Annotated in this window: 45 protein-coding genes and 1 tRNA gene (1 of these 46 running past the window's edge); 20 read left to right on the top strand and 26 right to left on the bottom strand. The window is 59.4% G+C overall.

The window, feature by feature from the left end:
• From GOW72_RS13660 to GOW72_RS13710, 11 genes are all read right to left on the bottom strand, one after another.
• Window positions 1-463, bottom strand: a 463-nt coding sequence (locus GOW72_RS13660) for a hypothetical protein (protein ID WP_170367209.1), incomplete at its 3' end; no start/stop codon positions are given.
• Window positions 464-698: 235 nt separating this feature from the next.
• The gene (locus GOW72_RS19095) at window positions 699-2,540 is read right to left on the bottom strand and encodes an AAA family ATPase (RefSeq protein WP_170359623.1); all 1,842 of its coding nucleotides are present in this window, start codon (window positions 2,538-2,540) and stop codon (window positions 699-701) included.
• 309 nt (window positions 2,541-2,849) lie between these two features.
• Window positions 2,850-3,290, bottom strand: a complete 441-nt coding sequence (locus tag GOW72_RS13670) for a GtrA family protein (protein ID WP_170367210.1) — start codon at window positions 3,288-3,290, stop codon at window positions 2,850-2,852.
• 106 nt (window positions 3,291-3,396) lie between these two features.
• A complete protein-coding gene (locus GOW72_RS13675) occupies window positions 3,397-4,812 on the bottom strand; it encodes an ArnT family glycosyltransferase (RefSeq protein WP_170367211.1) in 1,416 nt (471 codons plus the stop codon).
• Between the two features lie 270 nt (window positions 4,813-5,082).
• Window positions 5,083-6,426 (bottom strand): hypothetical protein, encoded by a 1,344-nt coding sequence (locus GOW72_RS13680; RefSeq protein WP_170367212.1) that lies wholly within the window; start codon window positions 6,424-6,426, stop codon window positions 5,083-5,085.
• 129 nt (window positions 6,427-6,555) lie between these two features.
• Complete coding sequence (asnB, locus tag GOW72_RS13685; protein ID WP_170367213.1) at window positions 6,556-8,502, bottom strand: asparagine synthase (glutamine-hydrolyzing); 1,947 nt, start codon at window positions 8,500-8,502, stop codon at window positions 6,556-6,558.
• Between the two features lie 12 nt (window positions 8,503-8,514).
• Window positions 8,515-9,633, bottom strand: a complete 1,119-nt coding sequence (locus GOW72_RS13690) for a glycosyltransferase (protein ID WP_170367214.1) — start codon at window positions 9,631-9,633, stop codon at window positions 8,515-8,517.
• A 78-nt stretch (window positions 9,634-9,711) separates the two neighbouring features.
• The gene (locus tag GOW72_RS13695) at window positions 9,712-10,893 is read right to left on the bottom strand and encodes a DegT/DnrJ/EryC1/StrS family aminotransferase (protein ID WP_170367215.1); all 1,182 of its coding nucleotides are present in this window, start codon (window positions 10,891-10,893) and stop codon (window positions 9,712-9,714) included.
• Window positions 10,894-10,906: 13 nt separating this feature from the next.
• Window positions 10,907-11,602 (bottom strand): PIG-L deacetylase family protein, encoded by a 696-nt coding sequence (locus tag GOW72_RS13700; protein WP_170367216.1) that lies wholly within the window; start codon window positions 11,600-11,602, stop codon window positions 10,907-10,909.
• The gene (locus GOW72_RS13705; protein ID WP_170367217.1) at window positions 11,599-12,513 is read right to left on the bottom strand and encodes a formyltransferase family protein; all 915 of its coding nucleotides are present in this window, start codon (window positions 12,511-12,513) and stop codon (window positions 11,599-11,601) included. Before GOW72_RS13705 ends, GOW72_RS13700 begins: the two co-directional genes overlap by 4 nt.
• Window positions 12,510-13,136, bottom strand: coding sequence for a sugar transferase (locus tag GOW72_RS13710; RefSeq protein WP_217353610.1), 627 nt, complete (start codon window positions 13,134-13,136; stop codon window positions 12,510-12,512). Before GOW72_RS13710 ends, GOW72_RS13705 begins: the two co-directional genes overlap by 4 nt.
• A gap of 668 nt (window positions 13,137-13,804) precedes the next feature.
• Between GOW72_RS13710 and GOW72_RS13715 the strand changes: the two genes are divergently transcribed.
• From GOW72_RS13715 to GOW72_RS13765, 11 genes are all read left to right on the top strand, one after another.
• Entirely contained in the window at window positions 13,805-15,025 is a 1,221-nt protein-coding gene (locus GOW72_RS13715; RefSeq protein ID WP_170367218.1) for a polysaccharide biosynthesis/export family protein, read from the top strand.
• A 65-nt stretch (window positions 15,026-15,090) separates the two neighbouring features.
• Window positions 15,091-15,957, top strand: a complete 867-nt coding sequence (locus GOW72_RS13720; RefSeq protein ID WP_170367219.1) for a sulfotransferase family protein — start codon at window positions 15,091-15,093, stop codon at window positions 15,955-15,957.
• 474 nt (window positions 15,958-16,431) lie between these two features.
• Window positions 16,432-18,555 carry a polysaccharide biosynthesis protein gene (locus GOW72_RS13725; RefSeq protein ID WP_170367220.1) on the top strand — a complete coding sequence of 708 codons (2,124 nt, stop codon included), beginning with the start codon at window positions 16,432-16,434 and terminating at the stop codon, window positions 18,553-18,555.
• Between the two features lie 163 nt (window positions 18,556-18,718).
• Window positions 18,719-20,341, top strand: a complete 1,623-nt coding sequence (locus GOW72_RS13730; RefSeq protein WP_170367221.1) for a hypothetical protein — start codon at window positions 18,719-18,721, stop codon at window positions 20,339-20,341.
• Window positions 20,342-20,448: 107 nt separating this feature from the next.
• Complete coding sequence (gene rfbF / locus GOW72_RS13735) at window positions 20,449-21,258, top strand: glucose-1-phosphate cytidylyltransferase (protein WP_170367222.1); 810 nt, start codon at window positions 20,449-20,451, stop codon at window positions 21,256-21,258.
• Between the two features lie 7 nt (window positions 21,259-21,265).
• A complete protein-coding gene (rfbG, locus tag GOW72_RS13740; protein ID WP_170367223.1) occupies window positions 21,266-22,393 on the top strand; it encodes a CDP-glucose 4,6-dehydratase in 1,128 nt (375 codons plus the stop codon).
• A 19-nt stretch (window positions 22,394-22,412) separates the two neighbouring features.
• The gene (locus tag GOW72_RS13745) at window positions 22,413-23,627 is read left to right on the top strand and encodes a DegT/DnrJ/EryC1/StrS family aminotransferase (RefSeq protein WP_093963251.1); all 1,215 of its coding nucleotides are present in this window, start codon (window positions 22,413-22,415) and stop codon (window positions 23,625-23,627) included.
• Window positions 23,628-23,842: 215 nt separating this feature from the next.
• Window positions 23,843-24,796: an NAD-dependent epimerase/dehydratase family protein gene (locus tag GOW72_RS13750; protein WP_170367224.1), complete on the top strand. Its 954-nt coding sequence runs from the start codon at window positions 23,843-23,845 to the stop codon at window positions 24,794-24,796.
• A complete protein-coding gene (locus GOW72_RS13755) occupies window positions 24,793-25,794 on the top strand; it encodes a glycosyltransferase family 2 protein (RefSeq protein WP_170367225.1) in 1,002 nt (333 codons plus the stop codon). The genes GOW72_RS13750 and GOW72_RS13755 overlap by 4 nt, the downstream gene beginning before the upstream one ends.
• Window positions 25,791-26,924: a glycosyltransferase gene (locus GOW72_RS13760; RefSeq protein WP_170367226.1), complete on the top strand. Its 1,134-nt coding sequence runs from the start codon at window positions 25,791-25,793 to the stop codon at window positions 26,922-26,924. Before GOW72_RS13755 ends, GOW72_RS13760 begins: the two co-directional genes overlap by 4 nt.
• A 51-nt stretch (window positions 26,925-26,975) precedes the next feature.
• A complete protein-coding gene (locus GOW72_RS13765) occupies window positions 26,976-28,169 on the top strand; it encodes a glycosyltransferase family 4 protein (RefSeq protein WP_217353973.1) in 1,194 nt (397 codons plus the stop codon).
• Window positions 28,170-28,397: 228 nt separating this feature from the next.
• Here the strand turns inward: GOW72_RS13765 and GOW72_RS13770 are convergent, their stop codons facing one another.
• Window positions 28,398-29,411 (bottom strand): sulfotransferase, encoded by a 1,014-nt coding sequence (locus GOW72_RS13770; protein WP_170367227.1) that lies wholly within the window; start codon window positions 29,409-29,411, stop codon window positions 28,398-28,400.
• A gap of 289 nt (window positions 29,412-29,700) precedes the next feature.
• On the opposite strand from GOW72_RS13770, the gene GOW72_RS13775 reads away from it, so the two are divergent.
• A complete protein-coding gene (locus GOW72_RS13775; protein WP_170341656.1) occupies window positions 29,701-31,017 on the top strand; it encodes a lipopolysaccharide biosynthesis protein in 1,317 nt (438 codons plus the stop codon).
• Between the two features lie 64 nt (window positions 31,018-31,081).
• Window positions 31,082-32,242 (top strand): glycosyltransferase, encoded by a 1,161-nt coding sequence (locus tag GOW72_RS13780; RefSeq protein WP_170367228.1) that lies wholly within the window; start codon window positions 31,082-31,084, stop codon window positions 32,240-32,242.
• 12 nt (window positions 32,243-32,254) lie between these two features.
• Here GOW72_RS13780 and GOW72_RS13785 read toward each other — a convergent pair whose 3' ends face one another.
• Window positions 32,255-33,832, bottom strand: coding sequence for a carbamoyltransferase C-terminal domain-containing protein (locus tag GOW72_RS13785; protein ID WP_170367229.1), 1,578 nt, complete (start codon window positions 33,830-33,832; stop codon window positions 32,255-32,257).
• 476 nt (window positions 33,833-34,308) lie between these two features.
• Between GOW72_RS13785 and GOW72_RS13790 the strand changes: the two genes are divergently transcribed.
• Both GOW72_RS13790 and GOW72_RS13795 read left to right on the top strand, forming a co-directional pair.
• The gene (locus tag GOW72_RS13790) at window positions 34,309-36,084 is read left to right on the top strand and encodes a carbamoyltransferase family protein (protein WP_280525658.1); all 1,776 of its coding nucleotides are present in this window, start codon (window positions 34,309-34,311) and stop codon (window positions 36,082-36,084) included.
• On the top strand, window positions 36,081-36,944 hold the full coding sequence (locus GOW72_RS13795; RefSeq protein WP_170367231.1) for a polysaccharide deacetylase family protein: 864 nt from the start codon (window positions 36,081-36,083) through the stop codon (window positions 36,942-36,944). The genes GOW72_RS13790 and GOW72_RS13795 overlap by 4 nt, the downstream gene beginning before the upstream one ends.
• A gap of 50 nt (window positions 36,945-36,994) precedes the next feature.
• Here the strand turns inward: GOW72_RS13795 and GOW72_RS13800 are convergent, their stop codons facing one another.
• From GOW72_RS13800 to GOW72_RS13855, 12 genes are all read right to left on the bottom strand, one after another.
• The gene (locus GOW72_RS13800) at window positions 36,995-38,104 is read right to left on the bottom strand and encodes a transporter substrate-binding domain-containing protein (RefSeq protein WP_170341645.1); all 1,110 of its coding nucleotides are present in this window, start codon (window positions 38,102-38,104) and stop codon (window positions 36,995-36,997) included.
• A 44-nt stretch (window positions 38,105-38,148) separates the two neighbouring features.
• Complete coding sequence (locus tag GOW72_RS13805) at window positions 38,149-39,399, bottom strand: transporter substrate-binding domain-containing protein (RefSeq protein WP_170359584.1); 1,251 nt, start codon at window positions 39,397-39,399, stop codon at window positions 38,149-38,151.
• A 22-nt stretch (window positions 39,400-39,421) separates the two neighbouring features.
• Window positions 39,422-40,207 (bottom strand): PP2C family protein-serine/threonine phosphatase, encoded by a 786-nt coding sequence (locus GOW72_RS13810; protein ID WP_170367232.1) that lies wholly within the window; start codon window positions 40,205-40,207, stop codon window positions 39,422-39,424.
• A 3-nt stretch (window positions 40,208-40,210) separates the two neighbouring features.
• Window positions 40,211-41,218, bottom strand: a complete 1,008-nt coding sequence (locus GOW72_RS13815) for an FHA domain-containing protein (RefSeq protein WP_170367233.1) — start codon at window positions 41,216-41,218, stop codon at window positions 40,211-40,213.
• Between the two features lie 207 nt (window positions 41,219-41,425).
• Window positions 41,426-43,567 (bottom strand): serine/threonine-protein kinase, encoded by a 2,142-nt coding sequence (locus tag GOW72_RS13820; protein ID WP_170367234.1) that lies wholly within the window; start codon window positions 43,565-43,567, stop codon window positions 41,426-41,428.
• A gap of 340 nt (window positions 43,568-43,907) precedes the next feature.
• Complete coding sequence (locus tag GOW72_RS13825) at window positions 43,908-45,191, bottom strand: dynamin family protein (RefSeq protein WP_170367235.1); 1,284 nt, start codon at window positions 45,189-45,191, stop codon at window positions 43,908-43,910.
• A complete protein-coding gene (locus GOW72_RS13830; protein ID WP_170367236.1) occupies window positions 45,188-47,230 on the bottom strand; it encodes a dynamin family protein in 2,043 nt (680 codons plus the stop codon). Before GOW72_RS13830 ends, GOW72_RS13825 begins: the two co-directional genes overlap by 4 nt.
• Window positions 47,231-47,301: 71 nt before the next feature.
• Window positions 47,302-48,156 (bottom strand): hypothetical protein, encoded by an 855-nt coding sequence (locus tag GOW72_RS13835; protein WP_244952435.1) that lies wholly within the window; start codon window positions 48,154-48,156, stop codon window positions 47,302-47,304.
• A gap of 26 nt (window positions 48,157-48,182) precedes the next feature.
• The gene (locus GOW72_RS13840; RefSeq protein WP_170367238.1) at window positions 48,183-48,584 is read right to left on the bottom strand and encodes a hypothetical protein; all 402 of its coding nucleotides are present in this window, start codon (window positions 48,582-48,584) and stop codon (window positions 48,183-48,185) included.
• 126 nt (window positions 48,585-48,710) lie between these two features.
• Complete coding sequence (locus tag GOW72_RS13845) at window positions 48,711-50,429, bottom strand: dynamin family protein (RefSeq protein ID WP_170367239.1); 1,719 nt, start codon at window positions 50,427-50,429, stop codon at window positions 48,711-48,713.
• Between the two features lie 7 nt (window positions 50,430-50,436).
• Window positions 50,437-52,449 (bottom strand): dynamin family protein, encoded by a 2,013-nt coding sequence (locus tag GOW72_RS13850; protein ID WP_170359567.1) that lies wholly within the window; start codon window positions 52,447-52,449, stop codon window positions 50,437-50,439.
• A 2-nt stretch (window positions 52,450-52,451) separates the two neighbouring features.
• Window positions 52,452-52,880 (bottom strand): hypothetical protein, encoded by a 429-nt coding sequence (locus tag GOW72_RS13855; protein ID WP_093963272.1) that lies wholly within the window; start codon window positions 52,878-52,880, stop codon window positions 52,452-52,454.
• A gap of 738 nt (window positions 52,881-53,618) precedes the next feature.
• Between GOW72_RS13855 and GOW72_RS13860 the strand changes: the two genes are divergently transcribed.
• Window positions 53,619-53,703: transfer RNA gene (locus GOW72_RS13860), tRNA-Leu, on the top strand.
• Between the two features lie 44 nt (window positions 53,704-53,747).
• On the opposite strand, the gene GOW72_RS13865 is transcribed toward GOW72_RS13860, so the two are convergent.
• Window positions 53,748-54,269: a winged helix DNA-binding protein gene (locus GOW72_RS13865; RefSeq protein ID WP_093963275.1), complete on the bottom strand. Its 522-nt coding sequence runs from the start codon at window positions 54,267-54,269 to the stop codon at window positions 53,748-53,750.
• A gap of 182 nt (window positions 54,270-54,451) precedes the next feature.
• Between GOW72_RS13865 and GOW72_RS13870 the strand changes: the two genes are divergently transcribed.
• The 4 genes from GOW72_RS13870 to GOW72_RS13885 form a co-directional block, all read left to right on the top strand.
• Window positions 54,452-55,423, top strand: a complete 972-nt coding sequence (locus GOW72_RS13870) for a TRAP transporter substrate-binding protein (protein WP_170367240.1) — start codon at window positions 54,452-54,454, stop codon at window positions 55,421-55,423.
• Window positions 55,424-55,487: 64 nt separating this feature from the next.
• Complete coding sequence (locus tag GOW72_RS13875; protein ID WP_342355384.1) at window positions 55,488-56,039, top strand: TRAP transporter small permease; 552 nt, start codon at window positions 55,488-55,490, stop codon at window positions 56,037-56,039.
• Window positions 56,040-56,048: 9 nt separating this feature from the next.
• Window positions 56,049-57,344: a TRAP transporter large permease gene (locus GOW72_RS13880; RefSeq protein ID WP_170367241.1), complete on the top strand. Its 1,296-nt coding sequence runs from the start codon at window positions 56,049-56,051 to the stop codon at window positions 57,342-57,344.
• Window positions 57,345-57,352: 8 nt separating this feature from the next.
• Window positions 57,353-57,671 carry the start of a 5-oxoprolinase subunit B family protein gene (locus tag GOW72_RS13885; RefSeq protein ID WP_170367242.1) on the top strand. 410 nt of this gene lie beyond the right edge of the window, so only the first 319 of its 729 coding nucleotides appear in the window; its start codon is at window positions 57,353-57,355; its stop codon lies beyond the right edge, outside the window.

A 57,671-nucleotide genomic window follows, 5' to 3' on the forward strand; every position in this document is an offset into this window, starting at 1 on the left:
CATTGATATAGCTCGCGCAAAGAACCACCACGATAAGGATGGGCAAAAGAGCAAAACCAACTGGACGGATCGCGATCATGGCGCCGACTGTCATGCCCAGGGCTGCAAAGTGCCAGGGCTTGGGGCCGTGGATCGCTTGCACCAGACAGGCAAGATAGACGCATGTCGCGCTCTGGAACAGAGACTCGGACAGGATGCTGTAGTTGAAGTAGATCGTCATCGGGTTGATGATCAGAATTCCAAGCAGGACCAGACCGGCACCGGAGTGGCCAGTGGCCCGGGCCAGCGTGACCGACAACAGACATGCAGTAGCCGAGAATACCCAGATCTGGCCTACAACAGCGGCGCGCAGCGGGTCCGCGAACCCGTCGAAAAGGTCCAGAAAAAAAGGATATGCAAAGCCGCGATATGCTGCGGCTTGAACGTAGTCCGCCGAGTCACTGGAGAAGTTCACGTCAACCAAGGGAAAAGCCGTCTGAATCACCGCCTGGACCAGTGCCAGCGCGATGATTATGAGCCCCCCGTTTTCATCTGCCCTTGAAGAAGCTTTCCCCAAAACCCACTCCAAGCAAAGTCAGGTATTCCGACCGCGCCGCACGTCGGTCAGTACCCGCGCGCAGCATCCGGTGCCTGCATGGTAGCACAGACTCGGCCACCAGACATCCCCGGTGGCCGGAACGGCGCGGTCGCCGGATTTTCTAGTAGTCGTCGTAAGTACCGTAATACCCTTCGTACGTGGTCCAGCGGTACTTTTTGGGGTCGACGTCATTCAGAATCGTACCCAGTACATTGAAGCCGGATGACTGAAGCCGTTTTGCCGCGGCTTGCAACGCATGCTGTGGCGTTTTTCCCCAGCGCGCGACCAGCAGAACGGCGTCGGCGAGGATGTCGTTGCGGTACACTTCATCCATCACCAGTGCCGGGGGTGTGTCCACGATAATGATATCGTATTGATCCAGCAGCGTTTCTTTGAGTTGCTTGAGCTTGTTTGACGCGGCATCAGACAGCTCGTGCGTAGGCGAGGCTGCGGTGATCAGATCCAGTGACCCTTTGGTTTCGGTGGTCAGAGCATGTTGCAGGGTTACACTGTCAGAATAGATTTCCGAAAGTTGCACCTCATCCATGTCCGGAATGAACGTCTTCGTCGCGCCGCGACGGTGCGTGTCCAGATCAATCAGCAGAGCGTTCAGTCCGTCAACCGCCGCCGAGGTCGCCAGAACGCTGCTGACGAAGGATTTGCCCTCGTTCGGCAGGCCAGAGGTGATCAGGATCACCTTGGAATGCCGGAACTTGATACAATTGGTCAAGATGCCCCGGGCGGCTTCGGCCAGGGGCGATTTCTGGCTCTGCAACAGGTTTTCGATCGCCTTGTTCTCACCGGCGAACATTTTGCTGCGTCGCTGACGGGCGATATATCCCAGGTTGCTGAGGCCGGTCATTCGGAAGATCTGGTTTTCGCTGCGCACCGTTCTGTCCAGGCCCTCGCGCACCAGCGCGATGATGAAGCCAACGATCATTGCGAACAGGCCGGCCAGCACCGTGATCAATGACCTGCTGGGGGCATAGGGTTCAACCGGGATGCGTGCTTTGGAAACCTGAATCGTGCCGTCCTCAAGCTGGCCGATGCGGGTTTCCAGCAAGGTCAGGTTGTCGATCGTGGTTTGATAGCGGGTTCGCAGTAGTTCGACCTCGCGTTCCCGGCGCAGCAACGACAGCTCCAGACGGGTGCGGGCCTCCAGCTCCTGCTCGGATGTGACCAGCTGTTCCTGGAGGGCCAGAATTTCGTCTTCCGGCAGGTTGCGTTCGATGCCGATGCGCAGCTGGGCCTTGCGCCGCTCCACCTCGGCCCGCAGCCGGGTCACGACCTGTTCGTCATCCAGATTGTCCTCACGGATGAACTCGGCCAAATTCGATTCCGCCTGGGTCAATTCTTCGCCGAGGATACCGACCCGGCGTTTGAGATTGTCGATCGATGTCATCAAGCGATTGACCCGTGCGTCGCGCTCGTTCGCGATATAGACGGCAATGACGGTATTGGGCAGGGCTGCAGCCAGCACCGGCGATGTGGATCGGCCTTCGATGCTGATGGCGAGGCTTTCTCCCGCGCGGGAGACGGAATAAGAGGCCAGAACCTTGTCGGTGACCGCAGCGCGGTGAATCTCTTCATCCGCCTCGCTGTCCGCGCCGGGCGCACGGCGCACAAAGCTGGGGTCGTCGAACAGACCCAGGCGGTCTGCCACCTGCTCGGCAAAGTCGCGAGACCGCAGTCGGGCCAACTCGGTTTCCACGCTCGACCGGTTCAGTTCATAGGTTTCCAGCTGTCCGGTCGACTCACTGAATCGTGTTTCCGTGAGAGCCAAAACCATCTGTGCGTCCGACCGATACTGGTCGGGGATGGTCGACATGTAGAAGGCTGTTGCCGAGACCGCACCGACGACCAACAGAAAGATGACCAGAAGGTTCCGGCGCAGTAGCAACCAGATATTGATGAAATCGTTGGTTTCATGCTGGTTGGCAATTACGTCGTCACCGGATTGCACGAGTGTTCTCCATTTTTTTCGGACCGTGAATACGGCTTAAAATCGGCGTCAGAATCGAACTGTTATTTATCATATTGTTTTACCTGTACTTTGATCGGCTCGATAGATTTATCTAGCCATATCAGGCCAAAAGGCCGTCCCTGTGCGTTTGGCGGGCAAAAAAAGCGATGCAAATCCGAGAGCAGAGAGTTTTTGGCCATTCTGGCTTCGGGCGAAGAGCTGCCTTTTTGAAGTTTTAAATTCGTGAACAAAGCGCTTGGTTGCCGGCGTTGTTTCCAAAGACGATACAGTGGGTTTGGTCCGGCATACCTACCTTCCGGCGTCCTGCGCCCGGGCTTCCGGTGGTTCAGCAGCAGGCTCGCGAAAGGTGATTTTCCAGTTCAGGGTAAAATTCAGAAGGAATATGCACCCGGTCACGAACGCCTGAATGATCAAGTAGTGGAAAGGCAACAACGCAAAGAGAAGAGAGAACAGCGCCACGTTTATCGCCGAGGTCGTCGCCGTGACCAAAATGAACCTCTGCAGGGCACTGCGATGTGGAACGCTGGACCGAAACACCCATAGTCTTTGGATGCAGTAATTGAATGTGGCCCCCATCAGGAACCCGATTGCCGAAGCGATCGTTTCGTAGATGCCCAAGACCTCGACCGAGAACGCCATCGCCGAGAAATGGATGATGACGGCCGTGCACCCGGTCACGAAATAGCGACCGACCAGAACCGAGACGTGTTTGAGGTCTTCAAACTTCATCAATCAATCCTTCAGGGCGTGAATGCGGTGCCACCCGATTGAATATCATCGATCCTATCATTGTTCGGCCCCGAGTGTTGGAACAAGCTTCATGACATTCGATCCTTCATTCGATCGGTTTGAAACTGGCGGGAGATCCATAGATCCGCCCGTCGGCCTCCTCATAGAGTAGCGTCAGATCAGCTTCGCGGATCAGCCGTTCCTCATCGACCAGATAGAACCGCCAGTTGACCTCGTTCAGGATTGCGACAACCGCGTTTTGGTCTGCCACGCGTTTGCGGACCTCCTGAATTTCTTTTTCTGGCGATGTACCAGGGTCCGGCCTGCCGGTTCTGCGCTCGAACAACTCAGGGGACTTGAGCGCATTCACGCCCTTGACCAGCCGAATGACATCATAGCCGTTGGAATAGACCACGACACCGTCCCGCAGATTGTCCAGATGCGCCAAAGTCGGAGAGTTCTTCCAGACCGGTGAGGCATAGAAATTCCCATCCGTCATGTGGGTGCGGGTCATCGCTGCCGTACGTACGGCATAGGTTCCGGTCAACGCCAGCGCAAGTATGAGAGCTACGGGACGCAGTCGGTTCATCATATCCGTTCCGGGCTGACCGCCAACGAGAGCAAACCCCAGTACCAGAGCGGAAATGAACACTGGCAACAGGTACCTGGCATGGATGGTCAGATTGGCCTCGATAAACAGGGCCAGAACCAGGAAAGGAACGTAGACCAACAAAAAGAACGAGATCGGACGCGCAACGGGCAGACCGGGAAGGTCATCAGGGTTGGTCTGAACCTTCAAAGCTGTGCGGATCAGAGCAATGACGAATCCCAAAACCACAACCAAAGCGGTCAACGTGATAATCGGCGGCAGAGAGCTTGGCAGCACGTAGGCTGATAGCGTGGTCAGTGCCGCGCGGAAGGTCTCGGTGTCGGGATCCCCAAGGAACGCAGCTTGACGCCCGATGCCGGTCCCGCCGGAGGTTTGATTGTACAAGTACCATCCGATGATGATTGCGGATGCGATCAGGCCAAACACAATCGCCGAAACCAGTCGACGGCGCAGATCACCGTGCCCATAAACAAGGATTGTCAGCGAGCAGGCCGCGATCAGTGGGACCAATGCGAACCGGGTCAGCACGCACAGGGCGGCCAGACAGCTTGCCAACACAAAGGCGGACAGGCTGTCGCCGCGCAGGTAACGGGACATGAAGAAATAGGTGCCCAGCAAGCAGTTTGTCGTGAGCGGTTCCGACAGGATCGTGACATGCGCGTACATGAACTGGGGACTCAGGACCATGATCAGTGCTGCCAGAAAGATCATCCGTGGCCGAACCTTGCAGTCGTTCAGGATCAAGAACATCAAAGCGATGTTCAGGATCAAACTGAGGATATTCAGTACGGTGGCCGCAAGCACGGGCTGGACATCCATTCCGGCCAGCAGATCAATCAGCGCGGTATAGGTTGGCGCCTGTTGAAACCGGTCGGGGGACAGCCCCAGATAGGCCATAGAATCCGGACGCATTCCGATTCCGTGCCATGTGCCGGCGGCAAAAAGCCCGGCTGCGCAGGCAACTAGGAAAAAGAAAAATACCTTCAGTTCGGTGGACTGCCGCATGAATTCAACCCAAAAACACTTTTACAACCAACAGCGTGAAACATTGCCGAATGGCGCAAGTAACCGTTTGCGAATTCGGCGTATCCATAATTTTTCACCGGCGGAGACGATGACCCAGAACGCTAAGTAGGGTCACTTTTGTTGTCAAGTTTACCCACAGCCGCCGCCCAGACCGGCCTAGTTTCGACCTCCGTGCGGACAGCATTGCGCCGGATCGAATGAAGCCGGATCCGCAAGAGGCGATACATTCACATACAGGCTGAGCGCCACAATTCCACTCAACAGCAAGACAAGTCCCGGCTTTTCCCTCAGCAGAATGACCGAACCCAGGATTATGGCCGTGGTCCAGTGAGAGCTGTAAAGCAACACTTCGAGCGGGTTGAAAAACAGGTAAAACACAAAGAACGTACCCACCAACGTCCACACTGCCAGCACAAGCGGGGCGCGGCCAGGTGTTCTGGTGCCGGAAACAATTGCCCATCCGATCAGGATTGTCGCCAGAATTGTCAGGGCCAAACGGCTTGGATCGCGGAGAATCTCCCATAGCCGATCCAGCAAAAAGCGGCACTGAACGGTTTCGGCCGGCGCGACCCAGGAAAACAGGAAGAAGCCGGCAACATAGTCTTTGATGATTTCCGGGTTGGTGAAGTTCGCGGCGTCCGCGTACCGGCCAACCATCTCGGTCGGTTCCATGAATGGATCACCGTCCAGAACGATGCCAAGAAAAACGACTGGAGCCATCATGCAGGTTACGGCAATCACCGACGGAACCGCCACTCCGAATGTCAGTTTCCGCCCGACACCTCCGTTGAGAGACGCCCATGCAAATCCAGCATAAACCAATGAGAATGCAGCCGCCGGCAAATGGGACCATCCGGCCAGCACACCGCCAGCCAGGCCAGCGATCACGCTGGTAAGGGCCGGGTATTTGGCGCAGTGTCTGGCCATCTCGGCCATGATCAACAATGACATGGCGATCGCCCAGAGTGAGACGCTGTAGGTCTCGACAACGCTGAGCGTGGTGACGGTTCCGAAGGTCAGGAGAACAGCAAGCGTCGCCAGAATGGAAACGGAGAGCGACAGGTGTTGGCGCAGCAGGAATAGTGCAATCGTGACAGACGACATGGCAGCCCAGAATGCGAGGCTGATCGAAATCGCGACAGGCTGCCGGATGCCCAGCCAAGTCAACGGCTCGGCGATGGCGGCATTCAGCATCACCACCAGCGGGTGGCGCGCAAGGTGGAAAGCCAGGTAGTGCCCCTGAAACAAGCCATGTGAGTAACGGCCAGGGTCCGAGGCAAGGATGCAGTCGTCGTTGTAGAACGGCTTGCCCGGTGGTGCGGGCATGTCCAGAAACTGCCGCGCGAATTCCAGCCGGAAATAGAAAAAAGCAAAGACCACGCCAAACAGAAGCAGTAGCGCGAGGCCCGCCCGACGTCTCGTTGCAGGAGAGTGTAGAGACCGAAATTCGGACCGGATATCGCGCCAAAGGCCCGAGCAGGATGCAATCAGTTCAGTCATGAACTGACTTAGGCACGTCGGTGCGGCGCGTGACAAACAGTAGGGGCGTGCACCTCTGTTTCGCATGACAATCGGCTGAATTGCTTCCTTTTGTGCGAATTTGGTGAACAGAAGTCCGCGCTTCGAGGATCAGACCAGCCATTTTTTCTGCCAGAAATGATACATTAGAACCGTCCACAGATGGGGCCCCCAATTGCGACGCCCGCTGAGATGCTCGCGCCATCGTTGCGCCAAGGTGGCTGTGTCGAATACGTCCTCGACCCCTTGTCCTGTTGAAAAAACCTCGTTTGCCACAGGCTTCAGCGGGCCACGCAACCAGTCGTTGACGGGAATTCCGAACCCTTGTTTTGGGCGATCATACAAGGCCTTTGGTACGCGCTTGTCCACGAGGCGCCTTAGGGCCACCTTGCCCTGTTTGCCGTCGAAACGCAGGGATCGGGGCGCCTGCCAAGCGGCGGCGACGACGCGGTCATCCAACAAGGGCGCGCGCGCCTCAAGACCGACGGCCATCGACGCTCGGTCGACTTTCACAAGAATGCCTTCGGGCAAATACAGGCAGGAATCCAGCAGCAGCATCGTGTCGATTTCATCAAGGCCGTTGGGCAATCCGAGTGTTTGATAAACCCCGCCGTCATTCACGTCCTTCAGCGCTGCGGACGGGTCCCAAAGACTGAACAGGGTATTGTATCGGCTTCTGAAATCAGGCTGCGCGATGACCGAGGCGACTTTGGAGATCCTGTCGGCTGTGATCTGGTTGCGCATGGTGTCTGAAACGAATTTACGCAGGATCGGCGCAACGGCTGCAAGCAGGGCATCAGGGGATGCTGCCAAGACTGACGCAGCCGGCCTTGGAAGTTTTCGGCCCAGGCGTTCCATCGCCATCATTCGGGCGTAGCGTTCGTACCCGCCAAAGGATTCGTCGCCGCCATCACCCGACAGGACGACGGTCAGCTGATCGCGGGCCAGTTTGGACACCAGCAGGGTTGGAACACCGGACGGGTCGGCAAAAGGTTCGTCATAGACGTGTGGTAGGTCATCGAGCAATTCGAACGCCATGGAGGGTGTCGCAGTGACCTCGTGATGGTCCGTGCCCAGATGTGCAGCGATTGCGGCGGCATGGTCTGCTTCGTTCAGCCCTTCTTCCTGGAAACGGACTGTAAAGCTGGTGACCTTGCCGTTGGTTTGTTCCTGCATCATGGCAGTGATCAGGGTCGAGTCTATCCCGCCGGACAGGAAGGACCCCACCGAGACGTCCGCGACCATGCGCTCCTGCACGGCGCGTTGCAATTCCTCTTCAATACGAGCCAGCGCCCGGTCTTCGTCTTGGATTGGTGCGGCAAGTCCCTGTTTCGCGCAGTCGCGAAGGTCCCAGAACGTCCGGATGGCATCTACCAGGTCCTGAGCCGTCCCGGGCGGTTGGTCCAAGCGGACTTCGACCATTGATCCGGCGGGCAACTTCATAACTTCGCGATAGATCGAGAGTGGTGCCGGCACATATCCGTAGCGGGCGTACTGCGCCTGAGCACGGCGGTCGGCTTCTGGCGAGCCAAATGCGGGGTTCGCGCGCAGCGCCTTGAGTTCGGAACCAAACAAAAGCTGGCCGGACTTGAGGCCTAGATACAGGGGTTTTTTGCCCAACCGGTCGCGTGCAAAAACCACCCGGTTCAGCTTGCGATCCAAGACCGCGAAGGCGAACATGCCGTGCGCCTGTTCCAATGTCTTGCGGATGCCCCAGAGGTCCATAGCCGCCAGTAGCACCTCGGTATCTGATGTGCCGCGAAACGTGACGCCCTTGTCCAGCAACGTTTGCCGCAGGGCCAGAAAGCCGTAGATTTCCCCATTGTAGACGATGGTGAACCGGCCGCTGGGCGAGGTCATTGGCTGCGCCCCGGTCTCCGACAGGTCGACGATCGAAAGGCGGCGATGGCCCAGAGCTACACCGGCGTCTGGATCGACAAACAATCCGTCGGCATCGGGACCCCGGTGCTGAATAGCGTCGCACATGGCCTGCAGCGTGGTGCGGCCCGAGTCGGCGCCCATGGGCTGAAAAGTCAGAAATCCGGCGATACCGCACATGGGTCAGGTCCTTTATTCGACTTGAGGCGCTGTGGGTGGCGCCGGGTTGGCAGCTTGGTTCAGGGCCTGATCATAGGCGCGGGCAATCGCGTCGAGGGAGTAGTGTGTGGCGATGCGGTCGCGGGCAGCATTGCTATGGGCCTTGTAGGTTTCGGGCGGCCAGTTGGCAGCTTGGACCAGTGCCTCTGCCAATGCCTGCGGATCACGTGGCGGCACGACATAGCCGCACGAGTCCACCACTCTGGCGCTGTCGCCGACATGAGTCGTCACGACCGGGCGGCCGTGGCTCATGGCTTCGGCGATCACATTCGGAAAGCCTTCGGTGCGCGAGGCCAAAACCAGCAGGTCAATGCTCGCGTAGAACTCGGACATATCGTGCAGGTCGCCGCACAACGTCACGCTGTCTTCGGGCAGATCGTTGTCGGCCAGCATCGCGCGGATCTCAGGGTTCTCCAGCGTTACGCCGTCTCCGGCCAGACGGGCATGCAGGTCCGGGACGGACTGGCGCGCAATCGAGAAGGCGCGGAAGAAAGTTTCGAAGTCTTTCTGCGGGTGAAACCTTGCCGCCACTCCAAGCACGCGGGCAGGTCCCGGCCGCGCCGTTGGATCGGGCGGAAGGATAAACCCGTTTGGAATCACCGTGGAATGGTCCCCGGCAAAGCCGTATTTCTCGTGCTGAGTTTGAGCGCGGGTCGAGTTGTAGAGGATCCCCTGACAGAACCGGGAAAGCACCTTCGACAGAGCCACCGCAGCGCGAGTGCTGCGGGTGAAGGCAGCCGGGTCGTCCAGCGCTTGCCGCACGGTCCAAACGACGGGAACGCGCCGCCCGGCAAGTTTGCCGGCAATCAGGCCCAGGACCATCGCATGGTACATCCAGCACAGAACCACATCCGGCTGATGGGTCCGGATCAAACGTCGGATCTGCCAAACCGCGCGAAACAGGGCCAACGGCGATCTGGCACGCAGCGAAACGTATTCGACCTTGTCATTCGCCGCCATTGTGCGGCAGCGGTCCGAAACCTCGGTCAGGGCGACGACGCAGGCCCGTTCGCCGGAATGGGCCAAAAGTCGGGCCAACATGGCTTGTGCGCCACCTTGGCCTGAGAAATCAGTGGTGACATGCAAGATCATCGGGTCACCCTCCGCAGCTCACCGGTGGGTGTTCGACTCAAGCTGTATGTTGATCGGCCACACATCACCGGTTCGCGCTCAGCCCTGCGCCATGTGGCGGGCCGTCGCCTTTTGGCCCGCATCAACGATGACCTGCGCCAGACGAGCGACGTTCTCGGCGGACCAGGCCGGGTCGACCAAGAAGGCAAGGCTGGTATCGCCTAGCTCGCGCGCCACGGGCAATGGCTCCTTGGGTCCCAGGCCTCGGCTGGTGAAGGTTTTCTCGAGGTAAATCTCAGAGCAGCTGCCGGAAAAGGCGGGAAAGCCGGCCTCGGCGATCTCGGCGATGATGCGGTCCCGGCTCCAGCCGGGCGCAAGTGTTTCCGGCCGCACAAATGCGTAGAAGCGGTAAAATGCGTGGGTAACGCCGTCGGGTGGCATTGGCACGCGAAAGGCCGGGCAGGTCGCAAGGGCCTTGTGCAGGATATCCGCATTTGCCGTCCGGTGCGCGCGCCATGCGTCCAGGCGTTTCAGCTGTATTCGACCAAGTGCCGCCGAAGGGCCGTTCATCCGCAGATTGGTGCCGGGTCCCGAGTCGTGCAGCCAGCGAAAGCCGGGTGGGTGTTCCGTGTTGAACACGGTGTCATAACCTTTGCCGTGATCCTTGTAGCTCCAGATGCGGCTCCAGAGATCAGAATTGTCGGTCAGCAGCAGACCGCCTTCGCCGCCTGTGGTCATGATCTTGTCCTGGCAGAAGGAAAACGAGCCCAAGGTCCCGATGGTTCCCACATGGCGGTCGCCAATCATCGCACCGTGGGCCTGGGCGCAGTCTTCGATGACCCAAAGGTCGTGAGCGCGGGCCAGATCCATGATGCCGTCCATGTCACAGGGCCAACCGCCCAGATGCACCGGTATGATCCCCCGTGTGCGCGGCGTGATCGACGGGGCGATGGTTTCGGGCGTGATATTCTGGGTGTCGGGATCGACATCGACAAAGACCGGAACTCCGCCCGCCAGCATCACCGAGCTGGCCGAGGCGATGAAGCTGCGCGGCGTTACAATGACCTCATCACCTGGTTGCAGGCCTAGCCCGAGCATCGCGGCGTCCAGCGTTACTGTCCCGTTGGCCATGGCGATCGCGTGTTTGGCTCCGGTATATGCGCAGTATTCGGCCTCGAATGCGCGAACATCTGGGCCGGTCCAGGCGTTGACTTTGCCAGAGGCCAGAACTTGCGCTACGGCGTCGATCTGTTCCTGATCATAGATGGGCCACATCTGCATTTCGCACCTCCTGTCAAATCACCGATCGGACCAGAACAAAGCCTTCAGCCGCCGACCGGTGCACCGTCGCGCCGCGCAGGGTGGCCAGTGCGCGCAAGCTGTCGACCGATCGTTCGTGCGGCGCCTGTTTGACCTGGCTTTCGAACTTGCCGAACGCCTCCAGCTTCCGCTCGATCGTGTCCGAGATGTCGACAAACACGTTTGGCACGAAGGCCGGGGTCAGATAGGGGGCGTTCCAATTTGTTTCGGAAAGGGTTTCGTAGGCCAGAATATTGGCCGGATAGTCATGTTGATGCGGGCGGCTTGCCACCAGCGTGGACAGAAAACTCAGCTGGTGATCCATATGGATGTCGCCTGGATGCGGAGCCAGGATCAGGCTGGGGGCGATGTCGCGGACCAGCTTTCCCAGCGCGCCGTTCAGGTCCGAATGGGCATGTTCTGACAACTCCGCCGCATTGAAGTCCATCCAATGTGTTTCGGTGACGCCCAGCAGATCATGCGCATTGCGTGCCTCGCGCCGTGTGGTTGCGACCTGTTCATCGGTAAACTTCGGGGGCTTGCCACGAGTGACGACAACCACATGCACTTCGCGCCCAGCATCGGCCATGCGGGCCATCGTGCCGCCGGCGCCCAGAACCTCATCATCGGGATGCGGAGCGACGATCAGCGCGGGGCCGGCGTGGCCAGTGGTCAGGTCGGAAGCGATCATGGATGTGTCCTCAGTTTCGCGTGAAGGGCAGGGGGGGTATCGGCCCCTGACCATTCAGTTATGTCCAGACAGCGCCCGTCGCCGCAGGCCACCGTAAAGCCGCCGTTGCCGATGGCCTGGATCTGGCCGGGCAGGCCGATGAAGTAGCCCTCCGGCTCGGTATATCTGACCCCTGTCAGAACCAGTTTCACGCCATCGGGGCCATAGGTGTAGGCGCCGGGGTAGGGCGGACCCGAAGCTCGGATCAGGCGGTGAATGTCCGCGGCAGGATTGGTCCAGTCAATCAGGCCGTCCTCGGGGCGGCGGCGGGCGCACAGGCTGATTCCGTCGGTGCGTTGTGGTTCGGCCGGGATGTCGCCATTGGAGATCTGGTTCAACAGAGGCGGCAGCAGTCCTGAGACGGCACGCAAAGCCCGATTGTACAACTCGCGTGCAGTGACGGTTTCGGGATCGACCGCATAGATGGCCTGAGCGGCAATAGGGCCGTCATCGGCACCTTCGCCCAACCAGAAAAGCGAGGACCCGACGTTTCGTTCCTGCACCAGGATCGTCCAGGGGATGACACCGCGCCCCCGCAAGCGCGGCAGGGCCGATGGGTGAAATCCGATGCAGCCAATCCGCGCCAACGCCCGGAACTCGGGGCCGCAGATCTGTGACCAACCGAGCACAAGGATCAGGTCGGGTTTGACCTTGGCAATCTGTTCGAGAGTCGCGGGGTCGTTGGTTTTCTCGATATGCAGAACCGGGACACCATACTTTTCGGCCGCCGGTGACAGGTCGACGAAATCCGAATGCCGTGCAGACAGGCGCGGCGACAAGGTTACCAGAAGGGCCGGCACATGCCCGGCACCGCACATCGACATCAGGGCTGCAAGCGTAGTCTCGACGGCGCCGACAAGTACGATATTCACGCGTTCATCTCCTGCATGTCCTGGGCCAGCGGGCCATTCGAGTCCATCCATTTCCGGGCCGCCTCGATCCGGTCGTCGCGGCGGGGTTCGTTGTGCAGGGCCGCACCGACTGTTTCGCCCAGAATCTGCAGGTCCAGCGCCAGTGACCGATGCGCCACATACCATAGATCAAGGCTCAGTTTTTCACTGTTGCTGAGGTTGGTGTTGCCGCTGACCTGCGCCCACCCGGTCAACCCCGGCCGAACGGAACATCGGTATTGTCCGGCGGGTCCGAAGTCTTCGATCGTTTCAGGCAGCAAGGGGCGAGGCCCAACCAGGGCCATTTTGTTTTGCAGGATCAGAAGGAGTTGCGGGATCTCGTCGAGGCGCAGGCGTCGGATCATTGCCGTGGCGCGCGTCTGGCGATCCGCATCGGGGTGCAAAGATCCATCCACCGCGCGCGTCTCTTTCATGCTGCGCAGTTTGTAGAGTCGGAAATTGCGACCCTGTCGTCCGGCTCGGATCTGCGAAAACATCAATGGACGGCCGATGGACAAAAGCACCACGACACACGCAATGACAAAGAAGGGAAGCGCGAGCAGGCCCAGCAGCAGGCAGATCAGGATTTCAAGCAACCGGTTCACAAATCAAATCCAACTCGCAACACGCGGGGTCCCGCGACACACAAAAAATCAACCAATACAAAGGGACGCGACACGCCACCCGAGCAACCGCGACTGAAATACCGACAACCCGGGTCGACAAGCGGCGATGCAGCAAGATTGGTCGAAACGGATTCTGTTTGCAAGCCGTCGATGCCGCCGCGGGATGCAGGGGCTGAGAATGCAGGGCTGACTAGACGCTGACGCTGATTTGCCTTCCGTGTTGCGTAAACGATTCGAGCCAAAGCCGTGAACTGTTGCCGGTCAGGAAAAGCAGGAGCCAAAGCCGCGGCGTGATTGCCGCGAAACTAGGCGGGGTTTTCTTATCGGGTGTTTCGCGCAAAACACCCAGCCTTCGGGCTGCAATCACAGGGGGTTGCGAACGCGGCCGACGCGGTGGCCCAGACGCTGACAGGTCAGTGTCGACAGGAAAGCCAGCGCCAAAGGCGACGCGCCATTGGCTTTGCTTGTCAGCCTGAGGCCAAGCGCCTATGATTTGCCGAGCGGGATCGTTTCTGTCCCGCCGATGACCGAAATTGCTTTTGACGGCCGACTTGCGCTGTGGGTGCGGTTTGTGTTTTCGAGATTTGAGTATCGTGCCCGGCACCCACGCCCGGCTTGTTGGTGTTTAAGAGTTGGGAGGCAAGGTTTTGCGCAGCTTCATTCGAGTAATTCTGGCGACGCTGTTGTTTGCGCTGGCCGCTCTGCCGGCCCTGGCCGAAAGCTATCGCCTGCTGCCGCAGGATCGCCTGTCGGTTCGTGCCATGCGTTGGGACCCATTGTCCGCAAGTTACATGATTTGGGATGGCGTGTCCGGCGAGTTCGCTCTGGCCGGTGACGGAACGCTGATGTTTCCGCTGGTAGGACAGGTTGAGGCGGCCGGGCTAACCACGCTGGAACTGTCGCAGATGTTGGAGCTTGAGCTCAGCAGCCAGACCGGCATGGCCGAGCCGCCCAAGGTCGCGCTTGAAGTGATCAGCCACCTTCCGGTCTTTGTTCTTGGAGACGTCAATTCGCCGGGCGCTTATGCCTACCATCCCGGGATGACTGCCCAGCAGGTTCTGGCCCTTGCAGGTGGTCCGATCCGTCCTCCGATCCAGTTTGGGGCAAACAATGATTTTCAGATCATGCGGATGGGCGGCGAAATGCGGCTGCTCTCCACTCAGATCGATGAGTTGGAAGACGAGAGGCAGAGGCTGAAAGCTGACCTTGCGAGCCTCCAGGAAGAAGGGATTGAGACCGGCACCGACGCGGCGCCTGACGCTCCCGGAGGGCTCGAGGGTGAAATCCTCGAGGCGACAATGAACGCCCGCGAGGGTTTGGGTGAACGAATTCGGGATCTGCAGGAGATGCTCAAAGAGCAGATCTCGAGCCTGACCATCCAGTTGGAGCTTCGCAAAACCCAGATCGAGAATGTCAGCCGGGAGTTGGAAAACCTGAACCAGCTCAAGGAGAAAGGTCTGACCGTATCGAACCGGGTGACGACCATGACCAATCTTCTGAACGATCTGGAATCCAAGCGTCTGGATCAGGAGGTTGCGCTGATGCTGGCTCGTCAGGAGCTGAACCGTGCCGAGCGCGACGAGTTGGAACTGGATGACAAGGCGCGCTCGGATGCTCTGGTCCAGTTGAATGCGGTCGAACGCGAGTTGGCCTCGCTTCGGACGCGTCTTGATACCGCGGCAAGCCTGCACGGAGAACTGGCTGCCGCTGGTTTGCTCAGCGACGATGATATCGCCAGTGAAGTTGTAATTGACTACATCGTCACACGGGCGGGTGGCACGGCGCCACGCAAGATGGACGGGACCGAGGCGGTTCAGCCCGGGGATACCATAGAAGTCGTACGAAGAACCATTGTCACGTCGAATTGAGTGTTCCGGCGCGGGGTTTGCCGGGTTTGTTTTTTTAGTCTGTTCGCAAGGTCACGAGTATTCCTATGTCTCTCCCTGACGGTCGTCCGGTCGACTTTCTGATTTTCGGTGCCGCGAAATGTGCAACCACCTGGTTGCAAAAGTCGCTGATGCAGACGCCGGCCATCCATATGCCGGGTCCCGAGTTGCATTTCTTTTCTCGGTATTATGCAAACGGACTGGACTGGTATCGTGACCAGTTCGGAGACTGCGATGGCGCAGATCTGATTGGTGAAAAATCGAATTCGTACCTGACTGAACCCCCGGCTGCGCAACGCCTTCGGGAGCATTTCCCTGAAACTCGATTGATCCTGCAGATGCGGGACCCGGTTCAGCGCGCCTATTCCGACTATTGCATGTTGTTCCGCCGCGGCGAGGTCTCGGGAAGGATCGAAGATTATCTGGATCCGGCGGTCGCGGCCGACCAGCGTTTTCTGTCCGATGGGCGATATGGCCACCATCTGAAGCGGTTCTACGACTTGTTCCCAGAGGACCAGATCCTGCTGTTGGCCTATGAGGATGTCCGCGTGAACCCTCATGGGAACCTGAAGAAGGTGGCCGGCCATATTGGATATGACGGACAGCTGGAGCCGCCTGTGCAGCAGAAAGTCAAAGATAAGAATACACCCATGGTGCCACTGTCGCTGCGTCGTGTGCTAAAGCCGGTTCGAGCTGTTCTGGACCCTGTACGTCACACCTGGCCGGTGCGGTCCATCCGAAACGCTGTCGCTCGAAAGGTGACCTACCCGGCCCTGTCGCCCGAGCTGGAGGCGAAGATGACCGAGTTCTATGCGACCGACGTGGAATGGCTTGCCCGCCGCAATCCGGGACTCTGCCTGAATTGGACGGTTTCGGATGCAATTCACAGAAGCGAATCGCAGGCCATGTCATGATCGAAGCCAGAATTTGGTTTCCATTCAGGAAACAAAAGCGCCTTAGGGCTTTGTGCGTGCACGATGAACCGGGAATATCGGGCCGTGAGGATACAACAAATGAAACTGCGACGGCGGTCACCTGCTGCAAAAAATGGCATTTCTGTGATATTATGGTGTCCAAGTGGTGGAAAGGGGATTTTGATACCCATGTTGGTGTGGTAGCGTTGAAAACGTGGGTTCGTGGTCGGGACCGTGTGATGGGCCAGACCACGCGTAGTGTAACGAGTTGACGAGTTAAAAGGGGGTTTGGTTCAGGGCGGAGGTTTCTAGGCGCCCGGAATCGCGTGGGAGACTTTTAGCGAAGCAATGTGTTTGCCGGCCGGCGCCATGTGGTGACGATCGGGAATTGAGGCTTTTTAGTGGTGGAGCGGGTGTGTTTGGCCCGTCTCATTTAAGTCGAGTGGTAAGTGGCAATTTTTGCCGGGGGTTCTTATGAGTATGTACGAGCAAGAGTTGGTTAAGCTCAAAAGTGGACCGGATGCAGACAGCACGATCGAACAAGATCGCGCCTTTGGAGACATCCAGTCGAAGCTGCGACAGAAGCTGACCGAAATGAGCGCCAACCGGCGCCTGCTGATCGGAGATGTATTCGCATCCGCCGGAGCCGTGGCCGTGGCCGTCGTACTGGCCAATGGTGGCATTGTTCCTGAACAGTTCGGGTCCGTTCTGTTGCCGTTGGTGGTGATGACTTGCTTGGTGGCACTGGCGGTTTTGCCGCTTTCCGGCATCTACAAACGCCATACGCGGTCGACTTCGCTGCGCGACGTCACGTTGATCGTCCGGGCTGCGGGTCTGTCGGTTGTATTGCTGGCATTGCTGGGCGCTGCCCTGCCGGTTACCGCGCAAGTGCCGCTGGCGGTCTATGTCATTCAGTTCCTGCTGCTGGTGCCCGCCTTTGGTACCCTGCGCGTTCTGGCGCGCAGCACCGAGTTGACGAGCGATCCGGCGCGCCGTTGCCCGGATGCGTCCAACGGGAAAATCCCGGTTATTCTGGTCGGAACCGGCGCCAGCTGCGACCTGTTCGTGCGGTCTCTGCACAATCAGGAATCCAAGTATGAACCTGTCGGCATCATCGATGATGCGCGGAACACGCAGGGCCTGTATTTCCACGATGTAAAGATCATCGGGTCGCTGTTGGATGCAGACGCCGTCATCGAGCGTCTGAAGTATTATGACCAACTGCCGCAGCGCGTTCTGCTTACCGAGCCCGTTACCCATTTTGAAAGCGATGGCATTCGCAAGCTGACCCGTTGGGCTGAAGCCAACAGCATTCCGGTGTCGCGCCTGGCGGGACTCGAAGAACTTGGCACTGAGAGCAACGGCATCCGGACCGTCAATCCTGAAGACATCTTGGACCGTCCGCAGAAAGCGGTCGAACGTTCGATGCTGCGCGAGATGTTCAAGGGCCGCCGCGTCCTGATCACCGGCGCCGGAGGGTCGATCGGTAGCGAGCTGACACGCCAGATCGCCTCGTTTGAGCCGGCCGAGCTGGTGATGATCGAGAACACGGAATACAACGCCTATTCCATCGACATGGATCTGGGTCAAAACTTCCCGGATGTTGCACGCCGGATCTACGTGGCCGACATTCGCAACGCGTCCCGCGTGAACGCGATCTTTGAACGTCACCGCCCCGAGTTGGTCTTCAATGCTGCTGCGCTGAAGCATGTGCCGATGGTTGAGCTGAACCCTTGCGAAGGCGTTCTAACCAACGTGATCGGAACCCGGAATGTTGCGGACGCGGCCCGCAATGTGGGTGCAATCGCCATGGTGCAAGTCTCGACGGACAAGGCCGTGAACAGCACCAGCGTCATGGGCGCCACCAAGCGCGTGGCCGAGTTCTACGTTCAGGCGCAGGACCGCGTGACCAACGAGACCGACGAGAAAACCCGCTTCTTCTCGGTTCGGTTCGGTAACGTGCTGGGGTCGTCCGGTTCGCTGATCCCGCTGTTCCAGCGCCAGATCTCGGAAGGTGGCCCGCTGACGGTGACTGATCCGAAAATGGAGCGGTACTTCATGACCATCCGTGAAGCCGTGCAGCTGACGCTGGTTGCCGCCGCGCGGGGTCTGAACCTTGAAGACAGCCACGGCGAGATTTTCGTTCTGGATATGGGTCGGCCGGTCAAGATCGTGGACCTGGCCGAGCGTATGATCCGTCTGGCCGGCCTCGAGCCCTATCAGGACATCGACATCAAATTCATCGGTATCCGTCAGGGTGAAAAGCTGTACGAAGAGCTGTTCGACGTGACCGAAGAGCGTCGCGAAAGCGGTATTCCTGGCGTTTCCTCGGCAATTCCCGAAGGCGTCTCTGCCGCGCGTTTGCGGGCGCTGATCCTCAAGCTGGAACAGGCTGCTCAGGACGGCAATGATCTTGGGGTCAAAAAGCTGCTCAAGGATCTGGTGCCGGGTTACGGTGCAAACGGTCTGCGCCCGATCGATGGCAAAGAGCTGGCCGCGCGCACCGGCAAGCCGCAGATCAAACCTGTGCCGACGCCCAAGCGGATTGCAAACTTCGCACCGCAGAAAAATCTGGAGACGATCAACGCCGGTCGCTAAAATTTGTCAAAAGTACATTTAAGTGAGCGGCATTTTCAGCCGCGGGTTACGATTTCAGAAGGGCTCTTCGGAGCATATCGTTGATGTTTATTTGCGACCTTGGCGGTTTACGGCAACCTGCAGATTTTGGCGGGCCCGTCCGAACTGGCAAAGCGAGAGGGATATGACGGCTGAGGCCGAACATATGCGTGACCGGGCCGTTTCTCAGGCCGGGTCTGGTCGTCGTCGCGCGGCCCTGTGGCTCTTGTTTGGGGGGCTGCTGGCCGTGATGTTGGCGGCTCTGTTCGGCCGGATCATGTCGTTTGGTTTGCGTCGGGACGAACTGATGTTCGTGGCACCGGCAGAATTGTTGGGCCAATGGCGCCTGTACCAGGACTTCTTCTACAATCACGTTCCGGATTCGGCGTGGTATTTCCGCGGTCTCTATTTGATCACGGGTCAGGAGGGTCTGCTGGGCTCAGCGCGCCTTGGTGTGTTTCTTGGCTGGATTGCGTTGATCGGCGGTACCGGTTGGGTGACCTGGCGCCTGTCCGGATCGGCTCTGCTTGCGGCATTCTTCATCATGGTCTTGATGGTTGACGGAACACTTCTGGCCCAGGCCGGAATGGCCGCCAGCAACAACCTGCTACCATTGCCCTTCGTCGTATGGGGTGTCGGGGGTTTTCTGCTGGAAACCCAGCGCGACCATCCGCGGCCAGTTGTTTTTGTACTGATTGGAGTCTGCCTGTCGATCGCCGCGGGGATGAAAGTCAGCGCGGTGGTTTTCATTCCGCCCGTCGCGATTGCCACTTTTCTGATGCCGGGGCATATGGCGTTTGCAGAACGTGTTCGACGGGTGACCCTGCCGATGCTGGCGGGTGGGCTGCTGGGGGCCTTGCCGCTGTTCTGGTACATGGCCGTTGATCCCGCGGTTTTCATCGCGCATGTCCTCAAGTTCCATACGGGTCCGCACGTGGCCTACTGGCAGGCCAACGCCGCCTCTGAACCCGATCTGGCTCTGGGCCTTGGGGGCAAAGTTCAGTTGGCCTATTCGGTCTGGTTGGGTGGAGCGGCACTGGTTTGCCTCTTCGTTGTTGCCTATCTGACAGTTTTGGCCAGATCGGGCGGCATGCTGCTCTCCGAGCTCGGCGCGGTTCTGTTGGTTTTGGTTCTGATCGCCGTGACAGCCGCGTTCAGCTTTGTACCTTCGCCCGGGTTTCCGCAGTACTACATTCAGCCCTTGGTCATGATCCCTCTGCTGGGCGCATTGGTCTTCCGAAAGGTCGGGTCAGAGCAGCGCTCGCAGGTCACCCCGGTCCTTGCGGCCGGTTTCGTTCTGCTGGCAGTGCTTGGCGCGCCGCGCCTCGTTCCTGGTCTGGCAGCAGTGAGCGATCCCAGCGGCTTCACGACCACCCGAGTGGCGCAGGGTGCCGAGGCTTTGAAGACCGCACTTGCCGAGAGTGCCCATCCGGACGGACCCGTAGCGACGATCATGCCGATCTATCCGCTTGAAGCGCAACTGCCGGTCTATCCCGAACTGTCTACTGGCCCCTTTGCCTATCGGATCGCGCCTTACACGGAACCTGACTTGGCCGCGAAATACGTGATGGCAGATGCGGCCGGGTTGCAGGCAGTGTTTGATTCCAATCCTCCCTCCGCTTTCCTGCTGGGATATGATCCGGCTCTTGAGCAGCCATTGTTGCGCTATGCGGAAACAAACGGCTACCAGCCCGTGGAAATTTCGGGATTGGGCAACCGCTACGGGCAAGGTGTGGTATACTTGAAGCCATCGGGAGCAACGGAATGAGCCCAATTCGATCCGCGGTCTCTGGTGGTCGGTTCGTCAAGCGGCCGGTGTGAGGCCCACGCAGACATGCAGATTTTAGTAACAAGTATTTTGAGGGAGTGGCACGAATGAAAACGATACTGCTTGCTGGCGGTCTGGGGTCTCGGCTGGCCGAGGAAACAGTCTCGATCCCCAAGCCGATGGTCGAAATCGGCGGCCGGCCGATCATCGCGCGCGTCATGGATATCTACAGCCATTTCGGGCACCGCGATTTCGTCGTAGCCGCCGGATACAAGGCGCTTTTGCTCAAGCAGTTCTTCGCGAATTACCACCTCATCGCCAACAATATCTCGGTCGCTCTGGATACGGGCGAGCTCAAGCTGGTGCCTTCGGCGCCCGGCGGTTGGAACGTATCGGTGGTCGATACCGGGGCTCATACCATGACAAGCGGGCGCATCCGGCGTCTGAAGGAATGGCTGGATCCGGGCGAAACCTTCATGTGCACCTATTCCGATGGCCTGGGGAACATCGACATCAACGCGCTGATCGATTTTCACAAGTCGCACGGCAAGCTGGCGACTGTCACGGCGGTTCAGCCGCCCGCGCGTTTCGGCAACATCGAGTTGAAGGGCGACCGCGTGGACGCGTTCACCGAAAAGGTGCGCCGCCGCGAAACCTGGATCAACGGCGGGTATTTCGTGTTCGAGCCGGGGGTCATGGATTACATGGTCGACGATATGGAGCCGCTGGAACAGTCACCGCTGTCTCAGATGGCCCGCGACGGTGAACTGATGGCCTATCGCCACGAGGGTTTCTGGCATCCGATGGATACGATCCGTGACCGCAACGCGTTGGGGGCACTTTGCGAGGATGATACCCCGCCTTGGCTGCAATTTGATGCCAAGCCCTCCTCTGATTACCCCGCCATAGCGATCTGAGGAACCAATGACTGGTCAGTCCGATCAGATCTTCGGCGGTCAATTCACCGGCCGCCGGGTGCTTGTGACAGGGCATAGCGGGTTCAAGGGCGGGTGGATTTCGACCTGGCTGAACCGGCTGGGTGCGCAGGTCACAGGCATTGCCTTGCCGCCCGAGCCCGGGCCTTCCTTCTATCAGGCGTGCGGACTTGATCGGACCATGGACAGCCGCTTTGCCGATATCCGCGATCCGGCGGCCTTGGCACGGGCGACCGAGGGTCTGGATCCCGAAGTGGTGTTTCACATGGCTGCGCAACCTCTGGTGCGCAAATCCTACCGCGAACCGGCCGAGACATTTGCGACCAATGTCCAAGGTACGGTCAACGTTCTGGAGGCCGTGCGTCGAATGCCATCGCTGAAGGCCGTTGTCGTGATCACCAGCGACAAGTGTTATGACAATCGGGAATGGCTGTGGGGTTATCGCGAAAACGACCCTTTGGGCGGCAAGGATCCGTACAGTGCCTCCAAGGCGGCAACCGAGCTTGTGGCCCAGTCCTATGCGCATTCTTTCTTTTCTGACGCGAATGGCCCTCAGCTTTCGACGGTTCGGGCGGGCAATGTCTTTGGCGGAGGAGACTGGGGCGAAGACCGGTTGATACCGGACATCATTCGAGCCTGGCATGATGGCCAGCCGGTGACCATCAGAAACCCGGACAGCGTTCGGCCATGGCAGCATGTGCTGGAGCCGGTCGCAGGGTATTTGCTGCTGGCCCAGAAGACTCTGAGCGACGGACAGCGTTTTGCCGGGGCATGGAATTTCGGGCCAAACGTTTCGGGCACCGTCAACGTCCGGGATCTGGCGGATATGATGTGGCGCGCCTGGGGGGCAGGCGCGCCCGGGTTCCGGTTCCCGGATGAGTCCGCAACGGCGCCCCACGAAGCTGGCATACTTCGGTTGGACAGCACCAAGGCGCAGACCTGTTTGGGCTGGCGGCCTCGGCTTGAACTGTCTCAAGCCGTTGAACTGACAACCGACTGGTACAAGGCACACGCGGCGGGCGACGACATGGGTAAGGTCACCCAATCGCAGATCGCCGCATACCAAGACCTCATGTCCGTCACGGGTTGCGACCAAACCGGGCTGGCCGCGCAGTAGATTTTCAGGAGATTATTTGATGAGAGTGAATTACGGACAGACAGTCCACGGCCAGGAAGAGATCGACGCCGTCGTCGAGGTTCTGAAAACATCCACCCAAATGGGACCCAAAGTCCGGGAGATGCAGCAGAAAGTTGCCGCGCTGTTTTCGAAGGCACATGGGATCATGGTCAATTCCGGGTCCTCGGCGAACTATCTGGCCGTCGAAATCCTGGATCTTCCCAAAGGATCCGAGGTGATCACCCCGGCTCTAACCTTTGCCACCACGGTCGCTCCGCTGGTTCGGCAAGGGCTTGTGCCCGCATTCGTTGATGCGGCCGAGGGAACCTACAACATAGATGTCGAACAGATCGAGCGGATGATTTCGCCCAAGACCTCGGCGATGATGATCCCCTCGTTGATTGGCAACCTCCCGGACTGGCGTCGGATCCGGGAACTGGCCGACGCACATGGCCTGAAGGTCATCGAAGACAGCGCCGACACATTGGGTGCCACGATCGACGGTACCAGCACGGGCGTCTGGTCGGATGTTTCGACCACCAGCTTCTACGGCAGCCATGTCATCAACGGCGCAGGAAATGGCGGAATGCTGTGCGTCAATGATGACGAGTTGGCACGCAAGGCATTGCTGATGCGGTCGTGGGGCCGCAGCTCGTCGCTGTTCGTCGAGTCCGAGGCCATCGAGAACCGCTTCAACGTTCAGCTGGATGGGATCGAATATGATGCCAAGTTCCTGTTTGAGGCGCTCGGCTACAATCTTGAACCGTCCGAGATCAGCGCCGCTTTCGGCCTGGTGCAGCTGGGCAAGCTTGAGAACAACATTCGGGTCCGCGAGGAAGCCTTTGCAGCCCATCGCGCGTTCTTTGCGCAATATGAGGAATGGTTCATTCTGCCCGAACAGCTGCCGGGCGCACGCACCGGATGGCTGGCGTTCCCGCTGACTCTGCGAGAAGGCGCTCCATTTACCCGTCGCGAGATGCAGATTTTCCTGGAGAAGGCGGACATCCAGACCCGGCCGGTCTTTACCGGCAACATTTTGCGCCAGCCGGCCATGAAAGATGTTGAGTATCGTGCGGATACCGCAGGTTATCCCGTGTCCGATGCCGTGATGCGCGGCGGCATACTGTTGGCATGCCATCACGGGCTGACTCAGGCTCATATCGACTATATGCATGAAAAGACGCAGGAATTCCTCAAGCCGTATATGACCGGGATGCCGCGCAAGGCGTCTTGATCCGAGGTCTTCCAGTGGCCGCTTTCCGTCTGCGGTTGGTGGGTGCGGAGTGATCGGTGTTGGCGCAACTATCCCAATGGTCCCAAATTCCATAGTATCGAAGGGACCGGCCAGGGCGCAGGAATGAAACTGATGACAACTGATCATGATACGGGTGACCCGCAAAGCGCGGTTTTCACCAATCCGGCCCAGAACATGGCCGGCGGCGGTTTGTCATGACGAGGCGCGTTCTGATCACCGGGGCCGGAGGGTTCATCGGACAGCATCTGCTCCGAGCCTGTATGGACAGAGGGGATCAGGTCGTGGCCGTGGTCCGACCCGGATTCCTCTCTGATGGAATGCCCGATGTGGAATTGCAGCGTGTCGACCTGAGCGACAGGGATGCTTTGCGCCGCGTGTTTGACACGTCCCGGCCAGAGGTTGTGTTTCATGCGGCGGCAAACACCCGGGCTGTAGCGCGGCCCGGCCTCAAAGATGCCGAAGCCAGCGTGAGCGACAATCTTGTGCCATTGATGGCTGTGTTGGGCGCCGCTGCGACCTGCGACGCACCGCCGGATGTATTCATCCGTCTTGGAACCATTGCCGAATACGGTGAGGTTCCTTCTCCCTACACTGAAACCCAATGCGAAATGCCGCGCGACAGCTATGGGGCATCTATGCTGGCAGGGACCAAGTACTTGACCATGCTTCGGCCGCGCCTGCCATTCACGGCTATGACGGCACGGCTTTCGCTGACTTATGGTCCGGGTCAGACCGGGCCCCAGTTGGTCCCGTATCTGATCCGCACGTTGCTGAACGGGGATGCCGCGCGCATCGGACGCCCCGATGATATCCGGGATTTTCTGCATGTCGGCGATGCCGTGCGTGCCCTTCTGATGTTGGCCGATGCACGGCGGGTTGACGTTCCGGTGGTGAATGTCAGTACCGGAGTGGCTACTCGAGTCCGTGACGCGGCCGCGATCCTGGCTGAGCTGACCGGTTCCGGACCCGGTCAGCTCGACTATGCCGACCCGCCAAGTGAGCCGATGCACCTGGTCAACGATCCCGGACTTATCCATTCCCTTTATCCCTGGACCGCGCGGATCGGCGTGGAGGACGGTCTGCGGGATACAGTCGATTGGGCCATCTCTTTGGATGCGCAGAAGAACATGGCAGGACAAAACGCATGACGGTCATTTCCATTCTGATCCCCGCCTACAACGAGGAAGACAACGTCCGTATGGCCTATGATCGCGTGCTGGCGGTGTTCGACAAACTGGATGGGTACGAGCCTGAAATCATCTTCACCGACAACCATTCCGAGGATCGGACGTTTGAAATCCTGTCCGAAATCGCGGGGGAGGATCCTCGGGTCCGTGTGATCCGCTTTGCGCGGAACATGGGGTACCAGGCTTCGGTTCTGACAGCATACAGGTCGGCGACCGGGGCCTGCGCGGTGCAGCTCGATTGCGATATGCAGGACCCGCCCGAGTTGATCCCTCAGATGTTGGATCTGTGGCGGCAGGGGAATCATGTCGTCTATGGTATTCGCCGCAGCCTGCCCGATGGCCCTGTCGTTGCCGCTGCACGGCGGGGGTTCTATGCACTGATCGACTTGATCAGCAACGATAATCTGCCGCGAAACGCGGGTGAGTTTCGTCTGACTGACAGGCGGATATTGGACGAATTGCGCCGGGTTGATGACCGCTCGCCCTATGTTCGTGGACTGATCAGCGGCATGGGGTTTTCGCAGGTCGGATTCGAATATGATCGCGCGGCCCGGACAGCGGGTGAATCCAAGTTTCCGGTCCGGGCGATGTTGGCGCTGGCTGTGGACGGGTTGATCAACCATTCCCTGCTCCCGCTGCGGCTGGCTTCGCTGATCAGCCTTACAGTAGGGCTGTCGATGTTCCTGTTGATGATCGGCTACCTTGTCGGCAAGCTGTTCTTTGGCCAGGATTGGCCCGCAGGTTTTGCAACCACGACAATCCTGCTGCTCTTGTCGATGACCCTGAATGCGATGTTCCTTGGCATCCTTGGGGAATATGTCGGCCGGATTTTTCTGCAGGCCAAAAACCTTAACCAGCCCGTGGTCGAAACCGAGTTGAATGGCCCGGTGGAACAACTGAAAACGTCGGGGAAACAGAACCGTGCCGACAGCACGCAAATGGTGGAGCGGGCGCAGTGAAGATACTGATCGTTCAGGGTGGGTTCGGAGCTGGCGGTGCCGAAAAGATTGTCTCGGTTCTTGCAGCCCATCGGATCGGCCTTGGCGATCAGGTCTCGGTTGCGGGCATGACCATGCCCGAGGACGGGTCGTATTTTTCTTTCCCTGACGGCGTCAGCCTGCTGGTAGCCGAAGGCGGAAACGACGGGTTAAGGGGGCTGAAACAGCTGGCCCGCCTGCGCCGGATTCGTCGCTTCATCCGGGACGAGAACCCCGACGTGGTGGTATCCTTTCTGACTAAAATCAATGTCCTGACGCTCGCTGCAGCTCTGGGGCGGGATGTTCCGGTGATCGTTTCAGAGCGGAACAACCCGATCGTGCAAAACGCCAACCCTGTCTGGCGCCACGCTCAAAACATCCTTGGACATCGAGCCAGCACCGTGGTCATGCAGACTGAGCGGGTGCGCCAGGACCTGCCGCCATCATTGCGGAGCAAGGCGCGGGTCATTCCAAATCCCTGTGCGCCAATCGATGGTGCAGCCACGCTCCTTGGCTCGGGTGGCAATCGGCTGGTCGCGGTGGGGCGGTTGGATCCGCAAAAGGGGTTCGATCTGTTGATCGACGCAATGTCGGAAATCATCCAGAACAACCCGGACGCGCGCCTGACGATTTTCGGGGAAGGCCCGGAACGTGCCGCGCTCGAGGCGCAGAGGGACCGGTTGGGTCTGCAGGACGTCATCTCCCTGCCGGGCGCAAGCGACACACCCGGAGCGTGGATGGATGGCGCAGACATACTGGTGTTTTCCTCCCGCTTCGAGGGGTTTCCCAATGTGGTGGCAGAGGCGACCGTCGCAGGCTTGCCGGTTGTGTCTTTTGATTGCCCCTACGGACCACGAGAATTGATCCGACACGGTGAGAATGGATTGCTTGTTGCGCCTGAAGACACGGAGGAACTGGCCCGCGCAGTGCTGCAGTTGAGCGACGATCCGGAATTGCTGGACAAGATGCGTCAAGGATACCAACACAACAGGGACTGGCTGGCTCCCGGCAGTATTCTTGAGAAATGGGACCGGATCATTGCCGATGCCGTTCATCGCAGGGTTGGAGCGGGGGTCGAACATGGCCATAGCAGCTGCCGCCGGGAGAGTTGAACCAAACCAGGCGGGCCGCAGCGCCTGCTCTGCCATCAGGAGTTGGCATTGTTGCAAAAGTTGAAACCGCAGGTCTCCCTCCCCACGCGGGCGCGACCACGGATCGTGGTTGTCGCCAATCTGACTGCGTCTTTGCTGAATTTTCGCTATGACCTGCTGAAGGAGTTGTCGGAGCGGGCTGAGGTCGTCGCCTGCGGTCCCGAGCGCCATGAAGCGACGGAAACTGCGCTAGCAGAAATCGGTGTGGAGTTCGTGCAGTTTCCGCTGTCACGTGCCGGGATGAACCCGGTTGAGGACATGCGCACGCTGCGTGCTCTTGTGCGCGTTTTCAAGGAATTCAAACCCGACATTGTCTTTGCCTACACCATGAAGCCAATCATCTATGGTTGCCTGGCTGCAAAATGGGCGGGAGTGGACCGGATCTATGCCATGAACACCGGGTTGGGCTATGTCTACAGCACCCATGGCCTGACTTTTCGGAGGCGTGCGGTTCGCGCTGTGTCATCGGTTCTGTATCGTATTGCGCTGAAAGGTGTGGACGAGGTGCTGGTCTACAACCGCGCAGATGCCGAAGAGTTCCGAGAAAGGCGCCTTGTTGCACCAGATGCCAAGCTCAGCATCGTGCCCGGGTCTGGTGTAAATCTGGATCGCTACGGATTTACCGATCCGCCAGCTGGGCCGCCTGTATTTCTGATGATCTCGCGCCTGCTGCGCGAGAAGGGCGTGTTTGATTTCGTTCAGGCTGCCCGTTTACTGAAAGAAACGCACCCCCAAGCAAGATGCCAATTGCTTGGTCCGATGGACGCCAACCCGGATTCCATCGGCCAACGCGAGATCGACGAATGGACGCGCGAAGGCGTGATCGAATACTTGGGAGAAACTTCGGACGTCCGGCCCTATTTGGCAGCGTGTTCGGTCTTCGTGCTGCCGTCGGCCTACCGCGAGGGGATACCGCGCACGATCCTCGAGGCGATGTCGTCGGGGCGGGCTATCATCACGTCGGATGCGCCGGGTTGCGCTGATCCGGTCATCAGCGGCGAGACTGGTTACGTCGTGCCGGTCCGGAACCCCGAGGCCCTGAGCCGCGCCATGGCCTCGTTTGTCGAGAGTCCTGATCTGGTGGAACGAATGGGTCAGGCATCGCGGAAACGTGCCGAGGATTCGTTCGATGTCCGTCGGATCAATGCGATCCTTCTCGGCAAGATGGGATTTTCGACCAAAACCCGGGATGATGAGGCAAATTGAGGGGTGGTGGCTCCGCCAAGCTTTTGTTATTTAATGATAAACGGGAATATTTGAAAGAATTTGCATAAACTACGGGAAACCCCTAATTCCCAGGCCGCCTGAGACTGGCTAACCTTATTTTAACAACGAAATTCGACCGGTGGGGCCGTTGGCCCGACCACTCACTCGACAAATGACCAGCATATGGGGTGCTGGTCATTATGTTTTTTGGGGGCAGAAAAGCGCAGTTCAGACTGCGGTTGTGGTCGAAGGCAGCTGATACCCGAACTGACCTAAATCGAGGCCAGTCAAGGATTGGAGTTCAGCGTTGGACTCAGCAAAGGCACCGTCAAATCGGGACTGAATTCTGCCGACCAGCCGGTTTTTGAGCATCTGATCCAGCTTGTCGGGAAAGATGCGCCCGATCGGTCGGCTCAATTTTCCGAATCTGCGCGTAGCATTCGGAAATGGCAACAATGCGCCCTTGCTCAGTTGGTTGTCGCTGAGTGTGAAATTAACAAATCGCTGCAGAATCTGAAAACACTCCGATCTCTTCTCGTTAGTGACTTCAAATTCGCGCTTCTTGTGCTCGACGCCGACGAAATTGCACAGGGTTTCCACAAAAGAATCCGGCTCGGAAATGAACTGTTCGTAGGCCAATCCAAGCACACGATCCTTGCCGAACTTGTCCTGGTAGAACTTGAACAAGCGGTGGTACCGGTAGAACTCCTCCGAGAACATCGGCGCACGTCGCAGGTTCGGTTCAGGTTCGGACAGATATGTCTTGAGCGATCCGTGGCCGCCATCGGTGATGTACTGGCTGTACATCGACAGGATCGACGACAACTGCTCGCGGAATACGACCAAGATGTAGGCGTCGGGAAACGTGCGTTGCAGACGGTCGGCAATGATGGTGCTGTCGAACCCGCCGCTGGCCGGGTAACCAGAGAATCTCTCGTGAGAGAACACCGGAACCTGCCCGCTATCCTGCGATTTTTTCAGGAAACTCTCGTACATCTCGCGAGTTTCTGCGGGATCATAGGTCATCGGCTGCGGCAGTACGATCCGGTTTGAAAGAATGTATTTGCGATCGCCATGCGGAGTCGCGAACGGTGCGTCCGGCGCCGAGAACAGCTGCTGTTGCAGGGACGACGTAGCGGTTTTGTGATAGCCGATATGGACAAGAACGGGTGCACGGGTCATGACGGGGTATTCAACCTTCGGACCGGGTATTTTCAGTCTGGCTCCGGGCGCGGTCGGCATCCGACCCGGACCGGTTGGCACCCCGACAGGTGCTCCGAACAAGAATTGGTTTCTGTCGCAACTTCAAAAGCCCTTTCAACAATCAGTACTGGATTCAATCGGCAAACTGCGCTTTCGTAAAACGATATAATCCAAGACAACTAAATGATAGAAACGGAAACAACCGGAAACATGACTTAACCCGCCACAAATTTTGGAAACGTATTGAATTGTACCGAGTGCATGGGTGAATTGATGACCCGCTTCCTGAACGCCGCGTGGATAGTGCCGCGTGGTTTCGCGTGAACCGATGAGTGAGCCAAGCTCGAAGCCGCTGTTGAAGCGGCTGGCCAAGAACATGTCATGGATGTTCTTGTCGCAGATTTTGGTTGGTCTGTTCGGTTTGGCCAGCCTCATCTTTACGGCTCGCGCAATCGGGCCGGCTGCGGTTGGGATTCTGGCGCTGGTGGACGCGTACATCCAGGTGATGGACAGGTTGTTCCGGCTCGAGCCATGGCAGGCAACCATCAAGTACGGCAGCGAGGCTCTGATCGAAGAGGATCCGAACAGATTCCGACAATTGATCAAGATGTCTGTGGTGACCGATTGCCTTGGCGGGCTGCTGGCTGGTTCGGTGGCGATAATGCTGGCGCCAAAGCTTGCTCCGTTCATCGGGCTGTCTGAACCTGAAGGCGCTTCCTATATCACGCTTGTTGCCTTTGGGTTGTTTCTATCGCTCCGACCAACCGGCATTGGAGTTCTTCGAATTTTCGACCGGTTCGACGTGCTGGCGATCTCGGACATGGTAATCGCCGGCCTTCGGCTTGTCGGAGTCATCATCGCCTTTCTGCTGGACTTGGGGATCTGGGCATTTGTGGCTCTGTTGCTGATGCATCAGATCCTGACCGGGCTGGTTGCGTTCTTTCTGGCACTGGCCGAATTGAAAAAACGCAACTTGCACAGGTTTTTGTCCCAGCCGCTGCGGCGGGCTTTTGCCCATAACCCCGGGTATCTGCGGTTCCTTTGGAACTCGAATTTCAACGTAATCCTGCGACAATCGACTCAGCGGCTGGACATACTTGTCGTCGGCGCCCTGCTGGACGTGACATCGGTGGGCTTCTATCAGGTGGGCAAGCGCATCATGGCCAATGTTGTTCGGATTGGCGGCCCCGTCAGGCAAGTCCTGTACCCCGAGATGACCCGCCTATGGGCCGTCGGCGATTTCGGCCGGTTCTGGCGTCTTGTACGGCTGGTGTCGCTCTCGGTTTGCGGGGTGTCGATCCTGGTCTCCATTCCGTTGGCGCTGAAGATGCCAGAGTTGGCCGTTCTGCTGTTCGGGCCAGAGTTCCGTGGCGCAGCGCCCGTCATGACGATCTTGATGTATGCCGCGATCGTGTATCTGGGGGGCTTGGTGTTGAACCCCGCCTTGCTGAGCATGGGGCTGGACAGCGCGCTTGTGCGCACGACGATTGTTGCGACGGTGATCTTTACGGCCTCATTTCTGCCGTTGCTGTATTGGATGGGGATCGAGGGGATTGCCCTGGCCCATTTGTTGTTCAATGTGATCTGGACGGTGGGCTGCATATTCGCCATCCGGTCTTATCTGGCCAGAAAACACGAAACATGATGGGTTGGTGATCTTCCGGCCCTGTCCCTAAATTCCTTGAGTCACGAGTATTTTGAGACCATCCATGCCAAGACGTATTCTATTTCCCTTCGAAGGTGACACCGTTATTGGCGGCAGTCACGTGTCAGCCTTGAAACTTGCGGCGGCGTTGGACCGGTCGAAGTATGTGCCCCATATCCTGGTCCACTACGAGGCCGGCCCGGCGGCGGAGTATGCCCGATCGCTGGGATTGGACGTCGAAATCCTGCACGATCCCAGCCTGATGTCTCCGGGCGGGCTCAGCTATCCGCGCGATTGTGGCCCGGGGCGATACCTGACTTCTAGCGCATGGAGGCTGGCAAGTGTCCTAAAGCGCATCGATGCCGACATCGTTCACACAAACGAAGGTCGGATGCATGCCAACTGGGTGCTGCCGGCCCGTCTGGCGGGCAGGAAACACATCTGGCACCACCGGCAGGATCCGACCGCGTTCGGGATCAACAAACTGGCGCCGCTATTTTCCGACCACATTATCAGCGTTTCGCATTTTTCGAAGCCCAGCAACCCGGTGCGGTCGGTCGACAAGAAGTTCACCGTGATCCGCAGCCCATTTGATTTCAACCCTGACCCACCGGATAGGTCCGAAGCCCGAGCAGCCGTAATCGCCGAGATGGGATTGCCCGATGACGCGCTGCTTCTCGGGTATTTCGGAAACTTCGTCACGCGCAAGCGTCCCGACCATTTTGTAAGGGTCATCGCGGCTGTGCAAAATGCGATGCCCGACACTCCGGTGCATGGTCTTCTGTTCGGCAGCGCGGCCGAGCGGGACGAACCGTTGCGCCAGACCTGCCTTCGCATCGCAAATGAGGCGGGGATCAGCGAGCATATCCTTATGATGGGTTTCCGTCAGCCGATCGATGGGTACATGGCTGCAATGGATGCCAATCTGGTGACCGCTCTGGACGAACCGTTTGGCCGTACGTTGATCGAAGCGATGTATTTGGGAACTCCAGTCATCGCGACCCGTCACGGCGGCAACATCGAAGCGATCACGGACTGGGAAACCGGTGTGCTGGTTGACCCCGACGATCCTCAGGCATTCGTGGAACCTGTGCGCAAGTTGCATCAGGACAGAGCGTTGTTCGAGGAGATTTCACAAGCGTCAAAGAACTATGCCCGTGCAAATTTCGGCTTGGATATTCATGTGAACGGGGTTTGCGAGATCTATGATCGGTTGCTCGCTTGATAGCTTGTTCGGTCAACAGCGCGGGTTGTCGAATGTGTAATAGGTATTGCCCGCGACGAATCCATCCAACCCGACCTGGCGGGCATAATGTGCCAGATCCCGAGTTGTATTAATGAAGCCGGAGTTCTTGAAATTGAGCGAGGTGTTGCAGAGCACGCCCACCCCCGACACCGCCTTGAACGCGGCCAGAAGGTCGTAAAAATAGGGGTTCTGGTTGCGGTTGACCGTCTGTACCCGCGCCGAACCGTCGACATGGGTTACTGCGGCCAGGTCCGGATTGGTAACGCGGTAAAAGTCCATCATGTATGGCGAGGGCGCGCTGATGTCGAAGTGCAGTGCAGCATCCTCTTCCAGGCAAGACGGCGCCACTGGACTGTTGCTGGCCCGTCCTTTGATCCGGTTCAGTCGCGTACGTGTCTCCGGGGAAAACGGCGCGGCCAGGATCGACCGGTTTCCCAAAGCGCGCGGCCCAATCTCGCAATTGCCGCGGGTCCAGCCAATGACCTTTCCGTCCAGCAGGTCTTTGGCGATCGTGTTTAGGTTCAGTTCGGTTGCGGTCATGCCCTGCGTGTCGATGCGGTCGTCGCAGAAGGACTGGCCGGAATAGACCGACCATTCCAGTTTGGCTTGGCCGGTATAGTGGCGCATCGCGTCCACGGCGGTTCCAATGGCACATCCCGAGTCGCCGGTCGTCGGCGGTACGAAGACCTCACGGAAGAGCCCGCTTTGCTTCCACGCGGTATTCCAGTGTCCATTCAGGCCGCACCCGCCGGCGATCAGCAGCGGATGCTTTTCAGGCAGGTTCTGTTCCGCATAGTCGCGAAACTTCTGGAATATCGCTTTGGACAGCTTGGTGGCCATGTTCTTCAGCTTTTGGCTGTCCGTTCCAATGTTGAAGAAGGGTGAAGTCACAAAATCGCTTTTGCGAAGTGCGTCGCCGCCCAGGTCCGAGGAAAGCAACCGGTTGATCAGTTCCGTCTCGTCCGCATCTGGTGGACCGTCTTCGCCAAATGCGCAGGCTGCCATCAGGCGGCCGGGATCCTGTGGGCGGGGTGAGTTGCCCGTGACCGGAAAGTCGGGGTCGGCGAGGGCATTGAGAAACGCAAAGCGTGTGCCCGGGGCCGTCATCACCTGCCCTCGGTGATGAATGGTCAGGTCGCTGTCGATCTCGTAGAAATCTCCCAATGCGCCTTCCCACAGAAGCACATAACAGGGCTCGCCCTGACGAAAGGGGGACATGGCATAGCTGCACCAGATATGCGCCCGTTCGTGAGTTGAAGAGTAATAATCGACCGACTTGCCAAAAAAGGTTCGTTTGCCAACTGTTTCAGACGCCGCGCCGATACCGAAGTATCCGGCCCCCGAAGTTGTAACGTGGTCGGCCCCGTTGCTTGACCACCCGCTGAGGGCCAGAACATCCGGCAAATCCTTGAACCATAGACCCGCATCAATGAACGTGTCAGGCGTAACCGGCGTATACCTGGGGAAACTGTTCTTTTCCGCCTCGTAGGAAAACAGCAGACGCCCGTCGGTGCTGTCGACACCTGCAACTGTGCCGTCATGTCCGGATTTGAAAGACAGGATTTTCATGAATAGCCCTTCCCTCGACAAGTCACGGTCCAAAGACCAAGTGCCTCGCAAACAGATGTGACAGTCCGTCGGGTCAAAAATGCCGGGGCGCTGACGGATCGAATTAACCGCAAATCCATTCCACGAATACCAAAACAAATGCCACGATTAAGCCTAGCAGAAGCTCGGTGTTTGGGGGAACCCAAGTTCGCAACCGGCTGCCGTCGGGCTTAACGCAGCGGCTATTCGTGAACGAAAGAGCACTTTTGGCGCGATTGTTCACTGGGTGGGTGTTGCGTATCCTGCGCAGTGCCCGGTACCAGACCGGTGCAACAGGCTGACAAGTCCGGTGAATCACACTTGCATGGCTTCCGGTTGGCCGTGAAAGGCTGAAATTTGATCGAGCAGCACCTTCATCCGGGTTGCACCTACCAGCCTCTGACCGTTAACGTGGCCGCGTTATCAGGCAAGTTTTTTGGCCAAGGGTGTTTTAGGTTATGTCAGTAATTTTGGGTTTGGCTACAATGAGCAACAGCGCTGCCGCGCTGTTCAAGGACGGCAAGCTGGTTGCCGCAATCGAAGAAGAGCGGCTGACGCGGGTCAAGAATGACGGGGCATTTCCCCATCAGGCGATCGCCGAAGTTCTGCGCATTGCTGGGCTGAAGTTCTCGGACATCGACGAGGTTGCGGTCTATTGGCAGCCTTGGCGTATGGTCGGCCGAGGTATGGGCACGATGCGCAAGATTTTGCAGCGACCCTCAGCCGCCAAAAGCGTAACGGCGCGGATCGGGGCACTGTTCGTGTCAGATGCCTCGTCGGACGAGTCACAGGACAGCGGCTGGATGGACCTGTTTCGCATCCGCAAGATCCTGACGGCCGAGCATGGTCCGGCCGATTTCAAGTTGCACTACATCAACCACCATCTGACCCATCAACTGTACGCCGAAGCGATGCGTGACTGGGACAGCTTCGTTTCCTTGTCCTACGACGGTGGCGGCGAGGAAAGCTCGACCATCGTGTCAGTTGTGCGGAACGGCAAGCGGGAAGGTCTGGCGGATCATCGCTGGCCGAACTCGCTGGGTCATTTCTACTCGACCTTCACCGGTTTTCTTGGCTTCAAGATGCTGGAAGGCGAATACAAGATGATGGGCTTGGCTCCGTATGGCAAACCCATCTATCGCGACGCCATCCTGCGCGAAATTCTGATCCTGGACGATGACGGCGGTTACCGCGTGAACACCGCGCTGTGCGACTATCACTCAGCCCTGCGCGGCGAGTTCCATCCACGTATGGAAGAACTGTTCGGCACCCGGCGCGAGCCCGGCACCGCGCCGAACGAACGCCACGTGGACCTGGCGGCATCCGTGCAAGCCGCGTTCGAGGCAGCCCTGCACCATATTCTGGAGCCGGTCCGCAAAGCCAATCCGGACCTGCGCAAATTGGTAATTTCTGGCGGCTGCGCGCTAAATGTCACGGCGAATGGAACGCTGATCGCGGACGGCACGTTTGACGAGGTCATCATTCCACCGGCCCCACATGATGCTGGCTGTGCAGTTGGCGCAGCGCTGGCCTGCATTCCGAGCGAGCAGGTCGATCTGCCCTCGGTCCGCAGCCCATATCAGGGTGCCGATTGGGCAGATGCCGACATCACCGCTGCCTTGGATCAGTATTGTGCGGAACCGCAGCAGGCCTTGCCTGTTGACCAGTTCCTGGACCGTGTGTCCGACCTGCTGGCCGAAGGCAAGATCATCGCCTGGTTCCAGGGGCGGGCAGAGTTTGGCCCGCGTGCTCTGGGTGCCCGATCCTTCCTTGCAGACCCACGCAAGGACAGCATTCGCGACGATCTGAACGTCAAGATCAAGAAACGCGAGCATTTCCGGCCCTTTGCGCCCAGCGTTGCGGAGGAGGCGGCCTCGACCTTTTTCGAGATTGATCAGACCAGCCCCTACATGAACATCGTTGCTCGTGTGCGTGACGATCGGGCGGCAGACATCCCGGCAATCACCCATACTGACCAGACGGCACGCGTACATACGGTGTCGCAATCGGCGAACCCGCTGTACCACGCCTTGTTGACCCGGTTCGGTGAAAAGACCGGAGTGCCCGTGTTGTTGAATACCTCGTTCAATATCCAGGAGCCCATCGTCTATTCGCCTTTGGATGCTTGCGCGACATTTGCCGCATCGGGAGTGGATGCGTTGGTGATCGGTGACTATGTCGTGCTGCGCGAAGCGCTGAAGGATGACAGCGCCCGGGCCCAAGCTGTCGCGTGACCCGGCTGTTTCTCAGCGTCGATTTCGAAGACTTTGCGCATGATCTGAAACGCCTTCTGGGGGTCTGGGAAACCGGACCCCTCAGAGTTGAAGAGCTGTGGCAAAGCTTTGAAACCATTGATGGCTTCCTTCGCTCACATGGCGGATCTACCGGTGGCCCCACAACGTTCTTCTGCACGGGAGTCGTAGCACGCGATGCGCCTGATCTGGTGGCCGAAATCGCAAGGCGGGGCCACGAGGTTGCTTGCCACTACTATTTTCATGACAGCATGGACCTGCAGTCTGCGGAGACCACAGACCGTATGCTGGGTCAGGCGCGGCAAGCTTTAGAAGAGGTCGGGAACACCCCTGTTCGAGGGTTTCGCGCCCCGCGTTTTCGATTGAACCGCGCAACGCCTGAACAGTACCGCCTGATTGAACGTCATTTCGACTACGACTGTTCGTCATTCTTCGCCTCGGTGCAGGAATGTGATCGGTTTTCGCAGGAAATGGGGCTGACCACGCTCCGGATCTTGCCGTTGTTCATGACGCCATTGGCGGGCAGGGGGCCGATGGTGCGTCTGGGAGGCAGCTATCTGAAGTTCATGACTTCGGGTCTGGCGAGGACATTGATCGAACGGTCTGAACAGGCCGGCATACCGCCGCAGGTTTATCTGCATCCCTACGAGATCGTGGAACCTCGGTCATTCATGGTTTCACGGGACCAACTCGTGGCCTTGGGAACTGCCAAAGCCGCTTACTGGGCGTTGCGGCAGTCTCAGTGGCTGAACTTTGGCGGCGCGCGACTTTTGCGCAAGGTCGAGGGTTTGATCCCCGCAGGCGGCCTTGCGGGTCGGCTGGATCAGTTGATCGGAGAATAAAAAAGGGGCCGGTCAGTCGACCAGCCCCAGTCATTCGCGGAACCGAGGGATCAGTTCGACGCGGCCATCAGCTTGTCGTTGTGCTCGCGCAGCGAGTCCGAAACGATCGCGTACCATTCGCCGGATTCACGCATTTCGTTCAGGCCCTTGTTCAGCATGGCCAGGTACTGCTTGCCGAACGGGTTCGAACGGTGCGCGATGAAACGCAGCGACGACAGCGAAGTCACGAAGGGGTTCTCGATCAGGTCGTTCTGGTTCAGGCCCATTTCAACCATGGTGTCCGAGAACAGCTGGACCTCGAAGGTTGCAACATCTGCAGTGCCGGTCAGCACGGCATCCAGACATTCCCGCGCGGTGATCGGCTGCATCAAGGTGATGGTGTCGCCATTGATCAGACCTTGCTGTTCCAGATCGTGGATGAACCAGCCGTCCATGCGGCAGATGGTCGACCCTTTCAGCTCGTCAAAGGTGGTCGCGTTGGCAAACTGGCTTTCGGGCAGGGTGTAGAAACCGACCACGATGTCATAGACTGGGACCGACGAGTCGAACTGCGTGCAGCGCACCTCGGTTTCCCAGGACCATTCGTAGCTGCGGTTGGTGCAGTCCGGCATGTTCCATGCCATCGACACGTCGAACGCGCCCAGCGGCAGCAGGGTTTCCAGGTGCGAATTCCAGTCGTCAACAAAGCTAACCGAATAGTCGCGGGCGTTGCCGCCCCGTTGCAACGAGGTGGTTGCCAGACGCGGGATGATGCCACCGCCATTCAGCGATTCATCTGCGAAGGGCGCCCAGCCGTTACCGGTGACCAGTTTGATCGGCGGCTCATAGACGCTCGAGCGTTTCACGCTTGCAGCGCGCTGTTCTTCCGCGGCGATGATTTCCTGCGCGCTGCGGCCATTCGGCAGGCTGCCGTCTTCACAGGGCAGGGCCAGAACGATGCCCGGCTCAAGCGAGTTCGGGTTGGTGATGACGTTGCGGTTTGCGTTGAAGATCGGCTGGTAGTTCGATGTGCCGTAGGCCGCGATGGCGATGGTTGCCATCGTGTCACCGTCCTGAACCGTATAGTTGGTACAGGCCTCCTGAGCGGCGGCGGCGCCGGCGCTGAGGGCGGTTACTGCGGTGGCTGCCGCCACCAGTTTCTTCAGATTGATTTCAAACATGTCCACTTCCTCCAGACTTTTGTTTTGTCAGACCTTGCCGGCCCTTATCCGTTTTCCATTTGGTACCGCAGGGCGGTCGAGACGATGTCGCGCCATTCGCCCGATTGCTGCATGATCGCCAGACCCTGATTGAGCGTCTCGAGGATCGCTTCCCCATCCGGATTGTCCTTGTGGGTCATGACGTTGAGCGACTTGATCGCCGCCAGGTTGGGGTTTTCGATGATCTTGTGTTCATAGCCCAGCCGACCGATGGCCTCGACGGCCAGATGCGCTTCGATGGCGACCAGGTCAGCCCGCCCGTCCATGACTGCGTGGAAACACTCGTCCGGATCGACGGGGCGCAAGATGGTGATCGCAGGCTCATAAAGACCTACAGCGTCCATGTGCGAGGTTGACCAGCCCTCGGGGCGGCAGATCGTGGTGCCGACGAATTCCGCGTAGCTGAGCGAGGTTTCGTAGCCTGAACCATCCTTGGCGAAGAACGTGTCGACCACTTCGTAGAACGGGTTCGAGAAGTTGTAGGTCTCGCACCGGTTCCGGTCGCTCTCCGAAAGTGCCTCGGCTTCTTCACAATTCGGGCGCGACCAAGGGAACGTGGCATCGAAGGCCAGGGTGGGCATCAGCAGGTCCAGATGCGACGACCAGTCGTTCACGAACTGGATCTTGTAGGCCTGTTCCGGCGCCGCCCGCAGCATCGCGGTTTCGACTAGGTTCGTGTACAGACCGCGATTGGGCAGGGCTTCGTCCGTAAACGGCGCGTAGTTGCCCCCGGTGATCAGCAGCAACTGCCGGTCGCGGATCTCGGGGCGGGTGCCGTCACCGGCGTTGCGGATCAACGCGGCACCTTCTGCGCGGGCGGCCTCGATTTCCTTCTTCGCAGCGGCCTTGGCTTCGATGACAGCCTTGTCGCTGGCCTGCTGGGCCTCCGCAACGCGGGCTTCGGCCTCGGCGATGGCCTTGGCGGCACGTTCTTCCGCGGCCTTGACCAGTTCGGCTGCCATCTCGGCGGCCATGCGCTCGGCCTCGGTTTCCGGTTCAGGCGCGGCGCGGCCGACATCCTCGAGGCAGGGGAAGGTCAGAACGTCGCCGACGCGGATGATGTTGGGGTTGGACCCGATCGTGTCGCGGTTGGCGTCGTAGATGATGCGATAGTCTTCGGTCGCATAGACCTTGATGGCCAGTTCACGCAGGCTGTCGCCGCGCTGGATCTCGTAGGTCGAGCATGCCTCTTGCGCCGAGGCTGCCCCCGTTGCTGCCGCCAGGGCAATGCTGGATATGATCAGGTGTGTTCTCATGGGTCCTGTTGCTTTGCTTTTGTTATTGTCGGGCCGTTTTGATGACGGCGATTGAAATGTTGTCCTGATCCGGGTCACCCTTGGCGATCAGTGCCTTGAGGAGGCTGTCGGCGATGTCCTGGGAGAGGGCCGAAGTGTTGTCCTGAAGGATGGACTGGATGTCGTGGTTGCCCAGATATTGCAGCCCGTCACTGCCGAGGATGAGGATGTCATCGGTCGTCAGTTCCAGCGCGTCTTCGGGGCAGTCTACCTTGGGGATCGCCGCGCCCATGATGACCGAGGTCAGCTGGTTGCGTTCGGGATGGGACTGCGCTTCGGCTTCGGACAGCTCCCCTCGGGTTACCTGTGCGTCGATGACCGGGGCCATCGAATGATCTTCGTTGATCTGAGACAGAACGCCGTCGCGGAACAGGTACAAAGGGCTGTCGCCGATCGAGATCCAGAACACTTTGTTGCCCAGCAGCAGAACTCCCAGCAGGGTCGAGCCCATGTTGAAGCCTTGGTGCTGGTCGTCGCCATACCCCGCCACGGCCGCGTTGGCCTGCATTGCGGCCATGGGCAGCGCATCCAGCAGCGTATTCTCGGTCAATTCCGGATTTTCCAGAACTGCGTCGAGCACTTCGCACCAGGACTTGACCACCAGATCCGAAGCCACTTCGCCCGCGGCGTGACCGCCCATACCGTCTGCCACCACGACATAACCGGCGTTGGCGGCATCAAAGACCCGCGAGGCAACCGCGTCTTCCTGCGTGTCGCGCTGACCCTGATCCAGGATCAGTGCAATGTCATATGCCGGAGTAGCCAGCATCCGTTATGCGTCCCGCCAGTCGAAGTTTTCGTCACAGAAGGCCACGAACCGCAGCGATGTTTCGCTGATGCGGATCAGGTCGCCGCTGGACAGCGGCACGGTGCTGAGGACGGGTTTGCCGTTCAGGCGCACAAGGTTTGCCTTGCCGCCATGGCCCAGATAGCATTTGCGGTCTTCGGGATCATAGGCAATGACGGCGTGGTTCGACCGCGAAATCCCGGTGTCGCCAAAATCCAATTGGATCGCCTGGTCATCGTTGCGGCCAATCTGCATCAGCCCTTCGGTCAGTGTTATGCTGGACCCCCGGCCGGGGCCACTGGTCACTGCCAGCCAACCGACGGGGAATGTCGCGCCTGCGGTTTCGGTTTTGGCTACCGGCTCGGCTGTTTCGATCAGTTCCTGCACATGTGTGTCAGGACGCTCGAACCCGAGGAAGGTGGTCTTGACGCGCGACCGACGATCCGAGGCCGGCGCTTCGGCTGCTTCCGGAGCGGCTTCGGGTTCTTCGGGCTCGGTGGCCACATGTTCGGCATCTGCAGCTGCTTCGTCCGGGGCAGTTTCGATTGCAATGGGTTCCGGCAGCTCGAACGGCGTCGGCGCCGAGGCCTCTTCCTCTTGGACTTCCTCCGGATCGGGTTCGGCAGTTTCGGCCATGACCGACTGGATGGTCTCTTCTTCTTCGGTTGCCGCAACGTGCAGCGTCACGACCTGTTCGGCTTCTTCCGGCGCTTCAGGCGCGGCTTCGGCTGCTTCTTCGCTCTCTGTTGTCTCTTCCACCGCCGGGTCGGTCTCGGCGAAATCGGGCATCTTCTCTTCCGGAATCAGCTCGTCGGTTTCCTCGTAGCTGTCCGTGCTCAGGTTTCCACCAGCCAGTGCCTGGCGCAGTGCATTGAAGTCCGCAATCGGCTCGGCCTTGTCGGTCGTTTCGACTTCGGGTTCCGACCCTTCGGCTTCTTTGGCTTTGCCGGCACCCTCGAGAAGCCGGCTGAGTGGGCTTTTGTATTTGAACATGGTGTCGACACCTTTTGACTACTTGCACGGGCTTAGGTGACCCGTGGGGCTGCTACGAACCTCTGCGCATGGCGCAGCGGCACTGATGAAGTTGGAAACCTGAAACACTCTTACCTTCCGCGGTGGGCCTGTCCCCACCAGGAGGGCCAAAACGCGGCATCCTCCTCAGCAAACACAAACTGGCGGATCAAATACGTACCGGTCTGATCACTCCTGCGCCAAAGGCATCACGGCGGTTGTTTCCGCCCCGTTTCTAAGCACAACCAAACGTGCTTCGGGCTTGTTTTCGGAAACCAACGCGTTCAGCGCGGTATCCAGACTGTCGGCAGCAATCATCTCGGTTCCCGAGACGGTCTCGCGGACAAGAATGTCGCCGGTCTGCAGGCCACCTGCCGTTGCGGCCGGTGCTCCGGCAACAACCGTCTGCCATTCGGGCAAATCGGCGCCGCGGGCTTCGAACGAGTAACCGTTGGCCAGCCCGAACTCGCGGATTGCGGGCAGGGCCAGCAGGCCGTTCTGCGCGCGGGTCTGTCCGATGGGGCGATACCGCGCCGCGACACGGATATAGCCGTCCGGGTCAACCTGAAGGTTGTCCAGAACCTGCGCAGCAAGCGTCGTTCCGGCGCGCACAGGGCTGCCGTTCAGGGTATAGATCGCTGCGCCTCGCTGAACCCATTCACCGATCGTGGACATGTCCTGGTCGGCATGCACACCGGTGATGGCGATGATGTTTCCGGTCGAGGCGCGCCGCTGCGAAGTCGAGAACGGGATTTTGACATCCCAATGGGCATAGCTGACTTGGGTCTCGGCCAGATTGACCGGAGCGCTCGGTGCAACCGCCGCCACTTCGACAGGTTGTTCGGGCTGCGCCGCTTCTTCCTGTGTTTCCACCGCCGGCGGTGTGACAGCCGCTGCGGCCTGCTCGACAGGCTGGTCTTCTGCCACCTGCTGTTCTGTTTCGGTTGCTGCTGCGGTTTCTTCTGCCTTGTTTGCTTCGGGCGCGATCACTGGTTCGGCCGTCTGCGTTTCGGCAGGTTTGGCCGTCTCGGTGGGCGTCGCGGTCTGGATCGGTGTCGGGTCCGTCTCGGTCGAGCCGCCGGACATCACGAAGAATCCACCAGCGGCCAAAATCGCGATTGCGGCGACACCCGCGATCAACTTGCCGTTGCCGCCCGATCCTTTTTGGACAACCGTGTCCACTGCTGCTGCGGGCTCGTCCTTCTGGGCAAAACTTGCCGGTCCGTCGTCGTTTTTTTCGCCATGCCCAAGAGCCAGATCGGAATTGCCGGCCAGCAGGGCTGTTACAACCGCTTCGGCGTTTTCGCTTTCGGCTTTGATGCGGGCCTTTTCGGCCTCTTCGTCCTTGCGGTCCAAGGCCACGATTACCGAAACGGGGCGATAGGCAAAGCTGTCGAATTCGACACCGGGGCCGCGGAACATCCGCAACCAGTCCAGTGCAGATTGAAGGCGGTCAGTCGCGTGGACCTCCATGGCCTTGTCGATCGCCCCAAGGAAGCCATCCGGGTAACCTTGGAAGCGACCGGTCAGCGGCTGATAGGGATCTTTCTGTCCGTTGTTGAAGGCATTCAGGCGCGATTGGCCGTCGATCGGGCGCTCGCCGCTGATCGCGTGGTAGAGCGTTGCCGCCAACACATACAAGTCGCTGCTGGGACCCTGCTCGGAGCCGCGCACGTAGAACTCGTGCGGCGAGTACCCATCCTTGATCACCCGAAGCGTCAACAGGGCCGCCGATTGGTTGGCAGCCTGCTCGCGCGCGGCGCCGAAATCGATCAGGATCGGTTCGCCGTTTTCGTCGATCAGGATGTTGTCTGGCGAAATGTCCCGGTGAAGCATCCCGCTTTGGTGGATGAATGAAACCGCGGACAGCATCTTTTCGGTGACTTGGACGATAAAGTCCGGGCCGGTTTCGGTCTTGGGGTCCTCGATGTAATCCAGCAGATCGCATCCACGGATCAGGTCCATCGCGATATACGCAGTATCGTTGTCTTCGAAGACCTGGTGCACGTCGACGATATTGGGGTGGACCAGGCGAGCATGGTTGCGGGCTTCCTGAATGAACAGGTCGATGATCGCGCGCAGGTCGTCCTTGAAGGCCGGATCATTGGGTTCGACCAGGTCACCGTTGCGGCGGCACAAGGCACCCGGATAGCATTCCTTGATGACCACATCGCGTTCCAGGCTGTCACGCGCCAAATACGTGATGCCGAACCCGCCATTGCTGAGGAAGCGAAGAATTTCGTACTGGCCGCGCAGCAGTTTCGCGCCCGGTTGCAGACCTTGAATTTGAGGTTCGTCGTGCGATGCACCGACAGCCTGGTTGTGGTTCATTTCTTCCCGCCCATCATTCCAAAAACTTGCGGCCAAAATAACCGGGCAATCAGCCCACGAACACACAACCAACACAACCGCAGGACACTTGAGAACGGTTAGACGTTTCAAATTTGACTTTAATGGGGCCGCCTCGTGGCTTCACTGAGAACGGTTTCGGGCGCAGATCAATATATTGATCTAATAGCTGATAGAGTACATATATGTAGTGTCTCCCGGCGAACAAAAAGGATTCAGTCCGGGCGCCAGACGACCCATGGTCCACGGATTCGAAACAATGGAATCATGATTCCAGTGTTAACGATTCGCCGCGCCGCGGCTCAATCTTTGCGGGAATGACTCAGGTTCCGGTCTTCGGAGGGGCCGAAGCGACCGTGCTGCCGGCCCACGCCAGGTTGTCGCTGAGCTGCGCCAGTATGCTGATCGCATCCTTGAGTGGCCCTTCGCCGCTCTCGAATTGAAGCAGCAGAAGCAGGTCGGTGGCCTTTTCGAACTCGCCCGGAATCCAGTCGGCTTCGGGATCGATCTCGGACCCGTTTTCCAGCCGTTCAGCAAAATCTTCGACAATTTCCTGACAGCTTTGCAGGAAGGCGGCCGGTTCGATGTCCGAACTGTCGCGCAGGTCTTCGTAAATGCTGGCGATCGCCGCCAGCCAGTCTTCGAGGATCGGGTTGTCCAGCGGCGGCAGCGCAGATTCCAGACTGGGCTGTACCGTTCTGGTGTCCGAGGCTGCGGCTTCGCCCGCGCCGGTCAATGTCTCCAAGAACGGCAGGAAGTCAGCGGCAAGGTCCTGCCGCGCGGCCTCCAGATCCGTTCGGCGGCGATGCGATGCAATTTCAAGCACCTTCTCCGCAAGGTTCTGGCCGCCGCAGGTTTCCCACAAGGCGAAGTCCGGTTCCGGCTCTTGCGCCATGGCGCGAACGGCAACTGGTGTCCCGATCGGTACGATCGCGCGGAACATGCCCGACTTCTCCTTCTCCAACCGCGACAGAACGCGATCGAGGGCGTCGCGGACAGGGGGCAGGTCCGTGTGAGTGACGGCTAGCAAGCTGTTGTCGCGCAGGTTTTGCGGGACTTGTGCCCACAAATGGCGCTCGGTCTCGCGCCAAGCGTTGGTTCCGTTCGTGCACCAGATGGCGCAATCGACGAATTCCAACAAATCAAGCGTTTGTTTGTAAGTGTCGTCCAGCGCACCGGAGCCGGGCAGGTCGAACAACGAGATTTCGCGCAGGGCAGGGGTGTTCAGCCCCACCGAGATAAAATCAGGATTGTCGGCCGCGGCCTTTTCCAGGGCGATGCCGGAATAAACCTTTGGCTCGCGGTCCCACCACCCAACGGTCGTTTCAGGCGTGTCCGCATAGGTGACAATCACCAGAGGCAATTTCAGATGTTGCGGACCCGTGGGCAGGATGTCAGCTCCGGCGAGCATGTTGGCAAGGCTGGACTTCCCGGCGCCGAATTCCCCGGCAAAACCGATTGAAACCGCGTTTGACAAACGCTCGGCGTGGGACTGTGCCCGCGCGCGCATGTCGTCCAACTCGGGCGTGGACGGAAGGCGTTCGGTTGCGGTCAGAAAACGGTCAAGCTGACGCACTTCCGTCTCGGTTCCGGGAAATTCAATCACTCGGCGGCCTCCGCTTGTCGTTCGTCGCTGTGTTCAGCGCCAAAGGTCGATTGCAATTCGTCCGCGATCCGGCGTGCGCGGTCGAAATCGACCTGCGCCTGGGTGCGCTCACATGTCTCGCCCGTCGCGGTGCGGTTTTCAAGATGCCCGGCGAGCAGGGCCAGGAAATGATCCAGAGCGGTATTCAGGCGCTCCAGCAGGTTCTCACGCGCGGTATCGATCAGATCGTCTCCGATCATCTCGAATTCCTGCACGATCATGCGCTCGGCGCGAGAGACGACGGATTTCCGCGAAATCAGACGCGACAACCAGTTCACCCGCAACTCGACCGTAATCCCTCGGGTCAATGCGGTGGTATCCGGACGGAACCAGCGCACGGCACTGGTGTTCATACGGCTGTCGGTCGGCTCCTGCCAGCCCGGCAGGGACCGCAGAGACGCGTTGGCCTGCATGTCGATGGCATAGAGTTCGCTGAGCATCCGCTGGCGAATGACCTGAGTCGCACCCTGCACCAGTTCGCGCATGCGTTCGCGCAACGGTGTAAAGTTCAGTTCGGTTGCGCCACCTTTGGCAAGCAACGGGGATTGCCCGTCGGGTCCGCGCACAACCGATACGACGGCTTCGGCCACGGTGTCATCCATCACACCACGCAAGTTTGCCAGAACATCATCCATGTCGCGGGTGATTTCTGCGGTTTTGTCCGATACAAGCTTGCGCAACTCGGCGAGGGTCTTGTCATTCTCGCCAGCCGCATCGTCCGAAGGTTGGCCATCTTCTTCCAGCGCGCGGAGGCGGGCCTTGCTGCGTTCCAGCTCGCCCTGGGCAAAGCCGTTCAGATGTTGCCACGCCATACGCAGTTGTTCGTTGCGCGGGCCGTCAGTCAGCGCGGTGGTGACATGCCGGCGCAGATCGGGCAAGCCCGAGGCGATCATCGCGGCATACCGCAGAACCGCCTCGCGGCTGATGGGGCCGGGGCCGCGTTTGATCTCTTCGACGCCGGCAAGGTACTGCTTCATCTGTTCGGGATGCGCCCGCAGCCAGGCGAGGATGTGATCGTGGTTGACGCCGGTTTCGTCCCCGGTCAGTGCGTAATGCGCCCACTGAGCGCTGCCCATCAGAACGTCGATGCTGGACTTCCCCAGAGCCTTTTCCAACCCGTCCAAAACGTCGGCGCGTACTTTCGCCGCGTCTTCCGCACCGCCGCCCAATTCGTCGACCCGGTTGATGAAAACCACGATCTGACCCAGCTCAAGCGCCTGCATCAGCCGGAACAGTTTCAAATCGGCGCGCGACAGGGCCTGGTGCGCGGACAGAACCACGACGAAAAAGTCGGATTCCTTGAGGTACTGGCGCGAGATCTCTTCGCGGATCAACAGCGGATCATTGACGCCGGGCGTGTCGGTCACGGTCAGCGGGAACGGGAAATGGCCCAGATCAAAATACACCTCGGCCTTGCGGGTGATGTCGCTGTACAAACCCCGGTCCGAGCCCGGATCATGTTCGGCTTCGTCGGTCGGATCATCCCCGGCACAGACATAGCGGGCAAGGTCATCCGACGTCAGTTCTTCGAGGTCGTGATGCTGGCCCATCAGCTGTTCGAAACTGTCACCCAGGCGCAGACGAGCGCGGTTCTTCATCGCCTCGACCTGCTCCTCGATCATCTCGCGCTTATAGCTGTCCTCATCGTCGGGGAACATGTTGCGCAGTTCTTCGCCTTCGGCGATCAGCGCCTGCCATTGGCGGTTGTCGAAGAAATGGAATTCGGCCCCCGATGTGCGCCCGGAGGGATGTCCGAAATGCATGTCGGTGATCACGGTCGTCCACGGGTTCACGTCCGACGGCAGAAATTCTGCCTGTCCCGTAAAGCCGTTGATCAGGCGGGACTTCCCGGCCTTGATCTGCCCGACGAATGCAATCGATGGTTTCAGGCCGCTGAGATCGTCAACGATGCGAGAGATGAACTGACAGGTCTCGTCATTGCTCACCTCTTTCATTTCGCTGGCGATCCGGATCAATTCCCGGCGGTTGGTTTCACTCATAACACTACCCTAAAAACTGGTACCCAAGATTTGCTTAAAACTTAACTTCAACTGTCGCGAAAGCGGTGTCATCAGACCGACTCCCGCAGAGATTTCCACAGGTTGACGACGGCACCCAGCTTGCGCGCGTCATGTACGGCGGCGGCTGTATTGCGACCATCCCGGACCAGTGCGACACCCGCGCCCTTGCCACCTGACGGCCGCATGACGATCAGTTGCGGCTGTTCGAGCAGCCCGGTATTGTCCGCATCCCATCCCGCCAGGTCCTGTGCGAACCGGGTCAACAGATCATCCGAAGGGTGAAGAGGCTGGCCATCGGCGCACACGCCATCGAACTGGTGGGTCGCCCCCTCGGCACTTGTCAGCAGACGTCCCATGGCGAACCGCTCGGCGCCGTCGAAGAAAGCCGCGGCTACACTGAGTTCTACACTTTCAGCGCTGTCCTGCTCTTTCTTGTCCTCGACGGGATCCGGGACAACCGAAACCCGCGGCTCTGACGGCAGAACGAGCTCGGCACAGGCTTTCTGCATCTCGCTGAAAGTGATGCCGACGTCATCCGCCTCCAGCGGCCCGTCCGGTTTCAGAGACACCACTTCGATCGGAGGGGCGATCGCTGCCAGGTCGGACACGAGCCGCGCCAGCTTTTCGATCAGCGCTTCGCGCGGTTCGGTTTCGAAATCCGGAAGGGCGCCGGTGCTTGCCGAATAAACATCCGTGATCCGTGAGCTGTTCACCTCGATCGCCAGGATCGTTCCGTTCTGGGCGTTGAACTCCAAGCGTCTTGGAAGAACCGTTCCCCGGATCAGGTTCAGTATGCTGGCCCGCCGGGCCTCGGCCGTGTCCCCGGTTAACCGAACGGCCGGCGACAAACGGGGCGTCGCAGACCGCCCGATGTTTTCGAGCATGTCGATTATGTCTGTCGCCATCATGCCGTGACCCCCTCTGGTCCCGTCTAAACTGCGGCCGCTACCGGCCCCAGGCTGAGATGTGATTTCGTAAGCGTCAGCCCGATATTCGCGCTGTCGCGGCAGATGTAGCAGACCACGTGTTCCGGATAGGCCCGGGTCCGCATGAAGATGTGTAGCCGGTCGTTCGAAAACACCGAGATTTCCCCAAATCCCGGGTTCTCCGGATCCTGTAGTCCGGCCGAGGCCAACAGCGCTTCGAATGCTTGAACGCCCCGGCCCTGAAACAGATTTGCCACCGCAATGGCGAGGGTTTCCAAGGCTGCACCATCCTCGGTCCCGGTTGCCGACATGCCCAGAAGCATGCCCGTTTCCATGTCGACATATCCCGCTGCGATGCAGTCGGGAATGGTCTCCATGGCGGTGGTCAATGCGGCGTCAATCGTCATCTAAAGCTCTGTTATCCCTTATTAAGCCCAAAGGCGCAGCGGTTCGAAACCGTCGCGCCGCTGAGTAGCATTGCCGTTCGGGATGGGAAACGGTTTACCGTTTCCAACGTGTCCCATGAGGCCCGGTTACAACACATGCCACTCCGCCCTGTCTTTCGGATTTGGTACCGGTTGAATCCTGTCCTGTTCGTCGCGCCCGGTGTGCTCGTGAGCGATCTTGTCGAACTCCTCAAGAAAGGCCTGGAACACGGCGTGCAGCCCGTCCACGTCTTGGGGGATATCTTCACTGGCCGCGATTTCCCTCCACATCGCCGCCGCGCTGAGCGGAGCTCCTGCCGGCACGCTCAAAAGGTGTTCCAGCGAGGTTTCGCCTTCGCCGACCTGCTCACAAGGCGCTTCGGGTTCCTGGTCTTCCGGGGTCTGGGCCGCAACCAGGCCGTTCGATTCCGGCTCAGGTTCATAGGTCGTGGCATCGTCACCCTGTTGCTGGGACAACAGCGAAGCAATGGACGAGACCGAGTCTTCGACACTGGGTGCCGGGGTCTCGTCCTGTTCGTCTGCTGCCGGTGCGGGGGACTCGCCAACCAAACGTTCTGACAGCGTGGCCAGCAGGTCTTCGTCCTGGGCACCCTGATCGTTGGTCTGGTCATCGGCGTCTGCGACCAGCATTTCGTCGTCCTCGAAATCGAGCGTATCGTCATCGACCTCGTCAAAGTCTTCGTCGTCCAGCTGAGTCACCGCAGTAGAAGTTGCGGCGACGCTGAGCCGATCCTCATCCTCGTCCCGGAACAAGGCCCGCAAATCGTCATCGGGCACCGGCGTCATTTCGGCGCGCAAGCGGTCGGCGTCATCCGGGTTGATCCGCTCGCGTTCGGTCGACTCGCCGCGGCGCTCCACCCGGGCCGGTCGAACCGGGAAGGTTGCGATCACATCGTCCGAGTTCCGGACCGCCTCGAATCCATCATCCTGATCCAGCGGGTTGGTCAACTTGAAAGGCGCGGGCTCTTCGGCTGCGGTCTGGCGATCGGATCGTTCGGGACGCACCGGTTGAACCGGGGGCGTGCCGGCGAGGCTCTTGTCGATCTGGTAGCGGGCAAGTTTTTCCGCACGGCTGTCCATGATCTGCTCGGTGATCTCAAGAAAGCTGTCGATCATCTTGCCGCCGCCGCTGCGCGACCACAGCTCGGCGTCGCCCGTTTTGTCACGCGCGATGATCGCGTCACGGGCGGAAAACAGGATTGTCCGATTGAACAGGTGCCCCGCTTCGCGGTTGATGCGGCGGAGCACTTTCTGGCGGTCTTTCAGATCCAGTGCGTCCGCGCGCGTGACCAACAGAAGCGAGTTGTGCTGAAGCCGTTCCGGCAACGAAACCCACGTGGCGCGTTCGGTCTCGCGCCAGGCCTGCGTCGAGTGCGTACACCATAGCACCCCGTTGGCTTGACCTACCGCACGGCGCCAGACATCGGCCTGAATTTTGGGGTCCGAAATGCCGGGCGTGTCGATCAGGTCGACGGCCTCGAGAATGTCCGCTTCAAGATAGATGCGGATGAACTGCGCGTCGTTGACGCCCACCTTGTCCAATTCGTCCAAACCAATCGGAGAAGTGGTCCCGTCATGGCGCTGGACGTAAGCCGGTTTGTTGCCCCAACTGAACCAGACCGGCGGCAGCTGGGTGGCCGTCACCTGCGTCGGTAGGGCCTGCTTGCGCAGCAGGAAGTTCATGAGCGTGGACTTTCCGGCGCTGAACTCTCCCATCAGCGCAAAAACCGGTTTGCGGCGGGACCACTGCTCGATGCGTTCCCATGCCCGAGGAGAGACGAAGCGGATTTGTGAATCTTTTGCCATGGCTTTCTTACGCTGCTTCGTTGCTGAGGTCTTTGAGGATGTCGCCGAGGATTTCGTCACGTGACTTCTTCGGCTCGAGCCCGGCCATCAGGTCCGGGGCGGTCCCCGGTGCCTTTTCGGCGGATTGCGAGATGCTCAGAAGGGTTTCCTGCTGCTCGCGCATGAAATCCGACAGGACGGCCCGAACATTTTCCAGAACGGCTGCGATCTGGGTTTCTTCGAGATCCTTGGTGATCGAATTGGCTTCTGATGCGATCAGGCGGGTGTAGTCCGCCGCATAGGCTTCAAACCCTTTCCGGCGTTGCCACCAGCGACGCCACCATGTGCTTTGAAGGTCCAGCGCGATCGTTCTGCCAATGCCCAATGGCGGCGGTACGCGCGGCACAATGGGCGCCTCGATGCTGAATTCGCCCAAGTGGTTACCCAGAAGCTTCTGATACAGGGCCTCGACATCCGCTGCGGCTGCGGAATACAGCGCGCTGGCGTCCTTGCGCATTGCGCGGGCAAAGCTGAAATAGGCGGCCTTCTGAAGGGTACGAAGCCCGGCCGGGTCGTATTGCCAGGTGCCCTGTTCGCCGTTCTGCTCGAGATGCGCGATCAACGAGTCCGTTGCACGTTTGACGAAGTTTGCCTCGGCCGAAGCCAGACGTTCCAACACCTTGTCGCGCAGGGACGTCGTCAGGGCGGCAGCTTTCTTGTCATATTCGGCCGCGACGGTGGCGATCGCATCTTCGGGTGACACGCCGTCAAGATCGCGAACAACGCCGTCTCCGCCCGACAGGCTCTTTGCGACCGAGGTGGCGCGAATCTGACTTGCGATGTTGCGGGCGCGGTGACGGACACGGTCCAAAAGACGCGTTCCTGCGCCTTGGGCGATACGTTCGTTCATGGCCAACAGCAGGTCAGGCAGACCAGAAAGGGCCCAGATCTTGTCCAGCGATGCGGCCTGATCTCCAAAGCCGGCGGCCAGATAGAACGTGTTGAGGGCCTGGCGGGAATCGTCGGTGAGAATGTCCGGGTTGCCGGTCAGCGCGGCCTCGGCCCACAACGCACTGCCGAAAACAACGCTGGTGCTTGTGTCGATTCCGTTTTGCTTGAGTGTATCCTGAATTCGGTCGCGAATTTCGGGGACTTGCTTGACCGGGTCGGTCAGCTCGTCGATCCGGTTGACGAACAGGACGATCTGCCGGTTCTCGAACTGCGCGATGATCCGCATCAGCGCCATGTCCATAGTGGTCAGCGCCTGGCTTGCCGCCAGAACCACGACGCAGACCTCCGATCCGCGCAGGCTGCGCAGAGTGATCTGTTCGCGCACCATGAACGTGTCGTTGACGCCCGGCGTGTCGCACAATTTCAGCGCGATCGGGTACTGCGGAATGTCCATGTACAATTCCGCGGCTTTGGTCACGTCGGCGAACCGGCCCGTTTTCGGGTTGATGTCCGGATCGTCTTCGTCACCCAGGCAGACATAGCGCTGGATCAGCTCTTCGTCGAAGTAATCGTATTGGTGGCTTTGGCCTAGGATCAGGTCAAAATGCTTGCCAAGGCGTTCCTCGGACTTGGCCTTCATCTGCGCGATCTGACGGCGGATGTCCTCCATCTCGTCGTCGGCGCCTGCGCGATTGGCCAGTTCGCCCAAACGGCCACCGCCGACCATAAGATTGTCCCATTCTTCCTGCTCGAAGAAGGTGAACTTGGATCTGTATTCACCGGGCATGCGGGTGTTGATGTTCAGCGTGGTCACGACCGAGGTCCACGGGTTCACATCCGACGGCAGCAGACCGGGCCGACCGGCCAGAATGTTGACGATCGAAGATTTGCCCGCCTTCACCTGGCCGACGAAAGTGACGCTGGCGGTGAAGTTTTCCATACGGGTCTTGAGCGTGGCCAGCCGCGCAGTCGAGCGCGCATCCGCCACCTCTGTCAGTTGGTCGATCTGTGTCGTCAGTGCGGACATGGCTTCCGACATCGGCGCCAATGCCTCGTTTCCTACAGACAAAAGGTGGTCGTTGCGGGCCATGTTCAGCCTCCGGTTCCGGTTGCAGCGATTTGGGTATGCCCGGATTCCGTCAAACTGGCAGGCGCCATGCCTGAAAAGCTGTCGATCCGGGCGATCAGTTCGAGAGCGTTGCCCAGCATCTCGGCCTCGGTTCCGGGCGAGATGGTATCGAAGGCGCGCGAATCGGCCAGCACTTCGATCGAGCTGAACCGGGTGCCATTGTCCAGGCGCGCGACCCGTCGTCCGGTCGGAAACCCATTGGATTTGGCCGATGGAAGGGGCATTCGCGCATTTGCCAACAGGTATTCGTTGCCCTCATGCGTCTTCAGGGCAATGCCGAAACCCGTGTTCGGGAATTGCTGGTTGAGGTTTTTGAGCTCGCCGACAAAGCTTTCTCTTGCAAGAAAGACGACGTCTTGCTCGGTGGCAGCGGAGTTGATCTGTTCGGTCACGACTGAGACCCTTGTACTGGAGTTGAGCAAAAAACTCGTACGGTGCCGAAAAGGCGAAAAAGACTCATTAACTCCTTGGTAGACAGAATTACCTTCATCGCGGTGTTATTTTGACGTGATTGAGATATTTTGGCGTTTGAAATGTGGCGCAATTATGGTGGCCGTTGCATGACAATGCCGCAACTTCAGGATGTATAAACCAAAACAGGCAAGACTGCCGGGCTTGGATCAGGGGTGTGTTTCGGCGTGCGATTGGGTTAGTCGTGATGAATTCGACAGATAGCTAGTATTCAGTAAAATAAATGAAAAATAGAAAACCAGATCAGAGGTTGAGTGCACGCCACGGCAGAAGGCGGAGGGACCGAATTGCTATGGGTTCAGTGTGGGGTTGATGAGGGTGGTCGAGACGTCCCCATGCGACCCACAACGTCAGCGAGAATTTTGTATTTTTTGAAAAATTGGGAATGTGTCCAAAAACAGAACAATTATGGCGTTTTGTTTCGTTCCGAAAACGACGGGTTTCAGCCTTAAGAATTCCATTTGGCAATAAAAATATACCGGGAAGCCGGATGCCACACATTTTGGCGCTGTTGCGCGGGTCGCTCTTCCTCTCGCCTTGGTCATTTCCATTGTTTCCGAACGGGGGTCAATATTCCGCCGCAGACGGCAAGATTCCCTCTCGCGCTTGTCCAAAAGGTTTGTTATCAGCCCTTCCATTCGGCGCGTCGGCGCCGTGTTGCGGGTGTGGCGAAATTGGTAGACGCACCAGATTTAGGTTCTGGCGCCGCAAGGCGTGGGGGTTCAAGTCCCTCCACCCGCACCATTTTCTTTCTTACCGATCATGCTGCGTGGGCGGATGCTGAGGCGCTACAAAGATGCCGCCGCGCGGCTGGCTTGGTCATAGTGGCCGGACAGGGCCCGCAGGTCGCGGGCCAGGTCCCTCAGATCCGGGCCCGACAGGTCGGTGGCTGACAGCCCCTCCAGCAGGCATTGCTGGCGGACTTTCCGGTAGGCGTCGCATAGCTCTACGCCCTCGGGCGAGGTGCGGTAGAACACCTCTTTCCCGCGCTTTTCCGACGTCAGCAGCCCAGCCTTTAGCAGCTTCCGCAGGGCGTAGTTCACGGTGTGGCTGTCCTCGATGTTCAGAAGAAAGCAGATGTCGGTCAGGCGCTTGTCGCGTCCGCGGTGATTGACATTATGCAGGATCAGGATGTCGAGCGGTCCCAGATCGGCCTGCCCGGCCGCCGCCATGCAGCGGGTCATCCAGCGGGAGAACGCGTTGTAGACAATGATCAGGCCGAATTCGAGTTCGGAAAGTTCCCAGCCTTCGCCCTCGGCCAGGTGGCGAGAGGAAACGATGCGGCGTGTGTCGGGGGAAGAATCGGTCATATTGCGGCCTTTTGATCTGCAAAACGCTGAGAAATTATCAGTGTTTTGGCACGAAGCGCGTGTGTTTTCAACGTGCTGACCTTTGGAGTCTGCAGTGATTTGGTCAAAACGATAACAAAACGTTGACAAATTGCAAACGTTGAGTCAGCTTCTGCGCCAGTACTCAAGCAGGGAGAGCCAAAATGAAACTGATGAAGATTGCCGGTGGCGCGGTTGCTGCGCTGGCCGGGTTGGCCATGCAGGTGCAGGCCGAGACCTGGGACATGCCGACGCCCTATCCGGACGCCACCTTCCATACCGTGAACATCCACGACTTCGCCAAGGACGTGGCCGCGGCCACCGACGGCGCCCTTGAAATCAAGGTCCATTCCGCAGGTTCGCTGTTCAAGCACCCCGAGATCAGCAAGGCAGTCCGCAGCGGCCAGGTGCCCGTCGGAGAGTTTTTTCTGTCGTTGCTGGCCAATGACAACCCGGCCTTCGGCGCAGACTCGCTGCCGTTCCTGGCCACCAACTATGACGACGCCCAAAAGCTGTGGGCGGCACAGAAAGACGTGATCAACGGTCTGCTGGACGAGCAAGGCATGATGGTGCTGTACGCGGTGCCGTGGCCGCCGCAGGGCCTGTACACCACCAAGGAAATCAACAGCGTGGATGACCTGGCGGGCCTGAAGTTCCGCACCTACAACGCCACGCTGGAAGAATTCGCCAACCTGGCGGGCGCCGCGCCCACGCAGGTCGAGGTTCCGGATATTCCGCAGGCCTTCAGCACCGGCCGGGTCGAGGCGATGATCACCTCGCCCTCGACCGGGGTGAATTCGAAGGCGTGGGACTTTCTGACCCACTACACCGACATCCAGGCCTGGATTCCCAAAAACGTGGTCGTGGTGAACAAGCGCGCCTTCCGCCGTCTGGATGACGCGACCCAGGCCGCCGTTCTCGAGGCTGCCGCCGCCGCAGAAGCCCGCGGCTGGGAAATGAGCCAGGTCGAGACCGCCAAGCAGACCGCAGTTCTGCAGGAAAACGGCATCACCGTGGTACAGCCATCCGAAGAGTTGATGGCTGGCCTGCGTGAAATCGGCGCGCAGATGCTCGAAAACTGGAAGGCCAACGCCGGCGAGGACGGTGCCGCGTTGCTGCAGGCCTATCAGCAGTAAACTACCCGAACCGGCCGGGCGCCAAACGCCCGGCCGGGTTCGACAACAAGGGGAGGGGATGGCGATGCTGCGGCGCAGTCTTGATTTCATCTATCGTGCGGCCGGCGGATTGGCGGCGCTGTTCATTCTGGCCATCGTCGTGCTGGTCTTTGCGCAGGTCGGGTTGAACCTGGCCGACAAGATCTGGGCCGCGTTGACCGGGCAGGGCGTGGGCCTGACCATCCCGTCCTATGCCGATTTCACCGGATTCTTTCTGGCCGCATCCAGCTTTCTGGCGCTGGCCTATGCGCTGCGCGCCGGCGGGCATATCCGGGTGACGCTTCTGATCGGGCGAATGCCCAAGGGACCGCGCCGCCTGACCGAGATCTGCGTGGTCACGATTGCCCTGGCCATGAGTGCCTATGCCACCTGGTATCTGGGCCTGCTGGTTCTGGAGTCGCTGGAATATGGCGACCGCAGCCCGGGCATGGTCTCGGTGCCGTTGTGGATCGTGCAGATGCCGGTCCTGCTGGGGCTGGCCATCCTGACTCTTGCCCTGTTCGACGAACTTGTCGGCCTGCTGGCGGGCCGCGCGCCCAGCTGGGACGGCAAGGGCGAAAACCTTCTGAGCGAATAGGGTCAGCAGATGTCGATTGCCACGCTTTCCATCATTCTTCTTGTTCTGCTGTTCGCCTTTCTGGGGTCGGGGCTGTGGGTGGCGTTTTCGCTGCTGGGGGTCGGGATCGCGGCGATGGCGCTGTTCTCAGATGCGCCGCTGGGGCTGGTTATGGCCACCACCTTGTGGGGGCACAGCAATTCCTGGGCGTTGGCGGCACTGCCGTTGTTCATCTGGATGGGCGAGATCCTGTTCCGCTCGCGCCTGTCCGAAGACATGTTCACCGGCCTGTCGCCCTGGATGAACCGGCTGCCGGGGCAGTTGCTGCATGTGAACGTCTTTGCCTGCGGGATCTTTGCGGCTGTGTCGGGGTCGTCTGCGGCCACCGCGGCCACGATCGGCAAGCTGTCGATTCCGGAACTCTCGCGACGCGGCTATCCCGAGAAGATGATCATCGGTACGCTGGCCGGCTCGGCCACGCTGGGCCTGCTGATCCCGCCGTCGATCATCCTGATCGTCTATGGCGTGGCGACCGAGCAATCCATCGCCCGTCTGTTCGTGGCCGGAGTTCTGCCGGGACTGCTGCTGGTGGGGCTGTTCGTGGGCTATGTCGCAATCTGGGCGCTGATCAACCGCGCCAACCTGCCCACCGAGGACATCCAGGCGAGTTTCGCGGAAAAACTGCGTCGCTCGCGCCGACTGGTGCCGGTGATCCTGCTGATCGTCGGTGTGATCGGCTCGATCTATGCCGGGATCGCCTCGCCCACCGATGCGGCCGCCGTGGGCGTGGTGCTGGCGCTGCTGCTGTCCTGGCGCGAGGGCACGTTGACCCGGGCCAGTTTCTTCGACGGGCTGATGGGGGCCACCGTGACCTCGTGCATGATCGCCTTCATTCTCGCAGGGGCCTCGTTCCTGACCGTGGCGATGGGCTTCACCGGTATTCCGCGTGTTCTGGCGGAATGGATCAGGTCGCTGGGCCTGTCCACCTTCACGCTGCTGGCGGCGCTGACCGTGTTCTTCGTGATCATGGGATGCTTTCTGGACGGGATCTCGGTCGTGGTGCTGACGGCTTCGGTCATCATGCCGATGGTGATGCAGGCGGGGATCGACCCGCTGTGGTTCGGCATCTTCCTGGTGATCGTGGTCGAGATGTCGCAGATCACCCCGCCGGTCGGCTTCAACCTGTTCGTGCTGCAATCGCTGACCGGGCGCGACATCCTGCGGGTGGCGCATGCGGCGCTGCCGTTCTTCTTCTTGATGATCGTGGCGCTGGTGATCATCGTGGCTTTTCCCGGCATCGTGACCTATCTGCCGAACCAGATGTGACGGGGGCGATGCAGGATTTTCCAATCATACGTACCGCCGGCGTGGACGGGCTGTTGATCAGCTTTGCCGCCGCACTCAGCGAACCGGCCAACCGCGCAGCGCTCGCCTTTCGCGCCGCGCTCGAGGCGGAGGGCTGGGCGGGGGTCGAGGAAACCTCGTCCTCGCTGGTCTCGGCCTTCGTCCGGTTCGATCCGCTGCGCCTGACACACGCCACGTTGCACCGGCAGGTGCAGACGCTGTTGGACCAGCGCGACTGGTACGCTGCCGACCTGCCCGGCGGGCGCAGGTTCTGGCGGGTGCCCACCGTCTTTGGCACGGATCTGGCGC

It is taken from the genome of Ruegeria arenilitoris (assembly GCF_013032855.1).
Classification (GTDB): domain Bacteria; phylum Pseudomonadota; class Alphaproteobacteria; order Rhodobacterales; family Rhodobacteraceae; genus Ruegeria; species Ruegeria arenilitoris.

Excerpts from the sequence above, each read along its gene's own strand:
- GOW72_RS13670 (WP_170367210.1), bottom strand. The coding sequence starts at position 3,290 with ATGAAGTTTGAAGACCTCAAACACGTCTCGGTTCTGGTCGGTCGCTAT.
- GOW72_RS13675 (WP_170367211.1), bottom strand. The coding sequence starts at position 4,812 with ATGCGTCCGGATTCTATGGCCTATCTGGGGCTGTCCCCCGACCGGTTT.
- GOW72_RS13680 (WP_170367212.1), bottom strand. The coding sequence starts at position 6,426 with ATGACTGAACTGATTGCATCCTGCTCGGGCCTTTGGCGCGATATCCGG.
- asnB (WP_170367213.1), bottom strand. The coding sequence starts at position 8,502 with ATGTGCGGTATCGCCGGATTTCTGACTTTTCAGCCCATGGGCGCCGAC.
- GOW72_RS13690 (WP_170367214.1), bottom strand. The coding sequence starts at position 9,633 with ATGATCTTGCATGTCACCACTGATTTCTCAGGCCAAGGTGGCGCACAA.
- GOW72_RS13695 (WP_170367215.1), bottom strand. The coding sequence starts at position 10,893 with ATGCAGATGTGGCCCATCTATGATCAGGAACAGATCGACGCCGTAGCG.
- GOW72_RS13700 (WP_170367216.1), bottom strand. The coding sequence starts at position 11,602 with ATGATCGCTTCCGACCTGACCACTGGCCACGCCGGCCCCGCGCTGATC.
- GOW72_RS13720 (WP_170367219.1), top strand. The coding sequence starts at position 15,091 with ATGTCTCTCCCTGACGGTCGTCCGGTCGACTTTCTGATTTTCGGTGCC.
- GOW72_RS13725 (WP_170367220.1), top strand. The coding sequence starts at position 16,432 with ATGAGTATGTACGAGCAAGAGTTGGTTAAGCTCAAAAGTGGACCGGAT.
- GOW72_RS13730 (WP_170367221.1), top strand. The coding sequence starts at position 18,719 with ATGACGGCTGAGGCCGAACATATGCGTGACCGGGCCGTTTCTCAGGCC.
- rfbF (WP_170367222.1), top strand. The coding sequence starts at position 20,449 with ATGAAAACGATACTGCTTGCTGGCGGTCTGGGGTCTCGGCTGGCCGAG.
- rfbG (WP_170367223.1), top strand. The coding sequence starts at position 21,266 with ATGACTGGTCAGTCCGATCAGATCTTCGGCGGTCAATTCACCGGCCGC.
- GOW72_RS13745 (WP_093963251.1), top strand. The coding sequence starts at position 22,413 with ATGAGAGTGAATTACGGACAGACAGTCCACGGCCAGGAAGAGATCGAC.
- GOW72_RS13750 (WP_170367224.1), top strand. The coding sequence starts at position 23,843 with ATGACGAGGCGCGTTCTGATCACCGGGGCCGGAGGGTTCATCGGACAG.
- GOW72_RS13755 (WP_170367225.1), top strand. The coding sequence starts at position 24,793 with ATGACGGTCATTTCCATTCTGATCCCCGCCTACAACGAGGAAGACAAC.
- GOW72_RS13770 (WP_170367227.1), bottom strand. The coding sequence starts at position 29,411 with ATGCCGACCGCGCCCGGAGCCAGACTGAAAATACCCGGTCCGAAGGTT.
- GOW72_RS13775 (WP_170341656.1), top strand. The coding sequence starts at position 29,701 with ATGAGTGAGCCAAGCTCGAAGCCGCTGTTGAAGCGGCTGGCCAAGAAC.
- GOW72_RS13780 (WP_170367228.1), top strand. The coding sequence starts at position 31,082 with ATGCCAAGACGTATTCTATTTCCCTTCGAAGGTGACACCGTTATTGGC.
- GOW72_RS13785 (WP_170367229.1), bottom strand. The coding sequence starts at position 33,832 with ATGAAAATCCTGTCTTTCAAATCCGGACATGACGGCACAGTTGCAGGT.
- GOW72_RS13790 (WP_280525658.1), top strand. The coding sequence starts at position 34,309 with ATGTCAGTAATTTTGGGTTTGGCTACAATGAGCAACAGCGCTGCCGCG.
- GOW72_RS13800 (WP_170341645.1), bottom strand. The coding sequence starts at position 38,104 with ATGTTTGAAATCAATCTGAAGAAACTGGTGGCGGCAGCCACCGCAGTA.
- GOW72_RS13805 (WP_170359584.1), bottom strand. The coding sequence starts at position 39,399 with ATGAGAACACACCTGATCATATCCAGCATTGCCCTGGCGGCAGCAACG.
- GOW72_RS13810 (WP_170367232.1), bottom strand. The coding sequence starts at position 40,207 with ATGCTGGCTACTCCGGCATATGACATTGCACTGATCCTGGATCAGGGT.
- GOW72_RS13815 (WP_170367233.1), bottom strand. The coding sequence starts at position 41,218 with ATGTTCAAATACAAAAGCCCACTCAGCCGGCTTCTCGAGGGTGCCGGC.
- GOW72_RS13820 (WP_170367234.1), bottom strand. The coding sequence starts at position 43,567 with ATGAACCACAACCAGGCTGTCGGTGCATCGCACGACGAACCTCAAATT.
- GOW72_RS13830 (WP_170367236.1), bottom strand. The coding sequence starts at position 47,230 with ATGAGTGAAACCAACCGCCGGGAATTGATCCGGATCGCCAGCGAAATG.
- GOW72_RS13835 (WP_244952435.1), bottom strand. The coding sequence starts at position 48,156 with ATGGCGACAGACATAATCGACATGCTCGAAAACATCGGGCGGTCTGCG.
- GOW72_RS13840 (WP_170367238.1), bottom strand. The coding sequence starts at position 48,584 with ATGACGATTGACGCCGCATTGACCACCGCCATGGAGACCATTCCCGAC.
- GOW72_RS13845 (WP_170367239.1), bottom strand. The coding sequence starts at position 50,429 with ATGGCAAAAGATTCACAAATCCGCTTCGTCTCTCCTCGGGCATGGGAA.
- GOW72_RS13850 (WP_170359567.1), bottom strand. The coding sequence starts at position 52,449 with ATGGCCCGCAACGACCACCTTTTGTCTGTAGGAAACGAGGCATTGGCG.
- GOW72_RS13865 (WP_093963275.1), bottom strand. The coding sequence starts at position 54,269 with ATGACCGATTCTTCCCCCGACACACGCCGCATCGTTTCCTCTCGCCAC.
- GOW72_RS13870 (WP_170367240.1), top strand. The coding sequence starts at position 54,452 with ATGAAACTGATGAAGATTGCCGGTGGCGCGGTTGCTGCGCTGGCCGGG.
- GOW72_RS13875 (WP_342355384.1), top strand. The coding sequence starts at position 55,488 with ATGCTGCGGCGCAGTCTTGATTTCATCTATCGTGCGGCCGGCGGATTG.
- GOW72_RS13880 (WP_170367241.1), top strand. The coding sequence starts at position 56,049 with ATGTCGATTGCCACGCTTTCCATCATTCTTCTTGTTCTGCTGTTCGCC.